Here is a 45,663-nt window from a genome sequence, read left to right as displayed (position 1 = left end):
CGCAGGTTGCTCAAAACACAGTTTTGAGGTTGTAGATAAGACTGACGAAGTCAGCTCAAAACACAGTTTTGAGGTTGTAGATGAAACTGACGAAGTCAGTAATCATACATACGGCAAGGCGACGCTGACGAAGTTTGAATTGGATTTTCACAGAGTGTAAATTGTTGAAACTAGGTTGTCATACAATGTATACCACTTGGGCTTTGGCAGTAGCTAACTGCACTAAATATAATATAAGGAGGGTTTTATGGGGAAAGGCCATTGGAATCGGAAAAGAGTTTATAGCATTCGTAAGTTTGCTGTGGGAGCTTGCTCAGTAATGATTGGGACTTGTGCAGTTCTATTAGGAGGAAATATAGCTGGAGAATCTGTAGTTTATGCGGATGAAACACTTATTACTCATACTGCTGAGAAACCTAAAGAGGAAAAAACGATAGTAGAAGAAAAGGCTGATAAAGCTTTGGAAACTAAAAATGTAGTTGAAAGGACAGAACAAAGTGAATCTAGTTCAACTGAGGCTATTGCATCTGAGAAGAAAGAAGATGAAGCCGTAACTCCAAAAGAGGAAAAAGTGTCTGCTAAACCGGAAGAAAAAGCTCCAAGGATAGAATCACAAGCTTCAAGTCAAGAAAAACCGCTTAGGGAAGATGCTAAAGCTGTAACAAATGAAGAAGTGAATCAAATGATTGAAGACAGGAAAGTGGATTTTAATCAAAATTGGCACTTTAAACTCAATGCAAATTCTAAGGAAGTCATTAAACCGGATGCAGATGTATCTACGTGGAAAAAATTGGATTTACCGTATGACTGGAGTATTTTTAACGATTTCGATCATGAATCTCCTGCACAAAATGAAGGTGGACAGCTTAACGGTGGGGAAGCTTGGTATCGCAAGACTTTCAAACTAGATGAAAAAGACCTCAAGAAAAATGTTCGCCTTACTTTTGATGGCGTCTACATGGATTCTCAAGTTTATGTCAATGGTCAGTTAGTGGGACATTATCCAAATGGTTATAACCAATTTTCATATGATATCACTAACTATTTGAACAAAGATGGTCGTGAGAATGTGATTGCTGTCCATGCAGTCAACAAACAGCCAAGTAGCCGTTGGTATTCAGGAAGTGGTATCTATCGTGATGTGACTTTACAAGTGACAGATAAGGTGCATGTTGAGAAAAATGGGACAACTATTTTAACACCAAAACTTGAAGAACAACAACATGGCAAGGTTGAAACTCATGTGACCAGCAAAATCGTCAATACGGACGACAAAGACCATGAACTTGTAGCAGAATATCAAATCGTTGAACGTGGTGGTCAGGCTGTGACAGGTCTAGTACGTACAGAGAGTCGTACCTTAAAAGCACATGAATCAACAAGCCTAGATGCGATTTTAGAAGTTGAAAGACCAAAACTCTGGACCGTTTTAAATGACAAACCTGCCTTGTACGAATTGATTACGCGTGTTTACCGTGACGGTCAATTGGTTGATGCTAAGAAGGATTTGTTTGGTTACCGTTACTATCACTGGACTCCAAATGAAGGTTTCTCTTTGAATGGTGAACGTATTAAATTCCATGGAGTATCCTTGCACCACGACCATGGGGCGCTTGGAGCAGAAGAAAACTATAAAGCAGAATACCGTCGTCTCAAACAAATGAAGGAGATGGGAGTTAACTCCATCCGTACAACCCACAACCCTGCTAGTGAGCAAACCTTGCAAATCGCAGCAGAACTAGGTTTACTCGTTCAGGAAGAGGCCTTTGATACTTGGTATGGTGGCAAGAAACCTTATGACTATGGACGTTTCTTTGAAAAAGATGCCACTCACCCAGAAGCTCGAAAAGGTGAAAAATGGTCTGATTTTGACCTACGTACCATGGTCGAAAGAGGCAAAAACAACCCTGCTATCTTCATGTGGTCAATTGGTAATGAAATAGGTGAAGCTAATGGTGATGCCCACTCTTTAGCAACTGTTAAACGTTTGGTCAAGGTTATCAAGGATGTTGATAAGACTCGCTATGTTACCATGGGAGCAGATAAATTCCGTTTCGGTAATGGTAGCGGAGGGCATGAGAAAATTGCTGATGAACTCGATGCTGTTGGATTTAACTATTCTGAAGATAATTACAAAGCCCTTAGAGCTAAGCATCCAAAATGGTTGATTTATGGATCAGAAACATCTTCAGCTACCCGTACACGTGGAAGTTACTATCGCCCTGAACGTGAATTGAAACATAGCAATGGACCTGAGCGTCATTATGAACAGTCTGACTATGGGAATGACCGTGTGGGTTGGGGGAAAACAGCAACCGCTTCATGGACTTTTGACCGTGACAACGCTGGCTATGCTGGACAGTTTATCTGGACAGGTACGGACTATATTGGTGAACCTACACCATGGCACAACCAAAATCAAACTCCTGTTAAGAGCTCTTACTTTGGTATCGTAGATACAGCCGGCATTCCAAAACATGACTTCTATCTCTACCAAAGCCAATGGGTTTCTGTTAAGAAGAAACCGATGGTACACCTTCTTCCTCACTGGAACTGGGAAAACAAAGAATTAGCATCCAAAGTAGCTGACTCAGAAGGTAAGATTCCAGTTCGTGCTTATTCGAATGCTTCTAGTGTAGAATTGTTCTTGAATGGAAAATCTCTTGGTCTTAAGACCTTCAACAAAAAACAAACCAGCGATGGTCGTACCTACCAAGAAGGTGCGAATGCTAAGGAACTCTATCTTGAGTGGAAGGTTGCTTACCAACCAGGTACCTTGGAAGCTGTAGCTAGCGATGAAGCTGGAAAAGAAATTGCACGTGACAAGATTACCACTGCAGGGCAACCAGCAGGAGTTCGCCTCGTCAAGGAAGAACACGCCATCGCCGCAGATGGAAAAGACTTGACTTACATCTACTACGAAATCGTAGACAGTGGAGGAAATGTTGTACCAACTGCCAATAATTTGGTTCGTTTCCAATTGCATGGACAAGGTCAACTAGTCGGTGTCGATAATGGGGAACAAGCCAGCCGAGAACGCTATAAGGCGCAAGCAGATGGTTCATGGATCCGTAGAGCCTTTAACGGTAAAGGGGTTGCCATCGTTAAATCAACTGAACAAGCAGGTAAATTCACTCTGACTGCCCACTCAGATCTCTTGAAATCGGACCAAGTTACCGTCTTTACTGGTAAGAAAGAAGGACAAGAGAAGACTGTTTTGGGGACAGAAGTAGCAAGAGTTCGTACATTAATTGGTAAAGAACCAAAAATGCCGAAAACAGTAGGTTTTGTATACAGCGACGGTAGTCGTGAAAAACTTCCAGTAACTTGGTCTCAAGTCGATGTTAGTCAAGCAGGAGTTGTGACTGTTAAAGGTACAGCAAATGGACGTGAGGTAGAGGCTCATGTCGAGGTTCTAGCAATTGCGAAAGAATTACCAACAGTTAAACGTATTGCTCCAAATACTAACTTGAATTCTGTAGACAAATCTGTTTCCTATGTTTTGACTGATGGAAGTGTACAAGAGTATGAAGTGGACAAGTGGGAGATTGCCGAAGAAGATAAAGTTAAGTTAGCAATTCCAGGTTCTCGTATTCAAGCGACCGGTTATTTAGAAGGTCAACCAATTCATGCAACCCTTGTGGTAGAAGAAGGAAATGCTGCAGCACCTGTAGTGCCAACTGTTACTGTTGGAGGTGAGGCAGTAACAGGTCTTACTAGTCGACAACCAATGCAATATCGTACTCTATCTTATGGTGCCCAACTGCCAGAAGTCACAGCAAGTGCTGAAAATGCTGATGTGACAGTTCTTCAAGCAAGCGCAGCAAACGGCATGCGTGCGAGCATCTTTATTCAGCCTAAAGATGGTGGCCCTCTTCAAACCTATGCAATTCAATTCCTTGAAGAAGCACCAAAAATTGCTCACTTGAGCTTGCAAGTGGAAAAAGCTGACAGTCTCAAAGAAGACCAAACTGTCAAATTGTCGGTTCGAGCTCACTATCAAGATGGAACGCAAGCTGCATTACCAGCTGATAAAGTAACCTTCTCTACAAGTGGTGAAGGGGAAGTCGCAATTCGTAAAGGAATGCTTGAGTTACATAAGCCAGGAGCAGTCACTCTCAAAGCGGAATACGAGGGAGCTAAAGGCCAAGTTGATCTCACTATCCAGGCCAATACTGAGAAGAAGATTGCGCAATCTATCCGTCCAGTAAATGTAGTGACAGATTTACACCAAGAACCTACTCTTCCGTCAACAGTAACGGTTGAGTATGACAAAGGTTTCCCTAAAGCTCACAAAGTCACTTGGCAAGCTATTCCGAAAGAAAAACTAGACTCCTATCAAACCTTTGAAGTACTAGGTAAAGTTGAAGGAATTGACCTTGAAGCGCGTGCAAGAGTCTCTGTAGAAGGTATCGTTTCAGTTGAAGAAGTCAGTGTGACAACTCCAATCGCAGAAGCACCACAATTACCAGAAAGCGTTCGGACATATGATTCAAATGGTCACGTTTCATCAGCTAAGGTTGCATGGGATGCGATTCGTCCAGAGCAATACGCTAAGGAAGGTGTCTTTACAGTTAATGGTCGCTTAGAAGGTACGCGATTAACAACTAAACTTCATGTTCGCGTATCTGCTCAAACTGAGCAAGGTGCAAACATTTCTGACCAATGGACCGGTTCAGAATTGCCACTTGCCTTTGCTTCAGATTCAAATCCAAGCGACCCAGTTTCAAATGTTAATGACAAGCTCATTTCCTACAATAACCAACCAGCCAATCGTTGGACAAACTGGAATCGTAGTAATCCAGAAGCTTCAGTCGGTGTTCTGTTTGGAGATTCAGGTATCTTGAGCAAACGCTCCGTTGATAATCTAAGTGTCGGATTCCACGAAGACCATGGAGTTGGTGCACCGAAGTCTTATGTGATTGAGTATTATGTTGGTAAGACTGTCCCAACAGCTCCTAAAAACCCTAGTTTTGTTGGTAATGAGGACCATGTCTTTAATGATTCTGCCAACTGGAAACCAGTTACTAATCTAAAAGCCCCTGCTCAACTCAAGGCTGGAGAAATGAACCACTTTAGCTTTGATAAAGTTGAAACCTATGCTATTCGTATTCGCATGGTTAAAGCAGATAACAAGCGTGGAACGTCTATCACAGAGGTACAAATCTTTGCGAAACAAGTTGCGGCAGCCAAACAAGGACAAACAAGAATCCAAGTTGACGGCAAAGACTTAGCAAACTTCAACCCTGATTTGACAGACTACTACCTTGAGTCTGTAGATGGAAAAGTTCCGGCAGTCACAGCAAGTGTTAGCAACAATGGTCTCGCTACCGTCGTTCCAAGCGTTCGTGAAGGTGAGCCAGTTCGTGTCATCGCGAAAGCTGAAAATGGCGACATCTTAGGAGAATACCGTCTGCACTTCACTAAGGATAAGAACTTACTTTCTCATAAACCAGTTGCTGCGGTTAAACAAGCTCGCTTGGTACAAGTAGGTCAAGCACTTGAATTGCCGACTAAGGTTCCAGTTTACTTCACAGGTAAAGACGGCTACGAAACAAAAGACTTGTCAGTTGAATGGGAAGAAGTTCCAGCAGAAAATCTGACAAAAGCAGGTCAATTTACCGTTCGAGGCCATGTTCTTGGTAGTGATCTTGTTGCTGAGTTCACTGTACGAGTGACAGACAAGCTAGGCGAAGCTCTTTCAGATAACCCAGAGTATGATGAAAACAGTAACCAGGCCTTTGCTTCAGCCACTAACGATATTGATAGAAACTCCCATGACCGTGTGGATTATCTCAATGACGGAGATCATTCAGAAAATCGTCGTTGGACAAACTGGTCTGCAAGACCGTCTACCAATCCAGAAGTATCAGCAGGCGTAATCTTCCGTGAAAATGGTAAGATTGTAGAACGGACTGTTGCACAAGGAAAAGTTCAGTTCTTTGTAGATAGTGGTACAGATGCACCATCTAAACTTGTTTTGGAACGTTATGTCGGCCCAGACTTTGAAGTGCCTATCTACTATTCAAACTACCAAGCCTACGAATCTGGACATCCATTTAACAATCCAGAAAATTGGGAAGCTGTGCCTTATCGTGCGGATAAAGACATTGCAGCTGGTGATGAAATCAACGTAACATTTAAAGCTATCAAAGCCAAAGCTATGAGATGGCGTATGGAGCGTAAAGCAGATAAGAGCGGTGTTGCGATGATTGAGCTGACCTTCCTTGCACCAAGCGAATTGCCTCAAGAAAGCACTCAATCGAAGATTCTTGTAGATGGAAAAGAACTTGCTGATTTCGCTGAAGATCGTCAAGACTACCAAATCACCTATAAAGGTCAACGGCCAAAAGTCTCAGTTGAAGAAAACAATCAAGTAGCTTCGACTGTGGTAGATAGTGGAGAAGATAGTCTTCCAGTACTTGTTCGCCTCGTTTCAGAAAGTGGAAAACAAGTCAAGGAATACCGTATCCAGTTGACTAAGGAAAAACCAGTTTCTGAGAAGACAGTTGCTGCTGTACAAGAAGATTTTCCAAAACTCGAATTTGTTGAAAAAGATTTGGCATACAAGACAGTTGAGAAAAAAGATTCAACACTGTATCTAGGTGAAACTCGTGTAGAACAAGAAGGAAAAACTGGTAAAGAACGTATCTTTACAGCGATTAATCCTGATGGAAGTAAGGAAGAAAAACTCCGTGAAGTGGTAGAAGCTCCGACAGACCGCATCATCTTGGTTGGAACCAAACCAGTAGCTCAAGAAGCTAAAAAACCACAAGTGTCAGAAAAAGCAGATACAAAACCAATTGATTCAAGTGAAGCTAGTCAAACTAATAAAGCCCAGTTACCAAATACAGGTAGTGCGGCAAGCCAAGCAGCAGTAGCAGCAGGTTTAGCTCTTCTAGGTTTGAGTGCAGGATTAGTAGTTACTAAAGGTAAAAAAGAAGACTAGAAATTTTGATACCTTCTTTATCATTAAAGACCAAAGAAAAACTCTTGTCCTAAATAGAAGATAAAGAGCCTGAGACAAAATAGTTCTCAACCACAAAAAAGCTAGATATTTCCAATTGCGGAACTCTAGCTTTTTAATTTTGAGTCGTTCTCTTATTGTATAGTAGATTGAAACTAGAATAGTACACTTCTACTTCTAAAACATTGTTAGAAATCAATTTGACTGTCCTTATCGATTTGTCCTGTTCTTATTTCATTTCACTATGTTTTAGGAGGTTATTGGCCATAAGTACCAATCCCATGTCAATTCTCACTTGACGCATCCCTCTCAGATTACATATCTTGTAACCCAAACAAGCCTTTATCTGCCCAAAGACAGGTTCCACATCAATCTTGCGTTGAGCGAAAATCTGTCTACCTTGGGGAGATAAAAGCGCCTGACATTCTTTAACTTTCAAGTTTTGATAGCCTTCGTTCATATACAGTCCCTTTTGAGGGGCTGATTCAGGTTCGTCGGCGTAGTAAACCTTGATTTCCTGTTGAAAGTCTGTCTGTGTTTTCTGATGTTTGATATTGTGAAAACGATAGCACCAGCCCTCAGGATGTGTGTAGCTATCCTCCTTGTTATCATAGTGCCAATTCGCTAAGTTTCTAGCTGACTGTTTATACCCTCTCTTTTGTTCCTTGTCAAACATGGCATATTTAATCAGAAGGGGAGTGATTTCTTCTTGAAAATAGACCTGTATCTGTTCTTGAAGTTTGGTGGAGAATTTCTCTGTCGTTTTCTTCCACACAAAACTATACTTGTTGGCATTGGCTTCAATCTTAGTTCCGTCAATAAACAGACAATCTAAGGTCACTAACTCTTCCATTTTTAAACGAAGATTGAGGTCGATGAAAAGATCACGAATAAGGTCTTCCATCCCTTCAGCGACTCGAAAACGATTGATGGTGCGATAGCTGACAACCAACTGCCCTGTTAGGTATTGCATAGCCAGATTTTCAATCATCATTTTTTCAATTTTTCGCCCAGAGAAAATCCCTTGTGAATAGGCAAATAGAAGAGTAGATACAAGCATTTTAGGGTGATAAGACGGGCAATCAAAGGTATGATAGAAGGCGTAGAAGTGATGTTCCTCCAAGGTATTCACCACTTTTTCAATAGTAAAGACGAGATGGTCTTGTGGTAAGAAGGAACTGATTTCTAGTGGTAAAGTTGTTTGATTTGTGTTATAGTGAATATGCATGGGATAGCCTTTCTAAACGGTTTATTGTGCAATTCTATTTTACCAAGACTATCGCAACCATGCAAAAAAGCAACAGCAAATCCGTTGCTTTTTTTGGAGATAAGAGACTATTGTCCCAGACTCTTTTCTTTGTATAAAATTGTATAGTGTTATTGTCTATACTATTTTGTAGAGAAAGCAAAAATCCCTAGAAAATGCTTAGGGATTCGACTATTTCATTAAGAACAATTCAACAATCATCTCTATATACATGATAAGGGTTAATAAGAATCCTGCACGCCAGAAGAATTTGATGAATTTAGGATAGTAAAAGCTGCGTTTTTTCAAAAGGAAGAAAAAGACGAGAATAATGGCTAGGATTGAGAGGGCTAGCCCCAGTCTAGGGAGGAAATTATGGGTAAAGGTTTTAGCTGTAATCAGGTAATATTCAAATACCAAGACCGGAAAAGCCAAATCCGCAAAGTTTCGTCCTAGTTTTTTTAATCTAAAAAGTTTGGTTAGGATAATGCAGATGACTAAGGTCAGTATCAATAATAAAATAGATGCTAATTTCATTAAAATCATACCCATATTGTATCATAAAAAAAGGCTAATGGAAACGAGAAACAGAGGAATTTATAGGAAAGTCAGGCTTTTGAGATTGTGGGTGATTTTTGTTATAATGAAAGTTATGAAATCTTATAATACCTTGAATGATTATTATCGAAAACTTTTTGGAGAAAAGACCTTTAAAGTCCCTATTGATGCGGGGTTTGACTGTCCCAATCGTGATGGAACTGTGGCTCATGGAGGCTGTACTTTTTGTACGGTTTCAGGTTCTGGAGATGCTATTGTAGCACCAGATGCGCCTATCCGTGAGCAATTTTATAAGGAAATTGACTTTATGCATCGTAAGTGGCCAGATGTTCAGAAGTATCTGGTTTATTTTCAAAATTTTACCAACACCCATGAAAAGGTGGAAGTCATCCGAGAGCGCTATGAGCAGGCTATCAATGAGCCAGGTGTAGTAGGAATCAATATCGGAACGCGACCAGACTGTTTACCAGACGAAACCATCGAATATTTGGCTGAGTTATCGGAGCGCATGCATGTGACGGTTGAATTGGGCTTGCAGACTACTTATGAAGCAACCTCTGACCTGATTAACCGTGCGCATTCTTATGAATTGTAGGTGGAAACGGTCAAGCGTTTGAGAAAGTATCCCAAGATTGAGATTGTTTCCCATTTGATTAATGGTTTGCCTGGTGAAACCCATGAGATGATGGTTGAAAATGTCCGCCGTTGTGTCACGAATAACGATATTCAAGGGATTAAACTGCATTTGCTCCATCTTATGACAAATACTCGTATGCAACGAGATTACCATGAGGGACGTTTACAATTGATGAGTCAGGACAAATATGTTAAGGTCATCTGTGACCAACTGGAAATCATTCCCAAACATATTGTCATCCATCGAATCACAGGAGATGCACCTAGGGATATGCTGATTGGTCCTATGTGGAGCCTCAAAAAATGGGAAGTCCTCAACAGCATTGAGATGAAGATGCGACGTCGCGGAAGCGTTCAAGGATGCAAGGCTGTAAAACAGGAGTTTGAAAATGAAAAGACCACTTGAGATGGCACATGATTTTTTGGCTGAGGTCGTGACAAAAGAGGATGTCGTAGTGGATGCGACTATGGGAAATGGTCATGACACGCTTTTTTTAGCCAAGCTAGCCAAGCAAGTCTATGCCTTTGATATTCAGAAGCAAGCCTTGGAAAAGACTCAAGAGCGTTTGCATCAGGCTGGCTTGACAAATGCCCAGTTAATCTTGCAAGGCCATGAGACACTGGACCAGTTTGTGGCAAAAGCTAAGGCAGGGATTTTTAATTTGGGCTATTTGCCGTCAGCTGATAAGTCTGTCATCACCCGACCGCAGACAACGATTGAGGCATTAGAAAAGCTATGTGGCTTACTTGTCAAAGGTGGACGAATTGCTATTATGATTTACTATGGTCATGAAGGAGGCGACCTCGAGAGAGATGCTGTCTTGGATTTTGTGATTCAGTTGAACCAACAAGAGTACACAGCAGCCATTTACCGAACTTTAAACCAAGTCAACAACCCGCCGTTTTTAGTGATGATTGAAAAATTAGAGAGATACAGATATGGATAAACAATACCTACACGAAAAGCTGGATGCCATGCGCCAGAATTTTGTTGAATCAACCCACCACGAACGAGCGGTGGGCGTGCTAGACCAAGCGCATATGAGCAAAAAAATGCTTAAAATCAAGAAAAAATTAGTTGCTCTTGAGATGGAACGGTGCCAGAGAAAAATTGAGCATAAAGATTGTTCCAAGATTGACCAAAAAATCAAAGAGCAGAAGGAGATTTTTGAATCCTGTTGTAAAAAAGAGTAAGGAGGACGTGCGTGGAATTACTGATTTACCTCATCCTATTTTTACTGGTCTTGATTGTCTCGAGTACAACCAATAAGCTCCTGCCCTTTTTGCCTCTCCCTTTGGTGCAAATTCTTTTGGGAATTGTGATTGGTCTCTTTTTACCCAATACTGACTTTCACCTTAATACGGAGTTGTTTTTGGCACTGGTTATCGGACCCTTGCTTTTCCGAGAGGCTGAAGAAGCAGATGTTACGGCTATTTTAAAACACTGGCGAATCATTGTTTATCTCATATTTCCAGTGATTTTTATCTCGACCCTGAGTTTGGGTGGCTTGGCCCATCTTCTTTGGTTCAGCCTTCCCTTGGCAGCTTGCTTGGCTGTTGGGGCAGCCCTTGGTCCTACGGACTTGGTGGCCTTTGCCTCTCTTTCGGAGCGGTTTAGCTTTCCTAAGCGCGTGTCCAATATCCTTAAGGGCGAAGGACTCTTGAATGATGCTTCTGGTTTGGTGGCTTTTCAGGTAGCTTTGACAGCTTGGACAACTGGAGTTTTTTCTCTGGGGCAAGCTAGCAGTTCGCTTATCTTTTCAATCCTAGGCGGTTTTTTAATTGGCTTTTTAACAGCCATGACTAATCGTTTCCTGCATAGCTTCTTGCTAAGTGTGCGAGCAACGGATATTGCTAGTGAGCTCCTTCTGGAATTGAGTTTACCCTTGGTAACCTTCTTCCTGGCAGAAGAAGTCCACGTTTCAGGGATTATTGCCGTCGTAGTTGCTGGGATTTTAAAGGCGAGTCGCTTCAAGAAAATCACGCTCCTCGAAGCCCAAGTGGATACGGTGACCGAGACAGTTTGGCATACAGTGAATTTTATGCTCAACGGTTCTGTCTTTGTGATTTTAGGAATGGAGTTGGAAATGATAGCAGAGCCTATCTTGACCAATCCAATCTATAATCCCTTGCTCTTGCTGGCATCTCTTGTCACCCTTACCTTTGTCCTCTTTGCTATTCGTTTTGTCATGATCTATGGCTATTTTGCCTATAGGACTAGACGTCTCAAGAAAAAGCTAAATAAGTATATGAAGGACATGCTTCTCTTGACCTTCTCAGGTGTCAAGGGAACGGTGTCGATTGCGACGATTCTCTTGATACCAAGTAATTTAGAACAGGAGTATCCTCTCTTGCTTTTCCTTGTTGCAGGTGTGACGCTTGTAAGCTTTTTAACAGGTCTCTTGATCCTGCCTCATCTTTCGGATGAAGAGGAAGAAAGCAAGGACTATCTCATGCATATCGCCATTTTGAATGAAGTAACGCTAGAGTTGGAAAAAGAGTTGGAAGGCACTAGAAATAAACTTCCCCTCTATGCGGCTATTGACAATTACCATGGACGTATTGAAAATCTCATCCTGAGTCAAGAAAATAAGGGGGCTCAAGAAGACTGGGCTGCTTTGAAACTCTTGATTCTTAGTATTGAAAGTGATGGATTGGAACAGGCTTATGAAGAGGGGAACATTAGCAATCGTGCTTACCGAGTTTACCAACGTTATCTGAAAAATATAGAACGAGGCATCAATCGTAAGTTTGCGTCACGATTGACATATTATTTCCTTGTTTCTTTGCGGATTTTACGTTTTCTCCTTCATGAAGTTTTTACTCTCGGGAGGACTTTCCGTAGCTGGAAGGACAAGGAGCAAAGCCGTCTCCGTGCTCTTGATTATGACCAAATTGCAGAGCTCTATCTTGCCAATACAGAGATGATTATTGAAAGTTTGGAAAACCTGAAGGGAGTCTATAGACGCTCTTTGATTAGTTTTATGCAGGAGTCTCGTCTTCGTGAAACAGCTATTATCAGCAGTGGTGCCTTTGTCGAACGGGTTATCAATCGTGTTAAGCCTAACAATATCGATGAAATGCTGAGAGGCTATTATCTGGAGCGCAAGTTGATTTTCGAATACGAAGAAAAACGATTGATTACGACCAAGTATGCCAAGAAGTTACGACAAAATGTCAATAACTTAGAGAACTATTCTCTGAAGGAAGCTGCCAATACCCTGCCTTATGATATGGTGGAATTGGTAAGAAGAAATTAGTTAATACTCTTCGAAAATCTCTTCAAACCACGTCAGCGTCGCCTTGGATTATATATGTGACTGACTTCGTCAGTTTCATCTACAACCTCAAAGCAGGGCTTTGAGCAACCTGCGGCTAGCTTCCTAGTTTGCTATTTGATTTTCATTGAATATAAGATTATAAGTGAAGGAGTGTGATATGAAGAAGTGGTGGAAAGTGCTGACAGACAAGCCTTTATTAAAAGCTTTTTTGCATTATTATCAAGCATCAGATAGTGAGTTGACCAGTGTCGCAGTAGCCTACTATTGGTTGATTTCGATTTTCCCCCTGCTTTTGGTGGTGGTCAATATACTCCCCTATTTTCAGATTCCTGTGGGAGAATTTCTGGGCTTTGTGAAAGACGTCCTGCCCCCAAGCCTCTATGAAGGTGTGGAAAAAATAGCCAGAGAAGTCTTGACCCAACCTTCAACAGGTTTGTTGAGTTTTTCTGTTTTATCGGCGTTATGGAGTTTTTCAAAATCTATGAATTTCTTGCAAAAAGCTTTTAACAAGGCTTATGGCGTCGAAAAGAGTCGTGGGCTTATTTCCCATCAGATGGTGAGTCTCCTAGTCAGTTTTGGCTTGCAGCTCCTCTTTGCTTTTGCCTTGTTTTTGAGCTTATTTGGGCAGATGATTTTGGATTTACTTGCTCATTATTGGACAAAAGATGGCATTATCTATCAGGCTTTACAAGGGTTGGCAGGTCCTCTGACTTACGCCCTCCTCTTTGCTATCTTGGTCATGCTTTATTATTTTCTTCCCAATCTATCTAACAGGAAAATTAGCTATACCCTACCAGGTAGTGCCTTTGTTCTTTTAGTGATTTTAGGTTTACTAACTCTGTTTTCTAGTTATCTAAATTACTATGTCCATCATTTAGTGGATGTCCGAATTTTAGGTTCCGTTCTTCTTGTTGTTATGATGTTTTGGTTTATCTTGATTGCTAAAATTGTTATCCTAGGCGCGGTTATCAATGCCAGTGTTCAGAGCTTGAAAGATCCGAGCTTTAGAAAAGATTAACTATTTATCCATTACAAAAGCGCATAGTATCAAGGTTCTATAAAGCCTTGATACTATGCGCTTTTTTGCTTTGACAGTTTTTTGTATAGTTTTTGTCCAATATTTCTAAATTATCTGATTAAATTCCTATTTTTCCCTATCATTGTCCCTGTTTTTTCGAAAATGGAAGGAGTATAATAAATCTATCAATAAAATGATAGGAGGAACTTTATGGGTCATATTTTCTTTTTTCTAAGTGTCTTTTTGGCAGGGATTCTATCCTTCTTTTCTCCTTGTATCTTACCCTTGTTACCAGTCTATGCAGGGGTGTTACTAGATGATAAGGATGGTGCTCAGGCTTCTAGTGGCAAATTTTCCATCTCAGTTGTTAGTTTATTGCGAACGCTGGCCTTTATAGCAGGAATTTCCTTTATCTTTATTTTGTTGGGCTATGGAGCTGGTTTTTTAGGCGACTTGCTTTATGCTTCTTGGTTCCAATATGTGACGGGTGCGGTTATCATTCTCTTAGGCTTGCACCAGATGGAGATTCTACACTTTAAGGGGCTTTATAAGGAAAAGAGGTTACAACTGCAAGGACAGGGGCAAAATGGTAAGGGCTATAGTCAGGCATTTTTATTGGGTTTGACCTTTAGTTTTGCTTGGACGCCTTGTGTAGGGCCGGTTCTGGGGTCTGTTTTAGCCTTGGCGGCTTCAGGTGGTTCAGGAGCTTGGCAGGGAGCGGGTCTCATGTTGGTGTATACGCTGGGCTTGGCGCTACCATTCTTGCTTCTAGCTCTGGCCTCTAGTTATGTTTTGAAACATTTCCGAAAACTTCATCCCTATCTCGGGATTCTCAAAAAAGTGGGTGGTTTTCTCATTATTGTGATGGGACTCTTGGTTCTATTTGGAAATGCTTCAATTTTAAGTCAATTATTTGAATAAAAATGGAAAGGAATATCAGTATGAAAAAATGGCAAACATGTGTTCTTGGAGCAGGTTCGCTCCTTTGTTTGACGGCTTGTTCAGGCAAGTCCATGACTAGTGAACACCAAATGAAAGATGAAATGAAGATGGAGCAGACAGCTAGTAAAACAAGCGCAGCTAAAGGGAAAGAAGTGGCTGATTTTGAACTGACGGGAGTAGATGGCAAGACCTACCGTTTATCTGATTACAAGGGCAAGAAAGTCTATCTCAAATTTTGGGCGTCTTGGTGCTCCATCTGTCTGGCCAGTCTTCCAGATACGGATGAAATTGCTAAAGAAGCTGGCGACGACTATGTGGTCTTGACAGTAGTGTCACCAGGACATAAGGGAGAGCAATCTGAAGCGGACTTTAAGAATTGGTATAAGGGCTTGGATTATAAAAATTTCCCAGTCCTAGTTGACCCATCAGGCAAACTTTTGGAAACTTATGGTGTTCGTTCCTACCCAACTCAAGCCTTTATAGATGGTGAAGGAAAATTGGTCAAAACCCAACCAGGTTTTATGGAAAAAGATGCAATTTTGCAAACTTTGAAGGAATTAGCCTAGGAGGTGTCCTATGAATGATAAGCTAAAAATCATCTTGTTGCTAGGAGTATTTTTCCTAGCCATAACCGGTTTCTATTTTCTATTGATGCGAAATGCAGGGCAGACAGATGCCTCGCAAATTGAGAAAGCGGCAGTTAGCCAAGGAGGAAAAACAGTGAAAAAAACAGAAATTAGTAAAGACGCAGACTTGCACGAAATTTATCTAGCTGGAGGTTGTTTCTGGGGAGTGGAGGAATACTTCTCCCGCGTTCCCGGGGTGACGGATGCCGTTTCAGGCTATGCAAACGGTAGAGGGGAAACAACCAAGTACGAATTGATCAACCAAACAGGTCATGCGGAGACTGTTCATGTTACCTATGATGCTAATCAAATTTCTCTCAAGGAAATCCTGCTTCATTACTTCCGCATTATCAATCCGACTAGCAAAAATAAACAAGGAAATGATGTGGGGACCCAGTACCGTACCGGTGTATATTACACAGATGACAAGGATTTGGAGGTAATCAACCAAGTCTTTGATGAGGTGGCTAAGAAATTCGATCAACCTCTAGCAGTTGAAAAGGAGGCCTTGCAGAATTTCGTGGTGGCAGAGGATTATCACCAAGACTATCTCAAGAAAAATCCAAATGGCTACTGCCATATCAATGTTAATCAGGCGGCCTATCCTGTCATTGATGCCAGCAAATATCCAAAACCAAGTGATGAGGAATTGAAAAAGACCCTGTCACCTGAGGAGTATGCAGTTACCCAGGAAAATCAAACAGAACGAGCTTTCTCAAACCGTTACTGGGATAAATTTGAATCTGGTATCTATGTGGATGTGGTAACTGGCGAACCTCTCTTTTCATCAAAGGACAAGTTTGAGTCTGGTTGTGGCTGGCCTAGTTTTACCCAACCCATCAGTCCAGATGTTGTCACCTACAAGGAAGATAAGTCCTACAATATGACGCGTATGGAAGTGCGGAGCCGAGTAGGAGATTCTCACCTTGGGCATGTCTTTACGGATGGTCCACAGGACAAGGGCGGCTTACGTTACTGTATCAATAGCCTCTCTATCCGCTTTATTCCCAAAGACCAAATGGAAGAAAAAGGCTACGCTTATTTACTAGATTATGTTGATTAATACTCTTCGAAAATCGCTTTAAACCACGTCAGCGTCGCCTTACCGTGGGTAGGGTTGAGACGGAGCAAAAACTCAATTTGAGGAGAAAATAAAGCAAATTTTCTAACAATAAAACACATAATATCAAGGATTTTTAATACCTGATACTATGCGTTCTCTAATTTAAAAGACTTTTTGCCCAGTCTCTCTATCCACAACCTCAAAGCTGTACTTTGAGCAACCTGTGGCTAGCTTCCTAGTTTACTTTTTGATTTTCATTGAGTATAAGAAGTCTTTCCTAAGCAGTGAGAGGAGAATTTTGCTATACTGATACTAGTAAGTGGTAAAGGAGAGAAGCATGACCTATACAATCTTAATCGTAGAAGATGAATATCTGGTAAGACAGGGCTTGACCAAGTTGGTCAATGTAGCAGCCTACGATATGGAAATCATCGGTCAGGCTGAAAATGGAAGGCAGGCTTGGGAATTGATCCAAAAACAGGTGCCAGATATCATTTTAACCGATATCAACATGCCTCAGCTAAATGGCATCCAGTTGGCCAGTCTGGTTCGGGAAACCTATCCTCAGGTTCATCTAGTTTTTTTGACAGGCTACGATGATTTTGATTATGCCTTGTCTGCTGTCAAACTCGGTGTGGATGACTACCTGCTCAAGCCCTTTTCTCGTCAGGATATTGAGGAAATGTTGGGGAAAATCAAGCAAAAACTAGATAAGGAAGAGAAGGAAGAGCAGTTACAAGATTTATTGGCCGATAAGTTTGAAGGAAACATGGCCCAGAAAATCCAGTCCCATCTGGCTGATAGCCAGTTTAGTTTAAAGTCTTTGGCCAGTGACTTAGGCTTTAGTCCAACTTATCTGAGTTCTTTGATTAAGAAAGAGTTGGGCTTGCCTTTTCAGGATTATCTGGTGAGAGAACGTGTTAAACAAGCCAAGCTCTTGCTTTTAACTACAGATCTGAAGATTTATGAGATCGCAGAGAAGGTTGGTTTTGAAGATATGAACTATTTTACCCAACGTTTTAAGCAGATTGCAGGTGTGACACCTCGTCAGTTTAAGAAGGGAGAAGACCGATGAAGCGTTCTTCTCTTTTAGTTAGAATGGTTATTTCCATCTTTCTGGTCTTTCTCATTCTCCTAGCTCTGGTTGGAACTTTCTACTATCAATCAAGTTCTTCAGCCATTGAGGCCACCATTGAAGGCAATAGCCAAACGACCATCAGCCAGACTAGCCACTTTATTCAGTCTTATATTAAAAAATTAGAAACCACCTCGACCGGTTTGACCCAGCAGACGGATGTCCTAGCCTATGCTGAGAATCCCAGTCAAGATAAGGTCAAGGGAATCCGAGATCTATTTTTGACCATCTTAAAGGCAGACCAGGACTTGAAAGCAGTGGTTTTGGTGACCAAATCTGGTCAGGTCATTTCTACAGATGACAGTGTTCAGATGAAAACTTCTTCAGATATGATGGCTGAGGATTGGTACCAAAAGGCCATTCATCAGGGAGCCATGCCCGTTTTGACTCCAGCTCGTAAATCAGATAGTCAATGGGTCATTTCTGTCACTCAAGAACTTCTTGATGCAAAGGGGGGCAATCTTGGCGTGCTTCGCTTGGATATTTCCTACGAAACTCTGGAAGCCTATCTCAACCAACTCCAGTTGGGGCAGCAGGGCTTTGCTTTCATTATCAATGAAAACCATGAATTTGTCTACCATCCTCAACACACAGTTTATAGTTCGTCTAGCGAAATGGAGGCCATGAAACCCTATATCGAGACAGGTCAGGGCTATACGCTAGATCACCAATCCTACGTCAGTCAGGAAAAGATTGCAGGAACTGATTGGACGGTGCTTGGCGTGTCTTCGCTGGAGAAGTTAGACCAGGTTCGGAGTCAATTCATGTGGACCTTGCTTGGGGCAAGTGTCACATCTCTTCTTGTCTGTCTCTTCTTGGTTTGGTTAAGTCTCAAACGCTGGATTGCTCCTTTAAGGGACTTGAGAGAAACCATGTTGGAAATTGCTTCTGGTGCTCAAAATCTTCGTGCCAAGGAAGTTGGTGCCTATGAACTGAGAGAAGTAACTCGCCAATTTAATGCCATGTTGGATCAGATTGATCAGTTGATGGTAGCTATTCGTAGCCAGGAAGAAACGACCCGTCAGTACCAACTTCAAGCTCTATCAAGCCAGATTAACCCCCATTTCCTCTATAATACCTTGGATACCATCATCTGGATGGCTGAATTTCAGGATAGTCAGCGAGTGGTTCAGGTGACCAAGTCCTTGGCGACCTATTTCCGCTTGGCACTCAATCAAGGCAAGGACTTGATTTGCCTGTCTGATGAAATCAATCATGTCCGCCAGTATCTCTTTATCCAGAAACAACGCTATGGAGATAAGCTGGAATACGAGATTGCTGAAAATCCTGCCTTTGATAACCTAGTCTTGCCCAAGTTGGTTTTGCAACCTCTGGTGGAAAATGCTCTTTACCATGGCATCAAGGAGAAGGAAGGTCAGGGACATATTAGAGTTTCTGTTCAGAAACAGGATTCAGGATTGGTCATCCGCATTGAGGATGATGGAGTTGGCTTCCAAGATGCTGGTGATAGTAGTCAAAGTCAACTCAAACGTGGGGGAGTTGGTCTTCAAAATGTCGATCAGCGTCTCAAACTTCATTTTGGAGAACATTACCAGATGAAGATTGATTCTGCACCCGACAAAGGAACGACGGTTGAAATATACATAAATAGAATAGAAACTAGTTAACTCCCAGTCAATTCTGGGAGTTTTATGCGTAATTGGGCAAGCTTTCCAGGTCGTCTATCTTGCTAAAAACAAGAAAAAACGGTATGATAGATAGTGACAAAAGAGGTAGCAGAGATGAACGAGACACAGATTCAAAGAGAAACACGTCAGATAGTGAAAGATGTTTTAGAAAAGGCCAATTTGAAGCAAGGATCTATCTTTGTTTTGGGTCTTTCCTCTAGTGAAGTGATAGGTGGTCAGATTGGCAAGGAATCCAGCCAAGAAATTGGCGAAATCATTGTGAAGACCATCCTAGATCTCCTAGAAGAAAAAAGAATTCATCTAGCTGTTCAAGGCTGTGAGCATGTCAATCGGGTTCTCGTCGTTGAACGTCAGGTGGCAGAGCAGTTTGGTCTGGAAATCGTCAGTGTCCTTCCTACTCTCCATGCAGGAGGTTCAGGTCAATTGGCAGCCTTTAAGTTTATGCAAGATCCAGTTGAGGTTGAATTTATCAAGGCTCATGCTGGATTGGATATCGGAGATACTGCAATTGGTATGCATGTCAAGCATGTTCAGGTTCCGATTCGCCCTCTTTTGAGAGAGATTGGTCATGCCCATGTAACGGCGCTGGCTAGTCGTCCAAAATTAATCGGAGGTGCGCGTGCGCACTATCCGCAAGATTCTATCAGAAAGTCGTGAGAATAAATAAAGGAGATGAAAGTGTTTAAAAAAGACCGTTTTTCAATTCGTAAGATTAAGGGAGTTGTAGGTTCTGTATTTCTTGGAAGCCTTTTGATGGCTTCTTCTGTAGTGGACGCAGCCACCTATCACTATGTAGATAAAGAGGTTATTTCACAAGAAGCTAAAGATTTAATCCAGACAGGAAAGCCTGATGGAAATGAACTTGTTTATGGTTTGGTGTATCAAAAAAATCAGCTGCCACAAACAGGGACAGAAGCATCTGTTTTGACAGCTTTTGGTTTGCTGACTGTTGGGAGCTTGCTTTTAATCTACAAGAGAAAGAAAATTGCCAGCGTCTTTCTAGTTGGAGCTATGGGATTGGTAGTCCTTCCTAGTGCAGGAGCTGTAGATCCAGTTGCTACTCTAGCACCGGCTAGTCGAGAGGGTGTTGTTGAAATGGATGGTTATCGTTATGTTGGTTATCTATCAGGTGACATCCTCAAAACGCTTGGCTTGGACACTGTTTTAGAAGAAGACTCAGCTAAACCTGAAGAGGTAACTGTGGTCGAAGTTGAGAATCCCCAAGTAACAACAAATCAGGAGCAAGATAAGCCAGAAAACCGAGCAGTAGAGACAGAGGAAGCTCCTAAAACAGAAGAAAATCCAAAGGAAGAACCAAAATCGGAGGTAAAACCTACTGACGAAACCCTTCCTAAAGTAGAAGAGGGGAAAGAAGATTCAGCAGAACCAGCACCAGTCAAATCGGAAAGTCAACCATCAGACAAACCAGCTGAGGAATCAAAAGTTGCAACTCCAGTAGAACAACCAAAAGTCCCAGAACAACCCGTGCAACCTACACAACCGGAGCAGCCAAGGATACCAAAAGAATCATCACAACCAGAAGATCCTAAAGAGGATAAGGTATCGGAAGAGACACCGAAACAAGAAGATGCACAGCCAGAAGTAGTAGAAACAAGAGATGAGGCTTCTAATCAACCTGTTGAAGAACTAAAAGTGGAAACGCCTGCTGTAGAAAAACAAACGGAACCAGCTGAGGAACCAAAAGTTGAACAAGCAGGTGAACCAGTCGCGCCAAGTGAAGGCGAAAAGGCACCAGTCGCGCCAGAAAAGCAACCAGAAGCTTCTAAAGAAGAGAAGACTGCGGAAGAAATACCGAAACAAGAAGAACAACCAGTAGAAGCTCAAGTTGAACCAGAAAGTCAACCAACAGAAACTTCACCAGCTGCTCAACCAGCAGAACATCAGAATGAAGAAACAAAAGTAGAACAGCCAGCAGTAGAACATAAAACAACTCCTGAAGAAGGTGTGTTAAATGTAATAGAGGTTAAGTCTGAAGTTATAGTAACTAAAGAGCCTGTGCCTTTTAAGACAGTTGAGCAAGATGATGAGAACCTCGCTAAGGGAAAAACAAGGGTTATTCGAGAAGGTGTTGCTGGCGAACGCACTATTTTAACTGAAGTCACTACTACTGATGGTAGACAGTCCAGTAAAGTACTAGAGGATACAATAACAACCAATTCAGTAGATGAAATAAAGGGTGTTGGTACTAAAGAACCAGTTGATAAAAGTGAGTTAAAGAATCAAATTGATAAAGCTAGTTCAGTTTCTCCTACTGATTATTCTACAGCAAGTTACAATGCTCTTGGATCTGTTTTAGAAGCTGCAAAAGGTGTATATGCTTCTGACTCTGTAAAACAACCTGAAGTAGATAGCGAAACAGATAAACTTAAAGCTGCTATTGACGCTCTTACTGTTGATAAAAGTGAACTAAACAATACTATCACTGACGCGAAATCAAAAACTAAAGAACACTACAGCGATGCAACTTGGGCAAATCTTCAAACTGTACTAGCTGAAGCTGAAGAAGTTACAAGCAACCCAGCAACAAAACAAAGCGAAGTAAATCACATTGACGAAAAACTGAAAGCGGCTATCACTGATTTAACTACAGATAAGACTGAACTTGAAAAACAACTTGCTGATGCTCAGTCTAAGACTGCTACTGACTACAGTACTGTATCTTGGAGCGCTCTAGAAGAAGCGAAAAATGCCGCTCAAGCTGTAAAAGACAACGACAAAGCTACTCAAGCTCAAATCAAGGATGCAACTGAAAAACTTAAAGTTGCTATCGATGCTCTTACTGTTGATAAAACAAAATTACAAGAACAAATAACAAGAGCAGAAACTAAACAAGAAGCTGACTATAGCCCTAATACTTGGAATGAATTTAAAAAAGCTGAAATAAAAGCTAAAGAAATCAACAGCCGAACTACTCCTCTTCCTAAACAAAGTGAAATAGATGCGGCTACTCAAGCTCTTCAAGACGCTATTAAAGCTCTTGCTGTAGATAAAACTGCACTACAAAGTGCTATTAACACAGCTAACAGCAAACGTAAAGAAGAATACACTACTCAAACATGGAAATCTTTAGAAGACACTCTTACAGCAGCAAAATCTGTAAATGCAGATGATGCTACTACTCAAAGCAAAGTTAATGCAGCTACCAAAAAATTAGAAGAAGCTATCAAAAACTTAGCTCCATTAACTGAAAAACCAGTATTAACATTTGTAAATACTGATAAGAAAGTATTAGATAAAGAAGTAGTTGCTAAGTATTCTCTAGAGAATCCAACTAAGACAAAAATTAAATCAATCACAGCTACCCTGAAAAAAGATGGACAAGTTGTTAAGACTGTGAATCTAACAGAAAATAATCTAAATGCGTTATTAGACAATGTAGAATACTTCAAAGAGTATACTCTATCTACTACTATGGTTTATGATAGAGGTAATGGTCAAGAAGAAACTGAAACATTAGAAGATAAACAAATACAATTAGACCTTAAAAAAGTTGAAATTAAAAATATTAAAGAAACAAGCTTAATAAGTGTTGACGATGCAGGTGTTGAAACTGACTCAAGTTTACTTTCAGAAAACCCAACGAATGTTGCTTCACTTTACCTACGAGTTACAACTCATGACAACAAAGTTACAAGACTTGCTGTTGACAAGATTGAAGAAGTAGAAAAAGACGGAAAAACTTTATATAAAGTTACTGCCAAAGCACCAGACTTAGTTCAACGTAATGCTGATAATACACTTAGCGAAGAGTATGTTCATTACTTTGAAAAACAAAAAGCAAAAGAAGGTAATGTTTACTACAACTTCAACGAGCTTGTAAAAGATATGAAAGCTAACCCTAGCGGTGAGTTCAAACTTGGTGCAGATCTAAATGCAGCTAATGTACCAACTCCAAATAAAGAGTATGTTCCTGGTATATTTAAAGGTAAGTTATCAAGTGTTGACGGACAACGTTATTCAATTCACAATATGTCTCGTCAATTATTTGGTGGTATTGAAGGTGGTTCTGTTAAAGATGTTAATTTAGCTAATGTTGATATCAACATGCCTTGGATTGACAATATTTCTGCACTTGCCAGAACTGTTAAAAATGCTACTGTTGAGAATATTAAAGTAACAGGCAGTATTCTCGGTAGAGATGGAATTGCTGGTATTATTAATAAAGGAGATACGGGAGCTCAATTAACAAATGTTGCATTCATCGGTAATCTTACGGGTGTTGGTAACAGAGGTTGGGATTTCGGTGGTATTGCCGGAGAGCTTTGGAAAGGTAATGTTGATAAAGGATATGTAGAAGCTGATATAGTTGCTAATAAAGCTCGTATCGGTGGATTTGTTGCTAGATCAAATAACAGTGGGGATCCTAACGGAATTGGTAAATATGGTTCTGTTCGTAATGCTGTTACTAAAGGAACTATTAAGGTAAATACACCTGTTGAAGTAGGTGGTTTCCTTAGTAAGAACTGGGCATGGGGTAAAGTTGCAGACTCTGTGTCTATGATGAAAGTTGAAAATGGTGAAGTGTTCTATGGATCTAAAGATATTGACGCAGATGGTGGATACTTCTCAAATAACGCTTTAGAACGTAACTTTATCGTAAAAGATGTAAGTACAGGTAACCGTTCATTTAAATTCTCTGTTTCTAACAGAATTAAAGAAGTTTCTCAAGAAGAAGCTGACCAGAAAATTGCAACATTAGGAATTACAGCTAATGATTATGTTATCAATCCTCTTATTTCAGATACATTAAATAATGTTAAGCCAAAATCTGACACTTACAAAGATATTCAAGATTATGATGCATCTCGTGAACTTGCCTACCGTAATATCGAAAAACTTCAACCGTTCTACAATAAAGAATGGATTGTAAACCAAGGAAATAAATTAGCTGCTGATAGTCATCTTATGACCAAGGAAGTCCTATCAGTTACTGCTATGAAGGGCAATGCCTTTGTAACAGAATTGGCTGATGCTGACCACATTTTGGTGCACTATGCTGATAAGACCAAAGACATCTTTACTGTTTCGCTGAAAGAATCTAATGTCAAACAAGTGAAAGAGTACAGCATTGCTGAACTCGGAGAAGTTGTCTATACGCCTAATATCGTTGACAAAGACCGTAGTGATCTTATCAATGCTATCGTTGAAAAATTAAGCCCAGTTGAGCTACAATCAGATCCTATCTACACACACCTAAATAGAACCGGTCCTAACAAAGTAAATGCGATTAAGAACCTTTACCTCGAAGAAACCTTCAAAGAAGTCAAGGATAATCTGGCGAAATTTGTGAAACAGTTGCTTGAAAATGAAGATCATCAATTAAACACAGATGAATCTGCTAAACGCGCCTTGATCAAGAAGATTGATGACAATAAGGCTGCTGTTCTTCTTGGATTAGCTTACCTAAATCGTTACTACGGTGTTAAATTCGATGACTTTAATATTAAAGAATTAATGCTATTCAAACCTGACTTTTATGGTAAAAATGTTAATGTGTTAGACTTCTTGATTAAGATTGGTTCTAAAGAAAATAATATTAAAGGTAACAGAACGTTAGAAGCTTATCGTGAAGTAATTGGTGGAACGATTGGTATCGGTGAGTTAAACGGTTTCTTAAACTATAATATGCGTTTATTCACAGAAGAAACTGACATCAATACTTGGTATAAAAAAGCTGTATCGCATACCAACTATATTGTTGAAAAACAATCCTCAAACCCTGCGTTTGCCAACAAGAAATATCGCCTTTATGAAAACTTGAACAATGGTGAACATGGTAAATACATTTTACCACTTCTCACTACGAAGAAAGCTCATATGTTCTTGATTTCAACCTATAATACATTAGCGTTTAGTGCGTTTGAGAAATATGGTAAGAATACAGAAGTTGAACGTGAAGCGTTTAAGAAAGAAATCGATTTACGTGCTCAAGAGCAAATTAATTACTTAGACTTCTGGTCAAGACTTGCAGCTGATAATGTACGTGATAGATTGTTAAAATCTGAAAATATGGTTCCGTCTGCAATTTGGGATAACCAAGAAGTTCCAGGCCATGGATGGGCTGATAGAATGGGGCATAATAAGAATGGTGACTATGCTCCGGTTCGTGAGTTCTATGGACCTACAGGTAAATGGCATGGATATAATGGTACGGGTGCATATGCTTATATCTTTACTAATCCACAAAACTCAGAAGCTGTGTATTATATCATATCTAGTATGATCAGTGATTTCGGTACTTCTGCATTCACTCATGAAACGACACACATTAATGACCGTATGACCTACTTAGGAACATGGCGTCACCGTGAAGGAACAGACGTTGAAGCCTTTGCTCAAGGTATGTTACAATCACCATCAGTTTCAAATCCAAATGGAGAATATGGTGCCTTAGGATTAAACATGGCTTACGAACGTAAAAATGATGGAAATCAAATTTACAACTATAATCCGAATGTGTTAAATAGTCGTGAGAAAATCGATCACTACATGAAGAATTACAATGAATCCATGATGATGCTTGATTACTTAGAAGCTGAGTCTGTCATCAAGAAAAATACTGGAACAAATGATAAGTGGTTCAAGAAGATTGATAAGAAATATCGTGAAAAAGCGGATCGCAATGGCTTAGTTGGTGAACCACATCAATGGGATTTAGTTCGTGATTTGAATGATGACGAAAAGAATACGAAGCTGACAAGTATTGATCAACTGGTTGATGGAAACTTTGCAACGAAACATGGATTACCAGGAAATGGTCATTACCGTACTGAAGGATTTGATTCTGCTTATACTGTAGTAAATATGATGACAGGTATTTATGGTGGTAATACAAGTAAGAGTGCGGTTGGTTCAATCTCATTCAAACATAATACCTTCCGTATGTGGGGTTACTTCGGTTATTTAGACGGATTCTTAGGTTATGCATCAAACAAATACAAACAAGAATCTAAAGCAGCAGGTAATGTAGGTCTTGGTGATGACTTTATTATTAATAAAGTTTCTAACGGCAAATTCCAAAGCTTAGAAGCATGGAAGAAAGCATGGTATCATGAAGTACACGAAAAAGCCCAAAGAGGTTTTGTTGAAATTGAAATCGATGGTCAAAAGATTTCAACTTACGCACAACTTCAGACCTTATTTGATGCCGCGGTCGAAAAAGACCTTCAAGGTAATGATTTCAAGAATACTGTGGATCTTAAATGGAAAGTTTACAAACAACTCTTGCAGAAATCAGATGGATTTGCTGGTGATTTATTCACTAAAGCATAATCAATAGTAAGAAAACAATAAAAAGGTAGATCAGCTTTTGTCTGTATCTGCCTTTTTATGCTATACTTAAGGTATGCATAGAAAAACAGTGATTGATTTTAGGACTTTAGGAGAGAGATATACCTTTACCAAGCCTATTAGAGAGTTGAAAACGAGAAATGTAGAAGAAGTGGCAGATTTGCTGGCACAAGTGGAAAGCTACCAAGAGCAAGGTTATTATGTGGTGGGCTATGTCAGCTACGAGGCTGCACCTGCTTTTGAGGAAAAATTAGCAGTTCACAAGGATCCCCTACTGGGAGAGTACCTGCTTTATTTTACTGTTCATGATAGCGTAGAAACTTCCCCTATTCCTCTGACTTATGAGGATATTGATTTGCCCTCAAATTGGCAGGAAGTAACGTCTGCAGCAGACTATGAAAAGGCCATTGCCCAAATTCACCATCATTTACGGCAGGGAGATACCTATCAGGTCAACTACACCGTCCAACTTAAGCAAAAGTTAAATGCCAATCCTTTTGCCATCTACAATCGTATGGTGGTAGAGCAGGAGGCGGGCTACAATGCCTATGTGGAACATGACGAGATGGCAGTGATTTCCATGAGCCCAGAGCTCTTTTTTGAGCAAAATGATCGCGAGTTGACAACACGACCAATGAAGGGGACGACTCAGCGTGGGGTAACTGACCAAGAAGATCTTGAACAGGCCAGTTGGTTGGAACAGGATCCCAAAAATCGCTCTGAAAATATGATGATTGTGGACCTCTTGCGCAATGATATGAACCGTATTTCTGAAGTTGGGAGCGAGCACGTGGAGCGTCTGTGTCAGGTAGAGCAGTATTCAACTGTTTGGCAGATGACTTCGACCATCAAGAGTCAGTTGCGAGAGGATGTGGACCTTGTTGAAATCTTCCGCTCACTCTTTCCTTGTGGTTCCATAACGGGTGCACCGAAAATTGCGACAATGGAGATTATCAAGGACTTGGAGCCTCAACCGCGTGGAGTCTACTGTGGAACGATTGGTCTCTTGCTTCCAAATGGACGACGGATTTTTAATGTGGCCATTCGTACCATTCAACTTCACAAAGGTCAAGCCATCTATGGAGTTGGCGGAGGCATTACATGGGATAGCACTTGGGAATCTGAATACCGCGAGGTTCATCAAAAGGCGGCTGTTCTCTATCGTAAACAAGCTCGTTTTCAGCTGATTACGACTGGGAAAATCAGCCAAAAACAACTGCTGTTTGAAGAACAACATCTGGAAAGACTGATAAAAGCTAGTCGATATTTTGCCTTTCCTTTTGACCCAGAAATTTTGAGACAAAAGATTGAAGGAGAGTGTCAGACTTGTGATGCTAATCAAGATTACCGCTTGCGAATCAGCCTTAGCAAATCTGGAGAGATAGAAGTCAATCGTCAAGTATTAACACCCCTTAGTCCACAGTTCTGCCAGGCTAAACTTTGTCTGCAAGAAGCCAATTTGCAACTATCCTTTACCTACTTTAAAACCACTCATAGACCGCATTTGAACCTAGGAGAACAAGAGATCATTTACCACAATAAGTCAGGAGAACTGCTTGAAACCTCTATCGGAAATCTGGTTTTGAAAATCACTGGAAAACTCTACACACCGCCTATCCGGCTTGGAATCTTGCCAGGAATTTACCGTCAGTATTTACTAGAAACAGGACAGGTAGAAGAGAAAGTCTTGACTTTAAAAGACTTAGCCCAAGCTGAGGCTATATATGGCTGTAATGTAGTGAGAGGCTTGTATGAATTAAACCTAGAGGAGAATTAGATGAAACTGATATTTTTGCACGGGTTAGGGCAGTCAGCAGAGTCTTGGAAAGAAGTTCGGAATCTACTGACAGATTATCCTTCTGAGGCTATCGAGTTATTTCCTTCTGGAGTTAGTAACTATCAACAAGCTAAAGAGCGAGTTTATCAGCACCTAGCTCAAGAGACAGAACCTTTTGTTTTGATTGGATTGTCCTTAGGTGCTGCCCTGACACTAGAACTTTCCAGTTACGATTCACCAAATCTTCGAGCTTTGATTCTGTCAGGATGCCCGCTTAAATTAGCAGGGAATATCCTATTTTATCTTCAGTTGCTGATTTTTAAACTACTTCCCAAAAGAGTATTTGAAAAACAGGGAGCAGACAAGACTTTTATAATAGGTATTTCCAAAGAATTGAAGACACTTGACTTAACGGATATAGCAGGGAATTGCCCCTATCCAACCTTACTAATTTGTGGCAGCAAAGATAAACCGAATCTTAGTTCTATGAGAAGTCTTCATAAACTAATATCAGAATCCCAATTTCAGATTATCCCAGACGGCCCTCATGTCTTGAATAAGGAAAAACCAAAGGAGTTTGTAGAAAAGACCAGAAGTTTCCTTGAATTGCTGAAATAAGTTTGATAAAATAATATTGAAATCGATAACATCGTTAGAGGAGAAACAAATGAACAAACGTCTATTTTTAAAAATGAGTCTGGTGACGTTGCCAATTTTAGCCTTGTTCTCACAATCTGTGTTAGCAGAGGAAAACATTCATTTTTCGAGTTGTAAGGAAGCTTGGGCGAATGGATACGCGGATATTCATGAGGGAGAGCCCGGTTATTCTGCCAAGTTATACCGTGATCATGACGGTGTGGCTTGCGAATTAAAAAATGCCCCTAAGGGTGCTTTTAAAGCAAAACAAGAGACTACAACTCAAACTGATACAAGTTCATCAACAACAAGTGGTTGGGTTAAGCAGGACGGTGCTTGGTACTACTTTGATGGAAATGGAAATCCAGTGAAAAATGCTTGGCAGGGAAGCTATTACCTGAAATCAGACGGGAAAATGGCACAGAGTGAATGGATTTATGACTCTTCTTATCAAGCTTGGTATTATTTGAAATCAGATGGTTCTTATGCTTATAGTATATGGCAAGGAAATTACTATTTGAAATCAGATGGTAAGATGGCCAAAAGTGAATGGGTTTATGACTCTTCTTATCAAGCTTGGTATTATTTGACATCAGATGGATCTTATGCTTATAATACATGGCAAGGAAACTATTATTTGAAATCAGATGGTAAAATGGCTAAAGGTGAATGGGTTTATGACTCTTCTTACCAAACTTGGTATTATTTGACATCAGATGGATCTTATGCTTATAATACATGGCAAGGGAATTATTATCTAAAATCAGATGGTAAAATGGCTGTCAATGAATGGGTTGATGGTGGACGTTATTATGTTGGTGCGACTGGTTTGTGGAAAGCTAATTCAAAAGTAAGCAATAAAGGGTCCTATTATAGCCTTCAAGGAAAGTATGATGAAATCATAGTTGCCAATAAACATTATCCTATGTCTAAAGATTACTATCCAGGTGAAAATGCTACTGCAAAAGCAGCCTTTTTAAAACTGATTGCACAGATGCAGAAGGAAGGATACGCTATTAGCGATAATTATAGTGGCTTTAGAAGTTATGCAACTCAAGCACAATTATATCAAAGTTATGTGAACCAAGAGGGCCAGGCTGCTGCGGATCGTTATTCCGCCCGTCCTGGATATAGCGAACATCAGACAGGACTTGCTTTTGATGTGATTGGCACAGATGGTCAATTAGTTGAAGATGCTGGTGCGGCTCAATGGTTATTGGATTATGCACCAGACTATGGTTTTGTTGTTCGCTATCCCCGTGGAAAAGAGAGTGTCACAGGCTATATGCATGAGGAATGGCATTTACGTTACATTGGAAAAGAAGCAAAAGAGATTGCTGCAAGTGGTTTGACACTGGAGGAATATTATGGATTTGATGGTGGAGATTATCTGGATTAAAAATCTATATTAGCTAAATGCAAACCTTTGCATAAATGACTGAAATTTGTTATACTAGTACTGTAAGCATTTTCAATTACTAGACAATGAAAAAGGAGAGTATGATGAGTCAAAAGATTATTGGGATTGACCTTGGTGGAACTTCTATCAAATTTGCAATCTTAACAACAGCAGGAGAAATCCAAGGAAAATGGTCAATCAAGACCAACATTTTGGATGAGGGAAGTCATATCGTTGATGATATGATTGAGTCTATTCAACACCGTTTGGACTTGCTTGGATTGGCAGCAGCGGACTTCCAAGGCATTGGAATGGGATCACCAGGTGTGGTTGACCGTGAAAAAGGGACTGTTATCGGTGCCTACAACTTGAACTGGAAAACCCTTCAACCAATTAAAGAGAAAATTGAAAAAGCCTTGGGTATTCCATTCTTCATCGATAATGATGCCAACGTGGCAGCTCTTGGTGAGCGCTGGATGGGTGCTGGTGATAACCAACCAGATGTTGTCTTTATGACACTTGGTACTGGTGTTGGTGGCGGTATCGTCGCTGAAGGCAAATTGCTTCACGGTGTTGCTGGTGCAGCAGGTGAGCTGGGCCACATTACTGTTGACTTTGACCAACCAATCGCATGTACTTGCGGTAAGAAAGGCTGTCTTGAGACAGTTGCTTCAGCAACAGGGATTGTCAACTTGACTCGTCGTTATGCAGATGAATATGAAGGCGATGCAGCCTTGAAACGATTGATTGATAACGGAGAAGAAGTAACTGCTAAGACAGTCTTTGACCTTGCAAAAGAAGGAGACGACCTTGCTTTGACTGTTTACCGTAACTTCTCACGTTACTTGGGAATCGCTTGTGCTAACATCGGTTCAATTTTGAACCCATCAACAATCGTCATTGGTGGTGGTGTATCAGCTGCAGGAGAATTCCTTCTACAAGGTGTTCAAAAAGTTTACGATGAAAATAGTTTCCCACAAGTACGCACATCCACTAAATTAGCTCTTGCAACTCTAGGAAATGACGCTGGAGTTATTGGAGCAGCATCACTTGTTTTACAATAAGATAAAAAAGGAGAAAATAGCTTTCTAGAAGCGAGTGATTTTCCTCCTTTCTTTTTTTATGCTATACTAGTTAGGACAATAAATGAGGTGAGAGTAAATGACAAAAGCAGATACGATTTTTAAAGAGAATATTGAACGAATCCTCAAAGACGGTGTCTTTTCTGAGCAGGCTCGTCCCAAGTACAAGGATGGGACAGTTGCCAACTCCAAGTATGTAACGGGTGCCTTTGCAGAGTATGACTTGGCCAAGGGGGAATTCCCTGTTATAACTTTACGCCCTATCGCCATCAAATCCGCCATCAAGGAAGTGCTCTGGATTTACCAAGACCAATCTAATAGCTTAGAGGTACTAAATGATAAGTACAATGTTCACTACTGGAATGACTGGGAAGTGGGGAATACAGGAACCATTGGTGAGCGCTATGGTGCTGTTGTTAAGAAACACGACATCATCAATAAGCTTCTCAAGCAGTTGGAAGCCAACCCTTGGAACCGCCGAAACATCATCTCCCTTTGGGATTACCAAGCTTTTGAGGAAACAGACGGCCTTCTTCCGTGCGCCTTTCAGACCATGTTTGATGTCCGCCGTGTAGATGGGGAAATCTATCTGGATGCGACCTTGACGCAACGCTCCAATGATATGCTGGTGGCCCACCACATCAATGCTATGCAGTATGTGGCTTTGCAGATGATGATTGCCAAGCATTTTGGCTGGAAGGTTGGGAAGTTCTTCTACTTTATCAACAACCTTCATATCTATGACAATCAATTTGAACAAGCTCAGGAATTGCTTCGTCGTGAGCCGTCTGACTGCCAACCTCGCTTGGTTTTAAATGTTCCTGATGGGACTAATTTCTTTGATATCAAAGCAGAAGATTTTGAGTTGGTGGATTATGACCCTGTTAAGCCGCAGTTGAAGTTTGACCTAGCCATTTAATACTCTTCGAAAATCTCTTCAAACTACGTCAGCGTCGCTTCATCAACAACCTCAAAACCATGTTNNTAGCTTCCTAGTTTGCTCTTTGATTTTCATTGAGTATAAAAGAATAGAAAAAGAAGTTGAGACAATGAATCCCAACTTCTTTTGTTTCTTAACGTGACACGCGACGGCGAGCTGCTTTTTTACGGTTTTCTTCGATGAAAGCTGCTTTTTGCTCTTCTGGTTCGATTACTTTCTTTTTAAATGCGTATACTGCACCTGCAACGGCAGCAACAGTTCCTGCGACACCTGTTACAAGACCTTTAGCGAATCCTTTAGCCATGAGTCTTCCTCCTTTATCTTCTTAATCAGCCAGCCCCCTCAAGAGGTCACATTTTTCTGACTGACCTTTTTGTGTTATAATAATAGTAACGAAAAAATGGGAATTTTTCAAGGAAAAAAGATGAAAACAAAAATAATTGTGATTGTTGGACCGACTGCTGTTGGAAAAACAGCCCTTGCCATTGAAGTGGCCAAGCGTTTTAATGGCGAAGTGGTTAGCGGTGATAGTCAGCAAGTCTATCGAGGACTTGATATTGGGACGGCTAAGGCTAGTCCAGAAGAGCAGGAAACTGTTCCTCATCATTTAATCGATGTTAGAGAGGTAACCGAGTCTTACTCGGCTTTTGATTTTGTTTCAGAAGCTAAGATGGCTATTGAGGATATTCACAGCCGTAGCAAGCTGGCCATTATCGCTGGTGGGACTGGACTTTATATCCAGAGCTTGCTAGAAGGTTACCACCTAGGTGGGGAGACTCCCCATGAGGAGATTTTGGCCTATCGGGCTAGCTTGGAGCCTTATACAGATGAGGAATTAGCTCATCTGGTGGAGCAAGCAGACCTTAAAATTCCTCAGTTTAATCGTCGTCGTGCGATGCGTGCCTTGGAAATTGCCCATTTTGGTCAGGAATTGGAAAATCAAGAGACCTTGTATGAACCATTGATTATCTGCTTGGATGATGAGCGCAGTCAATTATATGAACGTATCAATCGCCGCGTGGATTTGATGTTTGAGGCTGGGCTTTTGGATGAGGCTAAGTGGCTCTTTGACCATTCCCCTAATGTACAGGCTGCTAAAGGAATTGGCTATAAGGAACTTTTTCCTTACTTCCGTGGAGAGCAGACCTTGGAGGAAGCTAGTGAGAGTCTCAAACAGGCTACTCGTCGTTTTGCCAAGCGTCAGTTGACCTGGTTCCGTAATCGCATGCAGGTCACCTTTTATCAGATTGGAGAAGCTGGTGTGCAAGACCGCATTTTAAGCCAGATAGAGGAGTTTTTAGATGATTGATACGGAGAAAAAAGAGGAGCGAGTCCTGCTCATTGGTGTGGAATTGCAGGGTATGGATAATTTTGACCTCTCCATGGAAGAATTGGCCAGTCTAGCCAAGACAGCTGGTGCTGTCGTAGTCGATAGTTACAGGCAAAAACGTGAAAAGTATGACTCCAAGACTTTCGTTGGCTCTGGTAAGTTAGAAGAGATTGCCCTCATGGTGGATGCCGAAGAAATTACCACTGTCATTGTCAACAACCGTTTGACACCAAGGCAAAATGTCAATCTAGAGGAAGTTCTGGGTGTTAAGGTCATTGACCGTATGCAGTTGATTTTGGATATCTTTGCCATGCGGGCTCGAAGCCACGAAGGCAGGCTCCAAGTTCACCTAGCCCAGCTAAAATATCTCTTGCCCCGCTTGGTTGGTCAGGGAATTATGCTCAGCCGTCAGGCAGGGGGAATTGGTTCCCGTGGACCTGGTGAAAGCCAGCTGGAGCTGAACCGTCGTAGCGTTCGCAACCAAATCACAGACATCGAGCGCCAGCTCAAGGTGGTTGAGAAAAATCGGGCGACTGTCAGAGAAAAACGTTTGGAGTCGAGTACCTTTAAGATTGGGTTGATTGGTTATACCAATGCTGGGAAGTCAACTATCATGAACACCTTGACCAGTAAGACCCAGTATGAGGCTGACGAGCTATTTGCGACTCTGGACGCGACGACTAAGAGTATCCATCTAGGAGGTAATCTACAGGTGACTTTAACTGATACCGTTGGCTTTATCCAAGATTTGCCGACAGAGTTGGTGTCCAGTTTCAAGTCGACCTTGGAAGAAAGCAAGCATGTGGACCTTCTTGTTCATGTTATCGATGCCAGCAATCCTTACCATGAGGAACATGAAAAAACAGTTCTTTCCATCATGAAAGACCTGGACATGGAGGATATTCCTCGCCTGCCCCTTTATAATAAAGCGGATTTGGTGGAGGACTTTACACCTACCCAAACACCTTATGCCCTCATTTCTGCCAAGTCTGAGGATAGTCGTGAGAACTTGCAGGCTTTACTGCTAGAGAAAATCAAGGATATTTTTGAATCTTTTACCCTGCGCGTGCCTTTTTTAAAGTCCTACAAGATTCATGATTTAGAAAGTGTTGCGATTTTGGAAGAGCGTGACTATCAGGAGGACTGCGAAGTCATTAGAGGCTACATTTCTGAGAAAAACAAATGGAGGTTAGAAGAATTTTATGACTGATATTAAAACGTTGGCTCTAAAATATGGGGGCTATACAAGTCTGGACAAGGTCTATCTGGATCAGCTTCTAGCTGGAAAGACAGAGCAGGAGCAGTTGGCTCTTATCACACCTCCTCCAAGTGTAGTCAATGCTTACTTTGCAGAACTCTACCAGAAAAAGAGTCCCCAAGCTGCGACGGCTTATTTTGCAGAACTCAGTCAGGAACTGAATCTCTACAATGCTGAACCTAGTTTCACTCTAGAAAATAAGCCTTTTATTCGGCTTAATCTGTCTGGTAAATCCTTTGGTTTTTGTTATGAGAGTGAGGGTCTGGGTCGGATTTTCTCTGAAAATAAAGAGGTTATTTCAGATGACTTGCTCTTTGAAATTGCGCAAATTTTCCCACATCAACTAGTATTTGAAGAGTCAGGTAAAATTTATCTGAAAGCTGTCGGGGACGAGGAAGTTGTTAGCATGGAGAGTCTTACAGCTTTGACTGATTTGGAAAGCTTGGCTGATGGTCGCAAGCGTCTCAAAGGCTACAGCCAAGATGATTTACTGCAAGAAGTTTCTGCTTTTTCTGGCAAGCGCTATTTTCGATCGGAAAACCGCACAGCCATGTTATATATTGATTAATTAGAAAGTATCGAATGGATATTCAATTTTTAGGAACGGGGGCTGGTCAGCCCTCTAAAGCCCGCAACGTCTCCAGTCTCGCCCTGAAACTCTTGGACGAGATTAACGAAGTCTGGCTCTTTGACTGTGGAGAAGGTACGCAAAATCGTATTCTTGAAACCACGATTCGACCACGTAAGGTCAGCAAAATCTTTATCACTCACTTGCATGGAGACCACATTTTTGGCTTGCCAGGTTTCCTTTCTAGCCGTGCTTTTCAGGCCAATGAAGAGCAGACAGATTTGGAAATCTATGGACCTCAAGGCATCAAGTCATTTGTCTTAACCAGCCTTCGTGTGTCAGGTTCGCGTCTGCCTTATCGTATTCATTTTCATGAGTTTGACCAAGATTCTTTAGGAAAAATCCTTGAGACCGATAAATTTACGGTGTATGCAGAAGAGCTGGACCACACTATTTTCTGTGTTGGTTATCGTGTTATCCAAAAGGATCTAGAAGGAACGCTGGATGCTGAAAAACTCAAGGCGGCAGGTGTCCCATTTGGCCCACTTTTTGGGAAAATCAAAAACGGCCAGGATGTAGTTCTCGAAGATGGGACTGAAATCAAGGCAGCTGACTATATCTCAGCTCCCCGTCCAGGTAAGATTATTACCATTCTTGGTGACACCCGCAAAACCAATGCTAGTGTGCGTCTAGCTGTCAATGCCGATGTCCTTGTCCATGAATCGACTTATGGCAAGGGTGATGAAAAAATTGCTCGTAACCATGGCCACTCTACTAACATGCAAGCTGCACAAGTAGCAGTAGAAGCAGGTGCCAAACGCCTCTTGCTCAACCATATCAGTGCCCGTTTCCTCTCAAAAGATATCAGCAAGCTCAAGAAAGATGCTGCTAGCATTTTTGAAAATGTCCATGTGGTCAAAGACTTGGAAGAAGTGGAAATCTAAAAGATTGAGAAAGGATAAGTATGCGTACTATTCTCATTACTGGCGCTAGTGGTGGTCTAGCTCAAGAAATGGTCAAACTTTTACCAGAAGACCAGCTCATCTTGCTTGGTAGAAATAAGGAAAAATTAGCCCAACTCTACGGAAACCATCCCCATGCAGAATTGATTGAAATCGATATTACCGATGATTCAGCCTTAGAAACTCTGGTAACTGACCTCTATCTCCGCTATGGCGAGATTGATGTTTTGATAAACAACGCTGGTTACGGGATTTTTGAGGAATTTGACCAGATTTCTGACCAAGATATTCACCAGATGTTTGAGGTCAATACTTTTGCCCTGATGAACCTGTCTCGACACCTTGCGGCTCGTATGAAAGACAGTCGAAAAGGTCATATCATCAATATTATCAGCATGGCAGGTTTAATCGCTACTGGCAAGTCCAGTCTCTACTCAGCTACCAAGTTTGCGGCCATTGGTTTTTCAAATGCTCTGCGCCTCGAACTCATGTCCTACGGTGTTTATGTAACGACGGTTAATCCAGGACCAATCCGTACAGGATTTTTCGACCAAGCCGACCCAGATGGCACCTATCTCAAATCGGTTGACCGCTTCCTTTTAGAACCAGATGCAGTGGCTAAAAAGATTGTCAAGACTATAGGAAAAAATAAACGGGAACTCAATCTCCCAGTTTTGTTGAACCTAGCCTATAAGTTTTATACCCTTTTTCCCAAGCTAGCTGATAAGTTGGCAGGGGAAACTTTTAATTATAAATAAAAAAGAACCAATGTGCAGGTTGTTGCTAACCTACATATTGGTTCTTATCATTTCTCAACTATCAAACTGGACTTCTTCTAGTAGATAGTCGATAAAGCGTTCGCCCATCTTAGATAGGCTGGTTTTTTCATGCTGGATATAGACCAGCTCAATTGGATCATCAATATCCAGTGGGATAGAAACGATATTGTCTCCGTTGAGGTTGCTGTTCAAAATCCCTGTCGCAATGGTATAACCGTCCAAACCAATCAAGAGATTAAAGAGGGTGGCACGGTCACTAACCACAATGGATTTCTTGTGGTGCTCTTGAGATAGAATCTCTTCAGAGAAGTAGAAGGAATTGTGTGTCCCTTGGTCATAGCTGAGATAAGGGAAGTTTTCCAAATCAGATAGTTTGACCTTGTCTTTCTTTGCCAGAGGATTGGTCTTGCTGACAAAGATATGGGGCTGGGCTGTGAAGAGATGGTGAGCCAGCAGGTGGTTGTCATCCAGCATTTTGGTTAAAACATCACGGTTGTAGCTGTTTAAGAAGAGGACACCGACCTCACTACGGAAGTTCTTGACGTCATCGATAATCTCCCAAGTCCGCGTTTCACGAAGAAAAAGCTCGTATTTTTCCATATCACTTTTCTTGAGTAGAGAGACGAAAGCGTTGACCACAAAGGCATAGTGCTGGGAGGAAACGCTAAAGAGTTCGCGGTGGGCAACAGGATTTTTATAGCGTTCTTCCAGAAGCTGGGTCTGCTCGACAACCTGACGGGCATAAGAGAGGAACTCCATCCCATCACGGGTCAAGGTGATACCCTTGGGATTTCGGATAAAAATCTCAATCCCCATTTCATTTTCCAAGTCTCTCACAGCATTGGAAAGACTCGGTTGGGTGATAAAGAGTTGCTTGGCTGCCTCATTCATGGAGCCAGTTTCGACGATTTTGATAATATAGTGTAATTGTTGAATTCTCATGTTTTTATTGTACCACACTTGTGTCAGAATCGCCAAAGAAGATAGGAAAATCAGGAGTATTGTGTGAGTCTCTTCTTGAAAAAAAGACAAAATTTTGCTAGAATGAGTCTTATGAAAACATTCTATGATGTGCAACAATTCCTCAAACGATTTGGCATTATTGTTTATATGGGAAAACGCTTATATGATATTGAACTGATGAAGTTGGAGCTCTCTCGAATTTACGATGCAGGGTTGATGGACAAATTAGACTATCTAGAAGCAGAAGCGGTTCTTCGCAGAGAGCACAAGGTAGAATTGGATTATATTGAGAAAAATGGAGAAAAGAACTAATGGTTACTTGGATTTTGTGGGCACTTATACTAGCAATGTTGGCATGGATGGGTTTTAACTATCTTCGTATTCGCCGTGCGGCTAAAATTGTAGACAATGAGGAGTTTGAAGCCTTGATTCGTACGGGTCAATTGATTGATTTGCGCGACCCAGCAGAATTCCACAGAAAACATATCCTTGGTGCCCGCAATATTCCTTCAAGTCAGTTGAAGACGAGTCTTGCAGCCCTTCGTAAGGATAAACCTGTCCTTCTCTACGAAAACCAACGTGCGCAACGAGTTACAAATGCAGCCCTTTACTTGAAAAAACAAGGTTTTTCTGAGATTTATATCCTTTCTTATGGTTTGGATTCTTGGAAAGGGAAAGTGAAGACTAGCTAACATTCTGTAAAAATCTGTCGAATGATAGATAAAGCTAGCATTTTATGGTATCATCATTTATATTAATTTTAAGGAGATTTTATAATATGAATTCACAAGAAAAGAAAAAACCTTCACTTATTTTAGGTATCTTATCTATCGTCCTTGGTTTGCTTTCTCCAATAGTGAGTCTGATTTTGGGGATCATAGGATTGGTTTTGGCTTTTTCATACCAAAAAGAATCTGGACTGGACTATAAAACAGAAAAAATTCTCAACATCGTAGGACTTGTAGTTTCTGTTCTTAACTGGATTCTAACAATCGCAGTAGTTTTTAGATAAGCAAAAAAACAAAAAAGCTTTAGTTTTAAAGCTTTTTTTATTTTATCGACTCATCTCTAAATAGTTTTTAATGATTTGTAACTCTTTTTGGTTCAAAGGGAGGTAGTTACCTTCTGCTAAATCTGGGTTCAATGTAAAGTCCCCAAATTGGATTCTCTTGAGGCTAGTCACCTTAACACCAACCGAGAGAAACATTTTCTTGATTTGATGAAATTTTCCTTCTGAAATGGTGATGGAGGCTCGACTGAGGGAAGGACTTGCAGATAGAATTTCTAGTCTTGCAGGTTTACAGACAGTACCATCTAAAAAGACAATTCCCTTTTGAAAGACTTGGATATGGTCAGGTGTTAGAAGTCCATTGACTTCAACTTGATAAGTCTTATCGACATGATATTGGGGATGGAGGAGCTGAAAGCCCAAGGGACCGTTATCGGTCAAGAGGAGGAGTCCCGTTGTATCTCGGTCCAGTCGGCCAACGGCATAGAGCTTGTCAGACTGGATGTCAGATGGAAGCAGGTCCATGACGGTCGGAAGTTCCTTGTCTTTGTTGGCTGTCACGACACCAGCAGGTTTATGAAGCATAAGATAGGTGTGTTCATAGCCTTGAATGATTCGATCCTGAAAAAGGAGTTCTTGTAGTCCTGTATCGATATTTTGAGCTAGGGAGCGGGCTGGGCAACCATCGACTAGAATTTCCCCTCTGAGGAGTGCTTGCTTCATGGCCTTTCGGCTAACTTTTTCTTGGGCTAATAAATTATCTAAACGCATACTGTGCCTATCTTATCATAAGTCGCTTGCTTTGAAAAGGCTTGACGTGAAAAGAAAAGCGGAGTGAAAACATTTACACTTGCTTGAGTTATGTTATTTACTTGAAATTATGGTATAATCGTTCAGTTAGAAAATAAATTTTGAATATTAGAGGAAATCATGACAAAATTAAGAGAAGATATCCGTAACATTGCGATTATCGCCCACGTTGACCACGGTAAAACAACCCTCGTTGACGAATTATTGAAACAATCAGAAACGCTTGATGCACGTACTGAATTGGCTGAGCGTGCTATGGACTCAAACGATATCGAAAAAGAGCGTGGAATTACCATCCTTGCTAAAAATACGGCTGTTGCTTACAACGGAACTCGTATCAACATCATGGACACACCAGGACACGCGGACTTCGGTGGAGAAGTTGAGCGTATCATGAAAATGGTTGACGGTGTTGTCTTGGTCGTAGATGCCTACGAAGGAACCATGCCACAAACTCGTTTCGTATTGAAAAAAGCTTTGGAACAAGACCTTGTCCCAATCGTGGTTGTCAATAAAATCGATAAACCATCAGCTCGTCCAGCAGAAGTAGTGGACGAAGTCTTGGAACTGTTCATCGAGCTTGGTGCAGATGACGACCAGCTTGACTTCCCAGTGGTCTATGCTTCAGCGATCAACGGAACTTCTTCATTGTCAGATGATCCAGCTGACCAAGAAGCGACTATGGCACCAATCTTTGACACGATTATCGACCATATCCCAGCTCCAGTAGATAACTCAGATGAGCCTTTGCAGTTCCAAGTGTCACTTTTGGACTACAATGACTTCGTTGGACGTATCGGTATCGGTCGTGTCTTCCGTGGTACAGTTAAGGTTGGGGACCAAGTTACCCTTTCTAAACTTGACGGCACAACTAAAAACTTCCGTGTTACAAAACTCTTCGGTTTCTTTGGTTTGGAACGTCGTGAAATCCAAGAAGCAAAAGCAGGTGACTTGATTGCCGTTTCAGGTATGGAAGACATCTTTGTCGGTGAAACCATTACTCCTACAGACGCAGTTGAAGCTCTTCCAATTCTACACATCGATGAGCCAACTCTTCAAATGACTTTCTTGGTCAACAACTCACCATTTGCTGGTAAAGAAGGTAAATGGGTAACTTCTCGTAAGGTGGAAGAACGCTTGCAGGCAGAATTGCAAACAGACGTTTCCCTTCGTGTTGACCCAACTGATTCACCAGATAAATGGACTGTTTCAGGACGTGGAGAATTGCACTTGTCAATCCTTATCGAAACAATGCGTCGTGAGGGATATGAACTTCAAGTATCTCGTCCAGAAGTTATCGTAAAAGAAATCGACGGTGTTAAATGTGAGCCATTTGAGCGTGTACAAATCGACACTCCAGAAGAATACCAAGGATCTGTTATCCAAAGCCTTTCTGAACGTAAGGGTGAAATGTTGGATATGATTTCAACTGGTAATGGTCAAACTCGTTTGGTCTTCCTTGTTCCAGCGCGTGGTTTGATTGGATACTCAACTGAGTTCTTGTCAATGACTCGTGGTTACGGTATCATGAACCATACCTTTGACCAATACTTGCCATTGATTCCAGGTGAAATTGGTGGTCGTCACCGTGGTGCCCTTGTTTCTATCGATGCTGGTAAGGCTACAACTTACTCTATCATGTCTATCGAAGAACGCGGTACTATCTTTGTCAACCCAGGTACTGAAGTTTACGAAGGAATGATCATCGGTGAAAACTCTCGTGAAAACGACTTGACAGTTAACATCACTAAGGCGAAGCAAATGACCAACGTTCGTTCAGCTACTAAGGACCAAACAGCTGTTATCAAGACTCCTCGTATCTTGACACTTGAAGAGTCTCTTGAGTTCTTGAACGACGATGAGTACATGGAAGTAACGCCTGAGTCTATCCGTTTGCGTAAACAAATCCTTAACAAGGCAGAGCGTGAGAAAGCTAACAAGAAGAAAAAATCAGCTGAATAAGAGCTAGAAAGAGAGAAAGATGGTCTATTTAGTCCTAGGGATTTTACTGCTCCTACTCTATGTATTTGCGACACCAGAAAGTATTAAAGGGACAGTCAATATCGTCGCTATGGTATGTATTTTAGTGGCACTTTTGGTTTTGTTGGCTCTATCTTTTCTGAAAATTTTTCAATTACCAACAGAAATGTTCCTAGCAATAGCCATGTTAATCCTAGCTTACTTTAGTGTGAGAGACATCACACTCATGCCAGTCAAAAAAAGTAAAAGAAGATAAAAAAGAGAGTTTCGGCTCTCTTTTTTTGGTAGGAATTTTACAATAGTTTGAATTGCTTTTTAGTTAACATCATCACTTTTGCTTGGATAATATGAATGGGAAAAACTGGAATAAAATTCGTTAATGACATCTATTTTATATTTGGTTAGTACTGGTTGCATATTATTTCGAAATAAAACTACTATATAATATTATTCATATAGGTAACATAAAAACATTATTCATATAGGTGATATAGTAAAATATCTAAAAAATTCGATTTTTTCCTTGACAACAAATAATAAAAATGCTATTCTTCTTATATAAGAAATCGGTTTCAAAAAAGAGAGAATAGGATTTATTTTGTTGCATTGTTGCTCAGGGTGTGCTTTTTTGAAAGGAAAAATAAAATGAAAACGAAAAAACATAGATTACTTGCTCTAGCTCTTATTTCAAGTTTTACATTATTGGAAGCTGCATCAGCTGCTGTACAATATCCAGATGGAGGAGTATGGACGTATGGAGAAGGTTCAGGAGGTGGTTGGGCTTTTTCAAATTACTATCATGGTAAAAAATATCATTATTCTTCTCTTGTAAGTAAATGGGATAGTCATTCAGATAAAGGATCAGCACCTGCAGGGAAAACTTCAGAGGCTTGGATTTGGACTAAATTTGGGGAACAAGTAGCATTTTACTATGACTATGACTAATATTTAGTTTTCTTAGATAATTCCCCTTGTAAGAAATTACAAGGGGAATTTTGTTTACAAGGAGTCTACTATGAAGAAACTATTCATATTATTATCAACTTTTTTTCTCAGCTTCTTCCTTGCTTGGATTATTGTCTTACGTGCGCCACAATATTTATATGCAAGCTATGATTCCGTTTCTTTACTTCGTGTCAAAAAAGATACTCAGGAACCGACGCGTGAGGTATTTGAACAGGAATTGGAGAATTTTGCAAACTCAGAACAGAGTTTAATAGCTAGAAGAATTGTAGAGCCGAGTAAGGATGGGACGACTAACTTTACTTATGCAACTTATGGTCAGGGAACTTTACCAAAAGAATTCCAAGAAGCTAGCCAAGAAAGTCGTGAACGTAGTGATCCGCTAAATAGTTATCTCCTTTTGTCAGGCTCCTTGACGAAAGAAAAGCTTGCCGATAAATTAGGAGATTTGGGTTATAAAGCAATTGCTGACCGAAAGATACCGCCCTATTCTCTTGCTTTTCGAATATTACTAAATCCCCTTATTTTAATTAGTTTAGCAATATTTGGCTTATCTTTCTTTGCTTTAGTGATTATCACTCGGATTAAGGAAATGAGAGCTGCAGGTATAAAACTCTTTTCTGGTCAGACTCTCTTATCCATCATGGGGCATTCTTTATCGACTGATATCAAGTGGCTCCTTCTATCAGCCCTCCTTTCCTTCCTAGGTGGGGGAGTCCTTCTTTTTAGTCAAGGTTTGTTTTATCCTATCTTGTTAGCCACCTATGGTTTTGGGATTAGTTTCTATCTGTTGTTTTTATTGGCGATTTCAATTTTACTAATGCTCCTTTATCTAATGAGTTTGAATTACAAAGCATTAGTTCCCGTTATTAAGGGGAGATTACCCCTTAAACGCCTGATGATTTTAACTCTATTGTGTCAGTTGGTTGCTGTTTTTACAGTGGGCTACGCTGTTAAGACAGGCTTGACGTCTTACCAACGATTGAAAGAACTTGAAATTTCAAAACAAGCATGGCAAGACAGAGCAGACTATTATCAAATTTCTTTTGGCTTAGGTGATAGAGGAAAAGATACAGAAAATCAGAGCAAGTGGTATGCCTTTGCCAAGGAAGCAATCGAAGAAGAACAGGCTCTATTTGTAAAAGATAATCTCATTCATTTTGCAAATCCTCAAGGAAAAAATGAACAGCGAGAGACACTGGATACCTATAGTCCAGATGCTAATACGCTCTATGTCAGCCCAAGTTATTTGGACAAGGAAAAGGTCGTGGTAGATGCTGAGACCAAACAGAAGTTAGTCCATCTTCAAAAAGGAGAATTTGGACTCTTATTACCAGAATCTCTTCGTTCACAGGAAGCAGAACTTAAGAAAGCTTTTGAAGAAAGTTTGAACTATTACGGGCAATCAAGTGAGGAGGCAAGTGCTCCTTTAGAGTATGAAATGAGAGCGATTATTAGCTATCTTCCAACTGGAGAAAAGCGATTTGTTTATAATAACGGTGAAAGCCCAGTATCCATTCAGTACTTAACCGATTCGATTTTAGTTGTATTTACTCCAACATCTACAGGTGATAGTTTCATTTCAAAATATGTTTGGTCTATCAATGCTGGAAAACAACTTTTTATCAAAGGATATGAGAGTGGGCTAGAACTCTTGAAGAAAGCTGGAATTTATGAGCAAGTATCTTATCTTAAAGAAGGAAGAAGTGTTTATCTAACTCGTTATAATGAAGTTCAAACTGAAACAGCAACTTTAATCCTAGGAGCTATTGTTGGAATAGCTAGTTCCTTGTTACTCTTTTATTCTGTCAATCTTCTATATTTCGAGCAATTCCGCCGAGATATTCTGATTAAACGAATTTCAGGTTTACGATTTTTTGAAACACATGCTCAGTATATGGTTAGTCAATTTGCCAGTTTTGTATTTGGTGCTAGTCTCTTTATTTTAAGCAGTCGAGACTTGGTGATTGGCTTGCTCACTTTATTCGTCTTTCTAGCTAGTGCAGTTTTGACGCTTTACCGTCAAGCGCAGAAAGAATCTCGTGTTTCTATGACAATTATGAAAGGAAAATAGGATGATTGAACTAAAGAATATATCTAAAAAATTTGGAAGCCGTCAGCTATTTTCAGATACCAATCTTCATTTTGAAGGTGGGAAAATTTATGCCTTAATCGGTACAAGTGGCTGTGGTAAGACAACACTCTTGAATATGATTGGACGATTAGAGCCGTATGACAAAGGGCAAATTATCTATGATGGCACCTCTCTTAAGGACATCAGGCCTTCTGTTTTCTTTAGAGATTACTTAGGATACCTATTTCAAGATTTTGGCTTAATTGAAAGCCAAACCGTCAAAGAGAATCTCAATCTGGGTTTAGTTGGTAAAAAGTTGAAGGAAAAAGAGAAAATCTCTTTGATGAAACAAGCTCTAAACCGTGTAAACCTCTCTTATTTGGATTTAAAGCAACCTATCTTTGAATTATCAGGAGGAGAAGCACAACGTGTTGCATTAGCGAAGATAATTTTAAAGGATCCACCTTTGATTCTCGCAGATGAACCGACTGCTTCACTAGACCCCAAAAACTCTGAGGAATTACTTTCTATCCTAGAATCTTTAAAAAATCCGAATCGGACCATTATTATTGCGACCCACAATCCTCTGATTTGGGAGCAAGTGGACCAAGTCATTCGAGTTACCGATTTATCACATAGATGATATGGTAAGATTCATACTCAATGAAAATCAAAAAGCAAACTAGGAAGCTAGCCGCAGG

34 protein-coding genes and 3 pseudogenes are annotated in these 45,663 nt (G+C 40.7%); 32 read left to right on the top strand and 5 right to left on the bottom strand.

Annotation, left to right across the window (positions count from 1 at the left end):
* The first annotated feature begins 247 nt into the window (after positions 1 to 247).
* Complete coding sequence (gene bgaA, locus HT671_RS04720; protein WP_138703179.1) at positions 248 to 6,949, top strand: LPXTG-anchored adhesin/beta-galactosidase BgaA; 6,702 nt, start codon at positions 248 to 250, stop codon at positions 6,947 to 6,949.
* A 247-nt stretch (positions 6,950 to 7,196) separates the two neighbouring features.
* Here bgaA and HT671_RS04715 read toward each other — a convergent pair whose 3' ends face one another.
* Both HT671_RS04715 and HT671_RS04710 read right to left on the bottom strand, forming a co-directional pair.
* Positions 7,197 to 8,195, bottom strand: coding sequence for a transposase (locus tag HT671_RS04715; RefSeq protein WP_138703180.1), 999 nt, complete (start codon positions 8,193 to 8,195; stop codon positions 7,197 to 7,199).
* A 210-nt stretch (positions 8,196 to 8,405) separates the two neighbouring features.
* A complete protein-coding gene (locus HT671_RS04710; protein ID WP_000525397.1) occupies positions 8,406 to 8,765 on the bottom strand; it encodes a DUF3397 domain-containing protein in 360 nt (119 codons plus the stop codon).
* Positions 8,766 to 8,856: 91 nt separating this feature from the next.
* Between HT671_RS04710 and HT671_RS04705 the strand changes: the two are divergent.
* From HT671_RS04705 to HT671_RS04625, 18 genes and pseudogenes are all read left to right on the top strand, one after another.
* Positions 8,857 to 9,813 (top strand): annotated as a pseudogene (locus tag HT671_RS04705) (TIGR01212 family radical SAM protein).
* Complete coding sequence (locus HT671_RS04700; RefSeq protein WP_166735418.1) at positions 9,797 to 10,354, top strand: class I SAM-dependent methyltransferase; 558 nt, start codon at positions 9,797 to 9,799, stop codon at positions 10,352 to 10,354. Before HT671_RS04705 ends, HT671_RS04700 begins: the two are co-directional and overlap by 17 nt.
* Positions 10,347 to 10,601: a hypothetical protein gene (locus HT671_RS04695; protein WP_101514623.1), complete on the top strand. Its 255-nt coding sequence runs from the start codon at positions 10,347 to 10,349 to the stop codon at positions 10,599 to 10,601. The genes HT671_RS04700 and HT671_RS04695 overlap by 8 nt, the downstream gene beginning before the upstream one ends.
* Positions 10,602 to 10,612: 11 nt before the next feature.
* Positions 10,613 to 12,667 carry a sodium:proton antiporter gene (locus HT671_RS04690; protein ID WP_138703183.1) on the top strand — a complete coding sequence of 685 codons (2,055 nt, stop codon included), beginning with the start codon at positions 10,613 to 10,615 and terminating at the stop codon, positions 12,665 to 12,667.
* A gap of 178 nt (positions 12,668 to 12,845) precedes the next feature.
* Positions 12,846 to 13,706: a YihY/virulence factor BrkB family protein gene (locus tag HT671_RS04685; protein ID WP_166735420.1), complete on the top strand. Its 861-nt coding sequence runs from the start codon at positions 12,846 to 12,848 to the stop codon at positions 13,704 to 13,706.
* A gap of 210 nt (positions 13,707 to 13,916) precedes the next feature.
* Positions 13,917 to 14,627, top strand: coding sequence for a thiol-disulfide oxidoreductase-associated membrane protein CcdA2 (gene ccdA2 / locus HT671_RS04680; protein WP_138703185.1), 711 nt, complete (start codon positions 13,917 to 13,919; stop codon positions 14,625 to 14,627).
* Between the two features lie 20 nt (positions 14,628 to 14,647).
* Entirely contained in the window at positions 14,648 to 15,214 is a 567-nt protein-coding gene (locus HT671_RS04675) for a redoxin family protein (protein WP_050242326.1), read from the top strand.
* A gap of 10 nt (positions 15,215 to 15,224) precedes the next feature.
* The gene (msrB, locus tag HT671_RS04670; protein WP_138703186.1) at positions 15,225 to 16,337 is read left to right on the top strand and encodes a peptide-methionine (R)-S-oxide reductase MsrB; all 1,113 of its coding nucleotides are present in this window, start codon (positions 15,225 to 15,227) and stop codon (positions 16,335 to 16,337) included.
* Between the two features lie 337 nt (positions 16,338 to 16,674).
* Positions 16,675 to 17,412 carry a response regulator transcription factor gene (locus HT671_RS04665; RefSeq protein ID WP_138701170.1) on the top strand — a complete coding sequence of 246 codons (738 nt, stop codon included), beginning with the start codon at positions 16,675 to 16,677 and terminating at the stop codon, positions 17,410 to 17,412.
* Positions 17,409 to 19,100 carry a sensor histidine kinase gene (locus tag HT671_RS04660; RefSeq protein WP_050975880.1) on the top strand — a complete coding sequence of 564 codons (1,692 nt, stop codon included), beginning with the start codon at positions 17,409 to 17,411 and terminating at the stop codon, positions 19,098 to 19,100. Before HT671_RS04665 ends, HT671_RS04660 begins: the two co-directional genes overlap by 4 nt.
* Positions 19,101 to 19,214: 114 nt before the next feature.
* The gene (locus HT671_RS04655) at positions 19,215 to 19,778 is read left to right on the top strand and encodes a TIGR01440 family protein (RefSeq protein WP_031222745.1); all 564 of its coding nucleotides are present in this window, start codon (positions 19,215 to 19,217) and stop codon (positions 19,776 to 19,778) included.
* A 21-nt stretch (positions 19,779 to 19,799) separates the two neighbouring features.
* The gene (locus HT671_RS04650; protein ID WP_166735421.1) at positions 19,800 to 26,414 is read left to right on the top strand and encodes a ZmpA/ZmpB/ZmpC family metallo-endopeptidase; all 6,615 of its coding nucleotides are present in this window, start codon (positions 19,800 to 19,802) and stop codon (positions 26,412 to 26,414) included.
* 73 nt (positions 26,415 to 26,487) lie between these two features.
* Entirely contained in the window at positions 26,488 to 28,209 is a 1,722-nt protein-coding gene (pabB, locus tag HT671_RS04645; protein ID WP_138703188.1) for an aminodeoxychorismate synthase component I, read from the top strand.
* Complete coding sequence (locus tag HT671_RS04640) at positions 28,210 to 28,827, top strand: alpha/beta hydrolase (protein ID WP_119920120.1); 618 nt, start codon at positions 28,210 to 28,212, stop codon at positions 28,825 to 28,827.
* Between the two features lie 49 nt (positions 28,828 to 28,876).
* Positions 28,877 to 29,683: pseudogene (locus HT671_RS11910) on the top strand (N-acetylmuramoyl-L-alanine amidase family protein); the annotation flags it as partial.
* 6 nt (positions 29,684 to 29,689) lie between these two features.
* A pseudogene (gene ldcB, locus HT671_RS11905) lies at positions 29,690 to 30,244 on the top strand (LD-carboxypeptidase LdcB/DacB); the annotation flags it as partial.
* 104 nt (positions 30,245 to 30,348) lie between these two features.
* Positions 30,349 to 31,308 (top strand): ROK family glucokinase, encoded by a 960-nt coding sequence (locus HT671_RS04630; protein ID WP_000078575.1) that lies wholly within the window; start codon positions 30,349 to 30,351, stop codon positions 31,306 to 31,308.
* Between the two features lie 97 nt (positions 31,309 to 31,405).
* Positions 31,406 to 32,245 (top strand): thymidylate synthase, encoded by an 840-nt coding sequence (locus HT671_RS04625; RefSeq protein ID WP_000158620.1) that lies wholly within the window; start codon positions 31,406 to 31,408, stop codon positions 32,243 to 32,245.
* A gap of 154 nt (positions 32,246 to 32,399) precedes the next feature.
* On the opposite strand, the gene HT671_RS04620 is transcribed toward HT671_RS04625, so the two are convergent.
* Positions 32,400 to 32,570 carry a DUF3042 family protein gene (locus tag HT671_RS04620; RefSeq protein ID WP_001051780.1) on the bottom strand — a complete coding sequence of 57 codons (171 nt, stop codon included), beginning with the start codon at positions 32,568 to 32,570 and terminating at the stop codon, positions 32,400 to 32,402.
* A gap of 120 nt (positions 32,571 to 32,690) precedes the next feature.
* On the opposite strand from HT671_RS04620, the gene miaA reads away from it, so the two are divergent.
* The 5 genes from miaA to HT671_RS04595 are packed head-to-tail and all read left to right on the top strand — an operon-like array spanning position 32,691 to position 37,142.
* Positions 32,691 to 33,575, top strand: coding sequence for a tRNA (adenosine(37)-N6)-dimethylallyltransferase MiaA (miaA, locus tag HT671_RS04615; protein WP_000850209.1), 885 nt, complete (start codon positions 32,691 to 32,693; stop codon positions 33,573 to 33,575).
* Entirely contained in the window at positions 33,568 to 34,806 is a 1,239-nt protein-coding gene (gene hflX, locus HT671_RS04610; protein WP_000567352.1) for a GTPase HflX, read from the top strand. The genes miaA and hflX overlap by 8 nt, the downstream gene beginning before the upstream one ends.
* Positions 34,799 to 35,422, top strand: a complete 624-nt coding sequence (locus tag HT671_RS04605) for a cystathionine beta-lyase (protein ID WP_138703190.1) — start codon at positions 34,799 to 34,801, stop codon at positions 35,420 to 35,422. The genes hflX and HT671_RS04605 overlap by 8 nt, the downstream gene beginning before the upstream one ends.
* Before the next feature lie 14 nt (positions 35,423 to 35,436).
* Positions 35,437 to 36,366, top strand: coding sequence for a ribonuclease Z (gene rnz, locus HT671_RS04600; protein WP_000354333.1), 930 nt, complete (start codon positions 35,437 to 35,439; stop codon positions 36,364 to 36,366).
* 20 nt (positions 36,367 to 36,386) lie between these two features.
* Complete coding sequence (locus HT671_RS04595) at positions 36,387 to 37,142, top strand: SDR family oxidoreductase (RefSeq protein ID WP_138703191.1); 756 nt, start codon at positions 36,387 to 36,389, stop codon at positions 37,140 to 37,142.
* A 54-nt stretch (positions 37,143 to 37,196) separates the two neighbouring features.
* Here the strand turns inward: HT671_RS04595 and HT671_RS04590 are convergent, their stop codons facing one another.
* Positions 37,197 to 38,105, bottom strand: a complete 909-nt coding sequence (locus tag HT671_RS04590; RefSeq protein ID WP_001222592.1) for a LysR family transcriptional regulator — start codon at positions 38,103 to 38,105, stop codon at positions 37,197 to 37,199.
* Between the two features lie 63 nt (positions 38,106 to 38,168).
* On the opposite strand from HT671_RS04590, the gene HT671_RS04585 reads away from it, so the two are divergent.
* From HT671_RS04585 to HT671_RS04575, 3 genes are all read left to right on the top strand, one after another.
* Positions 38,169 to 38,438: a YqgQ family protein gene (locus HT671_RS04585; RefSeq protein ID WP_000051782.1), complete on the top strand. Its 270-nt coding sequence runs from the start codon at positions 38,169 to 38,171 to the stop codon at positions 38,436 to 38,438.
* Positions 38,438 to 38,818 carry a rhodanese-like domain-containing protein gene (locus tag HT671_RS04580; RefSeq protein ID WP_000259256.1) on the top strand — a complete coding sequence of 127 codons (381 nt, stop codon included), beginning with the start codon at positions 38,438 to 38,440 and terminating at the stop codon, positions 38,816 to 38,818. Before HT671_RS04585 ends, HT671_RS04580 begins: the two co-directional genes overlap by 1 nt.
* 86 nt (positions 38,819 to 38,904) lie before the next feature.
* On the top strand, positions 38,905 to 39,138 hold the full coding sequence (locus HT671_RS04575) for a hypothetical protein (protein ID WP_001088017.1): 234 nt from the start codon (positions 38,905 to 38,907) through the stop codon (positions 39,136 to 39,138).
* Positions 39,139 to 39,180: 42 nt separating this feature from the next.
* Here the strand turns inward: HT671_RS04575 and HT671_RS04570 are convergent, their stop codons facing one another.
* Complete coding sequence (locus HT671_RS04570) at positions 39,181 to 39,906, bottom strand: 16S rRNA pseudouridine(516) synthase (RefSeq protein WP_001235041.1); 726 nt, start codon at positions 39,904 to 39,906, stop codon at positions 39,181 to 39,183.
* Positions 39,907 to 40,065: 159 nt separating this feature from the next.
* Here HT671_RS04570 and typA point away from each other — a divergent pair, with 159 nt between their 5' ends.
* The 5 genes from typA (at position 40,066) to HT671_RS04545 (ending at position 45,605) form a co-directional block, all read left to right on the top strand.
* On the top strand, positions 40,066 to 41,907 hold the full coding sequence (typA, locus tag HT671_RS04565) for a translational GTPase TypA (RefSeq protein ID WP_000164111.1): 1,842 nt from the start codon (positions 40,066 to 40,068) through the stop codon (positions 41,905 to 41,907).
* Between the two features lie 19 nt (positions 41,908 to 41,926).
* Positions 41,927 to 42,181: a DUF3165 family protein gene (locus tag HT671_RS04560; RefSeq protein WP_023932983.1), complete on the top strand. Its 255-nt coding sequence runs from the start codon at positions 41,927 to 41,929 to the stop codon at positions 42,179 to 42,181.
* Between the two features lie 389 nt (positions 42,182 to 42,570).
* Positions 42,571 to 42,870: a lactococcin 972 family bacteriocin gene (locus tag HT671_RS04555; RefSeq protein ID WP_054393023.1), complete on the top strand. Its 300-nt coding sequence runs from the start codon at positions 42,571 to 42,573 to the stop codon at positions 42,868 to 42,870.
* Between the two features lie 70 nt (positions 42,871 to 42,940).
* Complete coding sequence (locus HT671_RS04550) at positions 42,941 to 44,962, top strand: bacteriocin-associated integral membrane family protein (protein WP_138703192.1); 2,022 nt, start codon at positions 42,941 to 42,943, stop codon at positions 44,960 to 44,962.
* A 1-nt stretch (position 44,963) separates the two neighbouring features.
* Positions 44,964 to 45,605, top strand: coding sequence for an ABC transporter ATP-binding protein (locus HT671_RS04545; RefSeq protein ID WP_000571290.1), 642 nt, complete (start codon positions 44,964 to 44,966; stop codon positions 45,603 to 45,605).
* Positions 45,606 to 45,663 lie beyond the last annotated feature (58 nt).

The organism is Streptococcus sp. 2741 (assembly GCF_013276315.1).
Lineage (GTDB): Bacteria > Bacillota > Bacilli > Lactobacillales > Streptococcaceae > Streptococcus > Streptococcus pseudopneumoniae.
This window is presented reverse-complemented; position numbering and strand designations above follow the sequence as displayed.

What these genes read in the sequence shown, in the direction of transcription:
- bgaA (WP_138703179.1), top strand. Translation starts at nt 248, where the DNA reads ATGGGGAAAGGCCATTGGAATCGGAAAAGAGTTTATAGCATTCGTAAG.
- HT671_RS04715 (WP_138703180.1), bottom strand. Translation starts at nt 8,195, where the DNA reads ATGCATATTCACTATAACACAAATCAAACAACTTTACCACTAGAAATC.
- HT671_RS04710 (WP_000525397.1), bottom strand. Translation starts at nt 8,765, where the DNA reads ATGGGTATGATTTTAATGAAATTAGCATCTATTTTATTATTGATACTG.
- HT671_RS04700 (WP_166735418.1), top strand. Translation starts at nt 9,797, where the DNA reads ATGAAAAGACCACTTGAGATGGCACATGATTTTTTGGCTGAGGTCGTG.
- HT671_RS04695 (WP_101514623.1), top strand. Translation starts at nt 10,347, where the DNA reads ATGGATAAACAATACCTACACGAAAAGCTGGATGCCATGCGCCAGAAT.
- HT671_RS04685 (WP_166735420.1), top strand. Translation starts at nt 12,846, where the DNA reads ATGAAGAAGTGGTGGAAAGTGCTGACAGACAAGCCTTTATTAAAAGCT.
- ccdA2 (WP_138703185.1), top strand. Translation starts at nt 13,917, where the DNA reads ATGGGTCATATTTTCTTTTTTCTAAGTGTCTTTTTGGCAGGGATTCTA.
- HT671_RS04675 (WP_050242326.1), top strand. Translation starts at nt 14,648, where the DNA reads ATGAAAAAATGGCAAACATGTGTTCTTGGAGCAGGTTCGCTCCTTTGT.
- msrB (WP_138703186.1), top strand. Translation starts at nt 15,225, where the DNA reads ATGAATGATAAGCTAAAAATCATCTTGTTGCTAGGAGTATTTTTCCTA.
- HT671_RS04665 (WP_138701170.1), top strand. Translation starts at nt 16,675, where the DNA reads ATGACCTATACAATCTTAATCGTAGAAGATGAATATCTGGTAAGACAG.
- HT671_RS04660 (WP_050975880.1), top strand. Translation starts at nt 17,409, where the DNA reads ATGAAGCGTTCTTCTCTTTTAGTTAGAATGGTTATTTCCATCTTTCTG.
- HT671_RS04655 (WP_031222745.1), top strand. Translation starts at nt 19,215, where the DNA reads ATGAACGAGACACAGATTCAAAGAGAAACACGTCAGATAGTGAAAGAT.
- pabB (WP_138703188.1), top strand. Translation starts at nt 26,488, where the DNA reads ATGCATAGAAAAACAGTGATTGATTTTAGGACTTTAGGAGAGAGATAT.
- HT671_RS04640 (WP_119920120.1), top strand. Translation starts at nt 28,210, where the DNA reads ATGAAACTGATATTTTTGCACGGGTTAGGGCAGTCAGCAGAGTCTTGG.
- HT671_RS04630 (WP_000078575.1), top strand. Translation starts at nt 30,349, where the DNA reads ATGAGTCAAAAGATTATTGGGATTGACCTTGGTGGAACTTCTATCAAA.
- HT671_RS04625 (WP_000158620.1), top strand. Translation starts at nt 31,406, where the DNA reads ATGACAAAAGCAGATACGATTTTTAAAGAGAATATTGAACGAATCCTC.
- HT671_RS04620 (WP_001051780.1), bottom strand. Translation starts at nt 32,570, where the DNA reads ATGGCTAAAGGATTCGCTAAAGGTCTTGTAACAGGTGTCGCAGGAACT.
- miaA (WP_000850209.1), top strand. Translation starts at nt 32,691, where the DNA reads ATGAAAACAAAAATAATTGTGATTGTTGGACCGACTGCTGTTGGAAAA.
- hflX (WP_000567352.1), top strand. Translation starts at nt 33,568, where the DNA reads ATGATTGATACGGAGAAAAAAGAGGAGCGAGTCCTGCTCATTGGTGTG.
- HT671_RS04605 (WP_138703190.1), top strand. Translation starts at nt 34,799, where the DNA reads ATGACTGATATTAAAACGTTGGCTCTAAAATATGGGGGCTATACAAGT.
- rnz (WP_000354333.1), top strand. Translation starts at nt 35,437, where the DNA reads ATGGATATTCAATTTTTAGGAACGGGGGCTGGTCAGCCCTCTAAAGCC.
- HT671_RS04595 (WP_138703191.1), top strand. Translation starts at nt 36,387, where the DNA reads ATGCGTACTATTCTCATTACTGGCGCTAGTGGTGGTCTAGCTCAAGAA.
- HT671_RS04590 (WP_001222592.1), bottom strand. Translation starts at nt 38,105, where the DNA reads ATGAGAATTCAACAATTACACTATATTATCAAAATCGTCGAAACTGGC.
- HT671_RS04580 (WP_000259256.1), top strand. Translation starts at nt 38,438, where the DNA reads ATGGTTACTTGGATTTTGTGGGCACTTATACTAGCAATGTTGGCATGG.
- HT671_RS04575 (WP_001088017.1), top strand. Translation starts at nt 38,905, where the DNA reads ATGAATTCACAAGAAAAGAAAAAACCTTCACTTATTTTAGGTATCTTA.
- HT671_RS04570 (WP_001235041.1), bottom strand. Translation starts at nt 39,906, where the DNA reads ATGCGTTTAGATAATTTATTAGCCCAAGAAAAAGTTAGCCGAAAGGCC.
- typA (WP_000164111.1), top strand. Translation starts at nt 40,066, where the DNA reads ATGACAAAATTAAGAGAAGATATCCGTAACATTGCGATTATCGCCCAC.
- HT671_RS04560 (WP_023932983.1), top strand. Translation starts at nt 41,927, where the DNA reads ATGGTCTATTTAGTCCTAGGGATTTTACTGCTCCTACTCTATGTATTT.
- HT671_RS04555 (WP_054393023.1), top strand. Translation starts at nt 42,571, where the DNA reads ATGAAAACGAAAAAACATAGATTACTTGCTCTAGCTCTTATTTCAAGT.
- HT671_RS04550 (WP_138703192.1), top strand. Translation starts at nt 42,941, where the DNA reads ATGAAGAAACTATTCATATTATTATCAACTTTTTTTCTCAGCTTCTTC.
- HT671_RS04545 (WP_000571290.1), top strand. Translation starts at nt 44,964, where the DNA reads ATGATTGAACTAAAGAATATATCTAAAAAATTTGGAAGCCGTCAGCTA.